The 57,671-nt window shown below is 57.1% G+C and carries 48 protein-coding genes, 1 pseudogene and 1 riboswitch (2 of these 50 cut by a window edge); of the genes and pseudogenes, 26 read left to right on the top strand and 23 right to left on the bottom strand.

All coding sequences use genetic code 11. From position 1 onward, the window contains the following. Positions 1 to 419: the 5' end (the start) of a histidine--tRNA ligase gene (hisS, locus tag CSQ86_RS03305; RefSeq protein WP_100493771.1), read on the bottom strand. Its footprint begins 979 nt before the window's first position; the window shows 419 of its 1,398 coding nt (coding positions 1-419); it begins with the start codon at positions 417 to 419; its stop codon lies off the left edge, out of view. Between the two features lie 98 nt (positions 420 to 517). On the opposite strand from hisS, the gene CSQ86_RS03300 reads away from it, so the two are divergent. Beyond that, a complete protein-coding gene (locus CSQ86_RS03300) occupies positions 518 to 1,960 on the top strand; it encodes a DUF349 domain-containing protein (RefSeq protein ID WP_100493638.1) in 1,443 nt (480 codons plus the stop codon). Between the two features lie 82 nt (positions 1,961 to 2,042). Here the strand turns inward: CSQ86_RS03300 and CSQ86_RS03295 are convergent, their stop codons facing one another. After that, entirely contained in the window at positions 2,043 to 3,815 is a 1,773-nt protein-coding gene (locus CSQ86_RS03295) for a bifunctional metallophosphatase/5'-nucleotidase (protein ID WP_100493637.1), read from the bottom strand. Between the two features lie 300 nt (positions 3,816 to 4,115). Between CSQ86_RS03295 and CSQ86_RS03290 the strand changes: the two genes are divergently transcribed. Next, complete coding sequence (locus CSQ86_RS03290) at positions 4,116 to 5,804, top strand: acetolactate synthase large subunit (RefSeq protein WP_165773713.1); 1,689 nt, start codon at positions 4,116 to 4,118, stop codon at positions 5,802 to 5,804. A 108-nt stretch (positions 5,805 to 5,912) separates the two neighbouring features. Here CSQ86_RS03290 and CSQ86_RS03285 read toward each other — a convergent pair whose 3' ends face one another. Beyond that, positions 5,913 to 8,525 (bottom strand): ATP-dependent Clp protease ATP-binding subunit, encoded by a 2,613-nt coding sequence (locus CSQ86_RS03285; RefSeq protein WP_100493635.1) that lies wholly within the window; start codon positions 8,523 to 8,525, stop codon positions 5,913 to 5,915. Between the two features lie 151 nt (positions 8,526 to 8,676). Between CSQ86_RS03285 and CSQ86_RS03280 the strand changes: the two genes are divergently transcribed. Both CSQ86_RS03280 and CSQ86_RS03275 read left to right on the top strand, forming a co-directional pair. After that, the gene (locus CSQ86_RS03280; protein WP_100493634.1) at positions 8,677 to 9,642 is read left to right on the top strand and encodes a universal stress protein; all 966 of its coding nucleotides are present in this window, start codon (positions 8,677 to 8,679) and stop codon (positions 9,640 to 9,642) included. A 667-nt stretch (positions 9,643 to 10,309) separates the two neighbouring features. Beyond that, positions 10,310 to 11,266 (top strand): type IV toxin-antitoxin system AbiEi family antitoxin domain-containing protein, encoded by a 957-nt coding sequence (locus CSQ86_RS03275; RefSeq protein ID WP_100493633.1) that lies wholly within the window; start codon positions 10,310 to 10,312, stop codon positions 11,264 to 11,266. Positions 11,267 to 11,803: 537 nt separating this feature from the next. Here the strand turns inward: CSQ86_RS03275 and CSQ86_RS09890 are convergent. From CSQ86_RS09890 to CSQ86_RS03250, 5 genes and pseudogenes are all read right to left on the bottom strand, one after another. Beyond that, positions 11,804 to 13,042, bottom strand: a pseudogene (locus tag CSQ86_RS09890) (DUF3027 domain-containing protein); the annotation flags it as partial. Between the two features lie 8 nt (positions 13,043 to 13,050). Continuing rightward, positions 13,051 to 13,440 (bottom strand): cold-shock protein, encoded by a 390-nt coding sequence (locus tag CSQ86_RS03265; protein WP_100493631.1) that lies wholly within the window; start codon positions 13,438 to 13,440, stop codon positions 13,051 to 13,053. Positions 13,441 to 13,530: 90 nt separating this feature from the next. After that, positions 13,531 to 15,603 carry a HAMP domain-containing sensor histidine kinase gene (locus CSQ86_RS03260; protein ID WP_423734794.1) on the bottom strand — a complete coding sequence of 691 codons (2,073 nt, stop codon included), beginning with the start codon at positions 15,601 to 15,603 and terminating at the stop codon, positions 13,531 to 13,533. 21 nt (positions 15,604 to 15,624) lie between these two features. Beyond that, complete coding sequence (locus CSQ86_RS03255; protein ID WP_100493629.1) at positions 15,625 to 16,356, bottom strand: response regulator transcription factor; 732 nt, start codon at positions 16,354 to 16,356, stop codon at positions 15,625 to 15,627. Between the two features lie 52 nt (positions 16,357 to 16,408). Continuing rightward, positions 16,409 to 17,188: a TPM domain-containing protein gene (locus CSQ86_RS03250; protein WP_338069972.1), complete on the bottom strand. Its 780-nt coding sequence runs from the start codon at positions 17,186 to 17,188 to the stop codon at positions 16,409 to 16,411. 225 nt (positions 17,189 to 17,413) lie between these two features. Between CSQ86_RS03250 and CSQ86_RS03245 the strand changes: the two genes are divergently transcribed. Continuing rightward, entirely contained in the window at positions 17,414 to 17,704 is a 291-nt protein-coding gene (locus tag CSQ86_RS03245; RefSeq protein ID WP_100493627.1) for a WXG100 family type VII secretion target, read from the top strand. A 188-nt stretch (positions 17,705 to 17,892) separates the two neighbouring features. On the opposite strand, the gene groL is transcribed toward CSQ86_RS03245, so the two are convergent. The 3 genes from groL to CSQ86_RS03230 form a co-directional block, all read right to left on the bottom strand. Beyond that, positions 17,893 to 19,518, bottom strand: a complete 1,626-nt coding sequence (groL, locus tag CSQ86_RS03240; RefSeq protein WP_033890234.1) for a chaperonin GroEL — start codon at positions 19,516 to 19,518, stop codon at positions 17,893 to 17,895. 249 nt (positions 19,519 to 19,767) lie between these two features. After that, on the bottom strand, positions 19,768 to 20,007 hold the full coding sequence (locus tag CSQ86_RS03235) for a cold-shock protein (RefSeq protein ID WP_033890233.1): 240 nt from the start codon (positions 20,005 to 20,007) through the stop codon (positions 19,768 to 19,770). 304 nt (positions 20,008 to 20,311) lie between these two features. Then, positions 20,312 to 20,995, bottom strand: a complete 684-nt coding sequence (locus CSQ86_RS03230; RefSeq protein ID WP_100493626.1) for a LytR C-terminal domain-containing protein — start codon at positions 20,993 to 20,995, stop codon at positions 20,312 to 20,314. Between the two features lie 113 nt (positions 20,996 to 21,108). Between CSQ86_RS03230 and CSQ86_RS03225 the strand changes: the two genes are divergently transcribed. The 12 genes from CSQ86_RS03225 (at position 21,109) to CSQ86_RS03170 (ending at position 33,882) form a co-directional block, all read left to right on the top strand. Beyond that, entirely contained in the window at positions 21,109 to 21,798 is a 690-nt protein-coding gene (locus CSQ86_RS03225) for a uracil-DNA glycosylase (protein WP_100493625.1), read from the top strand. An 85-nt stretch (positions 21,799 to 21,883) separates the two neighbouring features. Next, positions 21,884 to 22,975, top strand: coding sequence for an AAA family ATPase (locus CSQ86_RS03220; protein WP_165773712.1), 1,092 nt, complete (start codon positions 21,884 to 21,886; stop codon positions 22,973 to 22,975). Next, positions 22,972 to 23,919, top strand: coding sequence for a DUF58 domain-containing protein (locus CSQ86_RS03215; protein ID WP_207761543.1), 948 nt, complete (start codon positions 22,972 to 22,974; stop codon positions 23,917 to 23,919). The genes CSQ86_RS03220 and CSQ86_RS03215 overlap by 4 nt, the downstream gene beginning before the upstream one ends. Then, a complete protein-coding gene (locus CSQ86_RS03210) occupies positions 23,916 to 24,473 on the top strand; it encodes a hypothetical protein (RefSeq protein ID WP_100493623.1) in 558 nt (185 codons plus the stop codon). Before CSQ86_RS03215 ends, CSQ86_RS03210 begins: the two co-directional genes overlap by 4 nt. Then, a complete protein-coding gene (locus CSQ86_RS03205) occupies positions 24,470 to 25,528 on the top strand; it encodes a vWA domain-containing protein (RefSeq protein WP_100493622.1) in 1,059 nt (352 codons plus the stop codon). The genes CSQ86_RS03210 and CSQ86_RS03205 overlap by 4 nt, the downstream gene beginning before the upstream one ends. After that, a complete protein-coding gene (locus CSQ86_RS03200; protein ID WP_100493621.1) occupies positions 25,525 to 26,562 on the top strand; it encodes a vWA domain-containing protein in 1,038 nt (345 codons plus the stop codon). Before CSQ86_RS03205 ends, CSQ86_RS03200 begins: the two co-directional genes overlap by 4 nt. 77 nt (positions 26,563 to 26,639) lie before the next feature. Further along, complete coding sequence (locus tag CSQ86_RS03195) at positions 26,640 to 27,134, top strand: DUF6466 family protein (protein ID WP_100493769.1); 495 nt, start codon at positions 26,640 to 26,642, stop codon at positions 27,132 to 27,134. Between the two features lie 147 nt (positions 27,135 to 27,281). Further along, positions 27,282 to 27,611 (top strand): hypothetical protein, encoded by a 330-nt coding sequence (locus tag CSQ86_RS03190; RefSeq protein ID WP_100493620.1) that lies wholly within the window; start codon positions 27,282 to 27,284, stop codon positions 27,609 to 27,611. Positions 27,612 to 27,613: 2 nt separating this feature from the next. Continuing rightward, positions 27,614 to 29,221, top strand: coding sequence for a PGAP1-like alpha/beta domain-containing protein (locus CSQ86_RS03185; protein WP_165773711.1), 1,608 nt, complete (start codon positions 27,614 to 27,616; stop codon positions 29,219 to 29,221). 162 nt (positions 29,222 to 29,383) lie between these two features. Next, positions 29,384 to 30,820, top strand: a complete 1,437-nt coding sequence (gene purB, locus CSQ86_RS03180) for an adenylosuccinate lyase (RefSeq protein ID WP_100493618.1) — start codon at positions 29,384 to 29,386, stop codon at positions 30,818 to 30,820. Positions 30,821 to 30,882: 62 nt separating this feature from the next. Continuing rightward, on the top strand, positions 30,883 to 33,342 hold the full coding sequence (locus CSQ86_RS03175) for a lysylphosphatidylglycerol synthase transmembrane domain-containing protein (protein ID WP_423734803.1): 2,460 nt from the start codon (positions 30,883 to 30,885) through the stop codon (positions 33,340 to 33,342). Between the two features lie 258 nt (positions 33,343 to 33,600). Then, positions 33,601 to 33,882: an HU family DNA-binding protein gene (locus tag CSQ86_RS03170; protein ID WP_003830278.1), complete on the top strand. Its 282-nt coding sequence runs from the start codon at positions 33,601 to 33,603 to the stop codon at positions 33,880 to 33,882. 79 nt (positions 33,883 to 33,961) lie between these two features. Here CSQ86_RS03170 and pafA read toward each other — a convergent pair whose 3' ends face one another. The 6 genes from pafA to CSQ86_RS03140 are packed head-to-tail and all read right to left on the bottom strand — an operon-like array spanning position 33,962 to position 40,570. Beyond that, positions 33,962 to 35,458: a Pup--protein ligase gene (gene pafA, locus CSQ86_RS03165; protein ID WP_100493616.1), complete on the bottom strand. Its 1,497-nt coding sequence runs from the start codon at positions 35,456 to 35,458 to the stop codon at positions 33,962 to 33,964. Then, the gene (locus CSQ86_RS03160) at positions 35,458 to 35,661 is read right to left on the bottom strand and encodes a ubiquitin-like protein Pup (protein WP_100493615.1); all 204 of its coding nucleotides are present in this window, start codon (positions 35,659 to 35,661) and stop codon (positions 35,458 to 35,460) included. Before CSQ86_RS03160 ends, pafA begins: the two co-directional genes overlap by 1 nt. An 11-nt stretch (positions 35,662 to 35,672) precedes the next feature. Further along, positions 35,673 to 36,542: an inositol monophosphatase family protein gene (locus CSQ86_RS03155; protein ID WP_100493614.1), complete on the bottom strand. Its 870-nt coding sequence runs from the start codon at positions 36,540 to 36,542 to the stop codon at positions 35,673 to 35,675. 11 nt (positions 36,543 to 36,553) lie between these two features. Continuing rightward, a complete protein-coding gene (dop, locus tag CSQ86_RS03150) occupies positions 36,554 to 38,233 on the bottom strand; it encodes a depupylase/deamidase Dop (protein WP_100493613.1) in 1,680 nt (559 codons plus the stop codon). Positions 38,234 to 38,240: 7 nt separating this feature from the next. Beyond that, positions 38,241 to 39,827: a proteasome ATPase gene (gene arc / locus CSQ86_RS03145; protein ID WP_100493612.1), complete on the bottom strand. Its 1,587-nt coding sequence runs from the start codon at positions 39,825 to 39,827 to the stop codon at positions 38,241 to 38,243. Positions 39,828 to 39,871: 44 nt separating this feature from the next. Beyond that, a complete protein-coding gene (locus CSQ86_RS03140; protein WP_100493611.1) occupies positions 39,872 to 40,570 on the bottom strand; it encodes a DedA family protein in 699 nt (232 codons plus the stop codon). A 38-nt stretch (positions 40,571 to 40,608) separates the two neighbouring features. Here CSQ86_RS03140 and serB point away from each other — a divergent pair, with 38 nt between their 5' ends. The 6 genes from serB to CSQ86_RS03110 all read left to right on the top strand — a co-directional run bounded on the left by serB (position 40,609) and on the right by CSQ86_RS03110 (position 46,341). Continuing rightward, on the top strand, positions 40,609 to 41,325 hold the full coding sequence (gene serB / locus CSQ86_RS03135; RefSeq protein ID WP_100493610.1) for a phosphoserine phosphatase SerB: 717 nt from the start codon (positions 40,609 to 40,611) through the stop codon (positions 41,323 to 41,325). A gap of 39 nt (positions 41,326 to 41,364) precedes the next feature. Continuing rightward, the gene (locus tag CSQ86_RS03130) at positions 41,365 to 43,584 is read left to right on the top strand and encodes a primosomal protein N' (protein WP_100493609.1); all 2,220 of its coding nucleotides are present in this window, start codon (positions 41,365 to 41,367) and stop codon (positions 43,582 to 43,584) included. Positions 43,585 to 43,659: 75 nt separating this feature from the next. After that, positions 43,660 to 44,364 carry an HAD family hydrolase gene (locus CSQ86_RS03125; protein ID WP_100493608.1) on the top strand — a complete coding sequence of 235 codons (705 nt, stop codon included), beginning with the start codon at positions 43,660 to 43,662 and terminating at the stop codon, positions 44,362 to 44,364. Between the two features lie 15 nt (positions 44,365 to 44,379). Next, positions 44,380 to 45,378: a methionyl-tRNA formyltransferase gene (fmt, locus tag CSQ86_RS03120; protein WP_100493607.1), complete on the top strand. Its 999-nt coding sequence runs from the start codon at positions 44,380 to 44,382 to the stop codon at positions 45,376 to 45,378. 307 nt (positions 45,379 to 45,685) lie between these two features. Beyond that, a complete protein-coding gene (locus tag CSQ86_RS10075) occupies positions 45,686 to 46,060 on the top strand; it encodes a type II toxin-antitoxin system RelE/ParE family toxin (protein ID WP_100493606.1) in 375 nt (124 codons plus the stop codon). Between the two features lie 11 nt (positions 46,061 to 46,071). After that, positions 46,072 to 46,341: a helix-turn-helix transcriptional regulator gene (locus CSQ86_RS03110; protein WP_100493768.1), complete on the top strand. Its 270-nt coding sequence runs from the start codon at positions 46,072 to 46,074 to the stop codon at positions 46,339 to 46,341. A 159-nt stretch (positions 46,342 to 46,500) separates the two neighbouring features. On the opposite strand, the gene CSQ86_RS03105 is transcribed toward CSQ86_RS03110, so the two are convergent. Both CSQ86_RS03105 and ilvD read right to left on the bottom strand, forming a co-directional pair. Then, on the bottom strand, positions 46,501 to 47,019 hold the full coding sequence (locus CSQ86_RS03105) for a ClbS/DfsB family four-helix bundle protein (protein WP_100493605.1): 519 nt from the start codon (positions 47,017 to 47,019) through the stop codon (positions 46,501 to 46,503). A 125-nt stretch (positions 47,020 to 47,144) separates the two neighbouring features. Next, positions 47,145 to 49,010 (bottom strand): dihydroxy-acid dehydratase, encoded by a 1,866-nt coding sequence (ilvD, locus tag CSQ86_RS03100; protein WP_100493604.1) that lies wholly within the window; start codon positions 49,008 to 49,010, stop codon positions 47,145 to 47,147. A 214-nt stretch (positions 49,011 to 49,224) separates the two neighbouring features. On the opposite strand from ilvD, the gene rpoZ reads away from it, so the two are divergent. Beyond that, the gene (gene rpoZ / locus CSQ86_RS03095) at positions 49,225 to 49,539 is read left to right on the top strand and encodes a DNA-directed RNA polymerase subunit omega (RefSeq protein ID WP_033890206.1); all 315 of its coding nucleotides are present in this window, start codon (positions 49,225 to 49,227) and stop codon (positions 49,537 to 49,539) included. Positions 49,540 to 49,734: 195 nt separating this feature from the next. Next, a riboswitch (SAM riboswitch) is annotated at positions 49,735 to 49,797 on the top strand. Continuing rightward, the gene (gene metK / locus CSQ86_RS03090; protein ID WP_100493603.1) at positions 49,793 to 51,016 is read left to right on the top strand and encodes a methionine adenosyltransferase; all 1,224 of its coding nucleotides are present in this window, start codon (positions 49,793 to 49,795) and stop codon (positions 51,014 to 51,016) included. It overlaps the preceding riboswitch by 5 nt. 86 nt (positions 51,017 to 51,102) lie before the next feature. Here metK and CSQ86_RS03085 read toward each other — a convergent pair whose 3' ends face one another. Together CSQ86_RS03085 and CSQ86_RS03080 are read right to left on the bottom strand one after the other, a co-directional pair. Then, complete coding sequence (locus CSQ86_RS03085) at positions 51,103 to 52,218, bottom strand: ATP-grasp domain-containing protein (protein ID WP_100493602.1); 1,116 nt, start codon at positions 52,216 to 52,218, stop codon at positions 51,103 to 51,105. Between the two features lie 102 nt (positions 52,219 to 52,320). Continuing rightward, a complete protein-coding gene (locus CSQ86_RS03080) occupies positions 52,321 to 53,820 on the bottom strand; it encodes an LLM class flavin-dependent oxidoreductase (protein ID WP_100493767.1) in 1,500 nt (499 codons plus the stop codon). Between the two features lie 401 nt (positions 53,821 to 54,221). On the opposite strand from CSQ86_RS03080, the gene CSQ86_RS03075 reads away from it, so the two are divergent. Then, positions 54,222 to 55,280, top strand: coding sequence for an LLM class flavin-dependent oxidoreductase (locus tag CSQ86_RS03075; RefSeq protein WP_207761542.1), 1,059 nt, complete (start codon positions 54,222 to 54,224; stop codon positions 55,278 to 55,280). A gap of 20 nt (positions 55,281 to 55,300) precedes the next feature. On the opposite strand, the gene guaD is transcribed toward CSQ86_RS03075, so the two are convergent. Continuing rightward, positions 55,301 to 56,668, bottom strand: coding sequence for a guanine deaminase (gene guaD, locus CSQ86_RS03070; RefSeq protein WP_100493601.1), 1,368 nt, complete (start codon positions 56,666 to 56,668; stop codon positions 55,301 to 55,303). A gap of 82 nt (positions 56,669 to 56,750) precedes the next feature. Continuing rightward, positions 56,751 to 57,671 carry the 3' portion of an MFS transporter gene (locus CSQ86_RS03065; protein ID WP_100493600.1) on the bottom strand. The gene runs 489 nt beyond the window's last position, so 921 of the gene's 1,410 nt are visible here — the last part of the coding sequence; its start codon lies off the right edge, out of view — the gene reads right to left on this strand; it ends in the stop codon at positions 56,751 to 56,753.

Below are 57,671 nucleotides of genomic sequence, written 5' to 3'. Positions count from 1 at the left end.
CCGGCACCGATCACGTCGATATCGGCCTGGACGAACTCACGGAAACGACCCTCCTGTGGACGTTCGCCGCGCCAGACCTTCTGAATCTGCCAACGCTTGAACGGGAAGGCCAGCGCGCCCGAATGCTCGACCACATACCGGCTCAGCGGCACGGTCAGATCGAAGTGCAGGCCCAAACGCTCCTCGATGGGAGTGTCGGATTCATGACCGACCTCCTGCAGACGGCTCAGCAGGTAGATTTCCTTGCTGGTCTCGCCCTTTTTCAGCAGAGAAGCGCCAGTTTCCACCGCTCTGGTCTCAATGCCGATGAAGCCATTGAGCTCAAAAACCTTACGAAGCGTGTCGATAACACGCTGCTCCACAACACGTTCGGAGGGGAGCCACTCCGGGAATCCTGATATTGATGCACCTTTAGCCACGAAATCAATATAATAGGTGAGGGTTGCGTCAAGCCATGCTATTTTCCAGCATGCGAGGCGCTTCCACTCACTCACACTACGCTTGTAAGGAGCTGGCCATGGCCGACGAGACTGTCACCGAAACCGAAAACACCGCTGCAACCGAAGAGCAGGCAACGACACCCGCACCCGCGGTCAGCGAGGCCAAGCCGACTCCCGCTTCAATGCCGAAGCCGCACGCCCCCTCCCCCGCCGCATTCGCCAAGAAGGCCCCGGCCAAGCAGCACACGGCAGCCCCGGCCAGCAACACCGCTTATTCCGAGGCCGACGTCAAGGCTGCGGAAGCATTCGGCCGCGTGGATGATAATGGCACCGTATTCGTAAAGGACGGCGACGCCGAACGCGAAGTCGGCCAGTTCCCGGATGTCTCCAAGGAAGAGGCACTGGCCCTCTACGCCCGCCGTTTCCTGGATCTGAAGGCCAAGCTTGATCTGCTGGCCAACCGCCTGACCTCCCCGAACGTCAAGGCCCGTGAAATCGACGAGTCCCTGAAGCTTCTGGGCGAGGAAACCAATGAGCCGGCCGTGGTGGGCGATATCGCCGCGCTGAAGGCTCAGTTCGAGGAGCTCAAGGCCGCCGGCGAAGCCAAGAAGACCGCTCTGGCCGAGGCTCGCAAGGCCGCCATCGCCAAGGCCGTCGCCGAACGCACCGCCATCGTCGAGAAGGCTGAGGCCCTGGCCGCTTCCCTTGGCGACAACACCAACTGGCGTTCCACCGCAGACAAGTTCCGCAACCTGTTCGACGAGTGGCAGAACCACCAGCGCACCACCATTCGCATCGACAAGCCGGAGGCCGAAGCCCTGTGGAAGCGCTTCTCCGCCGCCCGCACCACCTTCAACCAGGCTCGCCGCAAGTGGGCTCAGGCTCGCGACAACGAGCGCAACCACGCCAAGGAAGTCAAGGAAGCCATTATCGCCGAGGCCAATGAGCTCAAGGACTCCACCGCTTGGGGCGAGACCTCCCGCAAGTTCAACGATCTGATGGATCGTTGGAAGAAGGCCGGCCGTGCAGGCCGCACCGAGGATGACGAGCTGTGGGGCAAGTTCCGTGAGGCCGCAGATGCCTTCTTCAACGCCCGTCAGGCCGATCGCGACCAGATGAACACCGCCGAGAAGGAGAATCTGGCCAAGAAGGAAGAGCTGCTGGTCAAGGCCGAGGCCCTGGTGCCGGTCAAGACCGACGCCGAGGCCAAGAAAGCCCGTCAGGAGCTGGCCAAGATTCAGGAAGAGTGGGATCAGATCGGTTACGTGCCGCGCGAGGATATGCGTCGTATCGAGAACCGCCTGGACGCTGTGGACAAGCAGATCAAGTCCGTTGAGGATGCCGCCTGGAAGCAGTCCGATCCTGAAGCCGACGCTCGTAAGTCCAGCTTCGAAGAGCAGCTGAACGCTCAGCTCGCCGAGCTCGACGCCAAGATCGCCGCTGAGTCCGATCCGAAGAAGAAGGCCAAGCTCGAAGCCGAGAAGGCCACCAAGGAGCAGTGGCTGAACGCCATCAAGTAAAAACGGCTATCGATTGTAGCTAGCTGAAGAGGCTTCCCTTGCTGCAAAGGGGAGCCTCTTGCTATATGCGGCGGAAACTCATCTATGCATGTACGCCAGTGAGCGGTGTCTTCTTCGGAGCGAGTGCGGGATGCGCTGCAAGATATTGCTTCAGCGGCTCGCTGTACGGCATATTCAATTCGCCATAATTCGTTCCCGTCCTAAAGGCGTGATAGTCGTCTCCACCCTGCAGCAGATAGGAATTCGACGCTACAATCACCAGATCATCGTCGGCGATCGGTTTACCATCGATGGTGAGGTCCACGATGGCAACCGCGGAATCGTCATTATCGGCATCGAAGTCGGTGTCTGCCGGATGTCCGGCTCCTTCGGCCTCATTCGAGTCACGCTCGACAAAGCGATAACCCACGTTCGAAGAGATGCCGATCCACCGACGTTTCAATTGATCATCCTTGAACCGGAACTGCTCGGCCAATACGTCCTTGACGTCCTTACCGGTGAGTGTTTCATGCGCTGCCTTGAATTGCAAAGCCATCAGGGAATCCACTTCCTTGACGCTTACCTTTCCGTCTCCATTCAAGTCAAGCTGACCGGTGCGCAAACTGCCATCATTCGAGAAGCCAATGACAGGAAGCCGCTGCCCCGCATATATCTTGCGCTGAATCATGGCTCGATTGGCATCCGCCACTAGCTGTCCAACCGAATCCTCATGGCCATGTTCTATACGCTTATCGAAGTTCGTGCCGTTGGCCAATGTACCGATGATCGTACTGCCCACCTGATCGGCATGCGCCTGCGCCACCGTATACACATGCTGGGCATGATCGACCATGCCATCACCGGTGGAGCCTGCGGACATCCATGCTGATTGCGTCGTATGCGCGTCAAGTCCTTCCACGCGGATCACTCCGGGAACTTTTGGTGATGCCGGCTCTGTGCCATTGCCAAGATCTACATTTTCGACGGTTACTTTGGCGCGGCGTCCATAACCGCTAATGACCAGATCCTGCACTGCCATTGCGCGTCCGAAACTGCCTGCCTCATAGATGGGGGCGCCCCCATCTGTTGTGCCGTATTTCAGCGCATGCGTATGCCCTGTGTATGCTACGTCCACATCCTTGCCGAGGCCCTGTGCAGCCGTGGCATCGGCGTGAATCAATGCGACTACCGCATCCACTTTGCCGGATTGTTTGAGATTATGCGCCACCTGATTGACCGCGTCCACTGCGCGCTTGTCCAAATCAGCATCCTTGGTGATTTGCGGAGTAGCCACTGAGCCCAGCGCATCAGTCAACGCACCCACGAATCCGATGCGCTTGCCGTTGACTTCGCGAATCGTATAATCCTTGACTCGGCTCAATTTGCCGCCAGACGCCTTGTTCTCGGCGGAAATGTTGGCGCACAGCCAATCGATGCCATTGGCAGGCGAGGCAATACGATTATTGAAATCAGCCACCGAGCGGTCAAACTCGTGATTGCCGACTGCGGAAATCGTCAACCCCCACGACTTGGCCATATCCAGCGTCGGCTGATCCTTGGCGACCGCAGACTCGTAAGGCGAGCCACCTACTAAATCGCCGGTGGAAACCGGCACCATATTGCCTGGGTTGTGACTGTCCGCCAGAGTGAACGCGGCCGCATTATCCGCTCCGCGTTCAATATGCCCATGGAAATCGGTGATATCCGCAATGGTCACCGTCCTGGTACCAGTAGCGGCATCATTGCCGGAAAAAGGAACAGTGCCAGACGCTCCGGCCACAGCATTAGGAATAACAAGAATTGTAAGTACAGTCGCGATGACTACCGCTATGGCGACCTTAGGCCGCCTGCCGGACCACATATGCCGGCGATTCATGCCCTTGCTCACAGTTTTACGCTATGGCGACTAGTTAAACGGCTTTTCGCGCCTATTCGACGCCGAAGTTAACTCTTAGCGACTTCTTTGTCGTCTCGCGCCCTCATATGAACCCTTGAATCCTCACTATGTATGCGTCTGAACGAAGGACCCGCATACATAGTGTCTGTTTGGACCTCTAAGTCCTCACTATGTATGCGGCATCATGGTTCTCGCGCATACATAGTGAGGAAGCGCACACTCAATATTGTTCGGTAGAGAGGTGTTTTCCCTGCATACTGCCTGTTACACTTCCCTAGCGTGAATACACCGACCCAGAACACCGATCACATCCGTACCGTAGCCGATCTGTTCGTGGAATGCCTCGTCAACGAAGGCGTGGAAACCATGTACGGCATCCCCGGCGAGGAGAACATCCCGCTGATGGAGGCCATTGAACGAGACGGCCGCATCCGCTTCATTCTAACCCGCCATGAGCAGGGTGCCGGCTTTATGGCCGCCACGCAAGGCCATCTGACCGGCAAACCGGGCGTCTGCCTGGCCACGCTTGGCCCGGGCGCGCTGAACCTCACGCTTCCGGTGGCACAGGCGAATGCCAGCACCACACCGCTGGTTGCCATCTGCGCACAGGGCAACGTAAGCCGTCTGTATAAGGAATCGCATCAGATCATTGATCTGGTGTCCGTGTTCCGCCCGCTTACGCAGTGGACCTCGATGATTGTGGAACCGGCTTCCGTGCCGGAAATGGTGCGCAAGGCCTTCTCCATCTCCCAGCGCAATCGCCCGGGCGCCACATGCTTGATTCTGCCGGAGGACGTGGCGGAAATGCCGGCTCCCGCGGATGCTCATCCGCTGCCGCTGCCGAATCCGATGAGCTTCGCCCCTACAGGCGACACGATTGCTCGCGCTGTGAGCATTATCCGCGGCGCCAAGCATCCGATTATTCTGGCCGGCAACGGTGTGGCCCGTGGCCATGCCGAAAATCGACTGCTGGCTTTGGCCGAACAGCTCAATGTGCCGGTGGCCACCACGTTCGAAGGCAAGGGTGTGATCTCCGATCGCATTCCGCTGGCACTTGGCGTGGTGGGATTCATGCGCCATGATTATGAGAACTTCGCGTTTGACGAAGCGGATTTGATTATTGCCGTCGGCTTCTCCATCCAGCAGTTCGACCCGAAGAAGATCAACCCGAATGACGACAAGACCATCATTCATATCAACACGTTCATTGAAGATACGGATGCGCACTACTCCACGGCCCTCAACATTATGGGTAACATTGACGCCACATTGCAGGCGCTGATTGCCCAGCTGCAGGCGGAACATGTGACGTTCGGCGTCTCGCATCCGAAGATTCACGAGCTGTTGGAAACCGAATACGCCTCGTATGCGGGTGACGATTCGTTCCCGATGAAGCCGCAGCGCATTGTGGCCGATACCCGTCGTGCGATGGAGACAGATACGGATATCGCCCTCGTGGATACGGGCGCGTTGAAGATGTGGATGGCCCGCCTCTACCCCACGTATTATTCCAACACCTGCGTAATCGACAATTCGCTTTCGACGATGGCCTGGACGCTGCCGGGCGCTGTGGCGGCCTCGCTGGAGAATCCTGGACGCCCGGTGCTGGCTGTTATGGGCGATGGTTCGTTCATGATGAACGTGCAGGAGATCGAAACCGCTGTACGCGTGGGCGCTCGCATGGTAATCCTGGTGTGGGTTGATGAGGCGTATGGCCTGATCAAATGGAAGATGGACATTCATGATGGAAGCCACGAATACGTGGACTTCAATAATCCGGACGTGGTGGAGTTGGGCATGAGCTTCGGCGCCAAGGGCCATCTCATCGAGTCCGCCGATCAGCTCTACCCCACGCTGCGCTCGGCATTGCGTTCCGGCTCCGGAATCGACATCATCGCCTGCCCGGTCGACTACTCCGAAAACATGAAACTCATCGAAAAGCTCGGCGAAGTGGACTTCAGTGGCTGATTGACCGATGGGTAACTGTGGGTAACTGCAAGACAGTTCTTGCAATTACCAAAGCGCCTCGGTTCCATACGGAATCGAGGCGCTTTTGTTTATGCGTTGTCAGCTGGATTATTCAGCGGGCTGTTCGCCGGTATCACCGGAATCGGTGACTGATGCGGAGGCATCGGCAAGTTCCGGTTCGTTGATATCAGCAGTCTCACCTTCGGCTGTCTCAGTGCCATCGGAGTCATCAGTCTTGGCCGGCTCCTCGAACTTTTCACCCTTGAAGGTGAATTCGCCAAGGATGCCTTCACCTTCGGCGTCCACCACCACGCGCTGGCCGTCTTCGAGGTCGCCCATCAGAATCTTCTCGGAGATGGCGTCCTCGACATCGCGCTGGATCACACGACGCAACGGACGTGCACCGAGCAGCGGGTCGAAGCCCTTCTGCGCGAGCAGGTCCTTGGCGGCATCGGTGAGCTCAAGCGACATGTGACGATCGAACAGACGATCATTGAGCTGCTTGACGTCCAAATCGACGATCTGGCGCACCTGCGGCTCAGTGAGCTGCTTGAAGACAATGATGTCGTCCAAACGGTTCAGGAACTCCGGACGGAACTGCTGCTTGAGTTCGGAGCTCACCTGATCCTTCATGCGCTGGTAGCTGGACTCGTTGTTTGCGCCCAGATTGAAGCCGGTGTTGGCGGCCTTCGCGATGTCGCGCGTACCGAGGTTGGTGGTCAAGATGATGATGGTGTTCTTGAAATCCACCTTACGGCCTTGACCATCGGTCAGGTGGCCGTCATCCAGCACCTGCAGCAACGTGTTGAAGATATCCGGGTGTGCCTTCTCAATCTCGTCGAACAGCACCACGGAGAACGGCTTGCGACGCACCTTTTCGGTGAGTTCGCCGCCCTCCTCGTAGCCCACGTATCCCGGAGGTGCACCAAACAGACGAGAAGCCGCGTACTTCTCGGAGAACTCGGACATATCCACACGAATCAGCGCGTCCTCATCGTCGAACAGGAATTCGGCGAGCGCCTTGGCCAGCTCGGTCTTACCCACACCGGTCGGGCCGGCGAAGATGAACGAACCGGACGGACGCTTCGGATCCTTCAAGCCCACACGAGTACGACGGATCGAGCGGGAAAGCGCGGAAACCGCTTCATCCTGACCGATGATGCGCTTGTGCAGCTCGGCTTCCATGTTGAGCAGCTTCTTGGATTCGGCTTGGGTCAGCTTGAACACCGGAATACCAGTGGTGGAGCTGATGACCTCGGCGATCACGTCCTCATCCACAACCATCTTGACATCGGATTCGCCTTCACGCCAGGAATCCTCCTTGGCCTTACGGTCAGCCTCGAGCTTCTCCTGGCTGTCACGCAGCTTGGCTGCGTTCTCGAAGTCTTGGGCCTTGATGGCCTCGTCCTTCTTGGCGGCCACCTTGGCGATCTTCTCGTCCAGCTCCTTGAGCTCAGGCGGCGCGGTCAGGCGCTTGATGCGCAGGCGTGCACCGGCCTCATCGATCAGGTCGATAGCCTTATCCGGCAGGTTACGATCCTGGATGTAGCGGCTGGAGAGTTCGGCTGCGGACTGCAGGGCACCATCGGTGATGGTCACGTGGTGATGGTTCTCGTAACGGGAACGCAGGCCCTTCAGAATTTCGATGGTCTCGGCGATGGTGGGCTCGTGCACCTGAATCGGCTGGAAACGACGTTCCAGAGCCGCATCCTTTTCGATGTACTTGCGGTACTCGTCGGTAGTGGTGGCGCCAATGGTCTGGAGCTCACCACGAGCGAGCATCGGCTTCAGCATATCGGACGCACCCAGAGCGCCATCCGCGGAGCCCGCGCCCACGATGGTGTGAATCTCGTCGATGAACAATACGATGTCACCGCGGGTCTTGATTTCCTTCAGCACCTTCTTCAGACGCTCTTCGAAATCACCACGGTAGCGGGAGCCAGCCACCATAGAGCCCAGATCCAGCGAATAGACCTGCTTGCCCTTCAGAGTTTCCGGCACATCGCCAGCGTTGATCTTCTGAGCCAAGCCTTCGACCACTGCGGTCTTACCCACGCCAGGCTCGCCGATCAGCACCGGGTTGTTCTTGGTTCGACGAGAGAGCACCACCATAACGCGCTCGATCTCGTTGGTGCGGCCAATCACCGGATCCAACTTGCCTTCAGCGGCTTCCTGCGTGAGGTTGCGACCGAACTGGTCGAGAATCGCAGAACCAGACTTGTTCTGCTTATCGGCCACGCCACCGGCGTTCGCCAAATCACCTTTGCCGTCACTGGAGGTACCGGAGTTGCCACGAATCATATCGATGGTAGCACTGCGGAGTTCACCCAGATCAACGCCCATCTTGATGAGCACCTGGGTGCCTACGCCCTCGCCCTCACGAATCAGACCAAGCAGAATATGCTCGGTACCGATGTAGCTGTGGCCCAGCTGCAGGGCCTCACGAAGCGAGAACTCCAGCACCTGCTTGGCGTGCGGAGTAAAGGGGATGTGCCCATTCGGAGCAGCGTTGCCCTTGCCGATCATCTCTTCAACCTGCTTGCGGGTGGCATCAAGTTCCACGCCCTTCGAGGCCAGCGCCTTGGCGGCCACGCCCTCGCCCTCACGAATCAGGCCGAGCAGCAGGTGTTCGGTGCCGATGTAGTTGTGCTGAAGAGACCTTGCCTCTTCCTGCGCCAACACAATCACGCGCCGTGCACGGTCGGTAAACCGTTCGAACATGCTTGTCCTTCCTCAATAGACATTCCGTTTTACTCTACCGATTTGCGGTGACGTTTATTCACCTGATTCCATGAATTGCGCCGTAAGCGGGAAAGAAAACGATATGCTGGACGTATATTCATCATTCACGCTGATACCAAAGGAGGTTGTGATGACTGAATTGAACACCAAGGCCGACATCGTGGTTGGCGTTGACGGCTCTGATGAATCATTCGCCGCATTGAAGTGGGCTTTGGAGGAGGCCTCGCTGACCGGGCAAAGTGTAAACGCCGTATTCGGTTGGACGCACTCCTGGGATATGGGTGCCGAACCGGACAGCGATGAGGCATGGGCCAAGGTACGTCATGATATCGCCAACGAGTTGCGCGAATGGGTGGAACGCGCCACCAAAGGCATCGATTTCGATCCGGCCAACCTGAAGCTCACTTCCGTCAAGGCCTCCGGCACCACTGCCCTGCTGCAAATCGGTCATGATGCGCAGCAGATTGTGGTCGGCCGTCGTTCTCTGGGCCGCGTGGCGCGCTGGTTCCTGGGATCATTGTCCGCTTCTCTTGCCGAAGAAGCTGAGGTACCGGTCACCGTGGTGCGTTTGATCGGCGGCGAAGAGGAAAACGTTACCGACGCCATTGCCAACGCGTTGACTCCCGGCGATCAGCCTGTGCACTATGAGCAGCCAGAGCCGGAAACCGAACCCGCGATTCGCCCGGTTGTGGTCGGTGTCGACGGTTCCGAAATCTCTCGGAGAGCCTTTGATTTCGCATTGGAAGAAGCCCGTATCCATCACCGTCCGTTCCATGTGATGTTCTGCTGGCAGCTGCGCGATCTTGGCGCAGTTCCCGGATATGAGAACGCCGTGCCATCGGTTGAAGTCGGGCAGCAGCGCGCAGAGGAAATACTGAACGGTTTGATGGCCAAGGTTTCCATTCCCGAAGACGTGCAAGTAACCGCGAATGCCTTCCACATCCGTGCTTCCAAGGGTCTGATCGCAGCTTCGCGTTATGCCTCGCATCTGGTGGTGGGCTCTCGAGGCTTGTCCGGGCTTGACGCCCACTTCCTCGGATCAGTGTCCCGTCAGATCGTCAATTTCGCCGAATGCACGGTGACCGTCGTGCACTGAAGCGGTAGGGCCTTTCAATAGTCAAGTACATAATCCGGGCAATGAGCTATCCACTTGGTAATCTCATTGCCCGGTTTTTACTATTGCCCCGAAAACTGCAGTGTTCACAGACGCATGAATTCCACGAGTTGTACCTGTCTTCACTCAGGCAACGCGAGTACAGGGAGGTGGCTCCCGAATCCATATGAATCAAACTGGACGGTGGAATTCCCCCCTTCGCAATTCCACCGTCCGATTCCTTATGGTAGTTTCATAGAGTTTTTAAGCGTAAGCACTGTCTGGAATCTCACAGTTTTCCTTATCCAAAATGTACCTTCTCATCATCTGTTAGCCTCTTCCCCCGATTCCTCCAGCGTCCATAATTCCGGCAACCACTCCACTCAGCCTGATTTCTGGACGCTGAGTATTCGTCAATGTCCATAATTACGGCTGATTCCCCTATGTATCGTAATTATGGACACTCCCCACACAGAAGCGTCCATAATTACGAACGAGCACGATATTTACCCGAATATCGGACGCAACATAGTAAGCAGCTTCCGTCTTTTCTCAGAGAAACAGTCCGCAACATATTTGATCACGGAAAAATGTGGATAACTCCGTAAGCTCGAACCACATAGGCCGGTTCAGCTTGTGCAATACGACCGAACCGTTTTAGCGTCGAATCATGAAAGAGCACAAAGGAGTGTCTGCACTACTGCAAACCGCCGAACGAGAGCAACGCTGCGCCATAGGAGAGAACGAAGCACTTTATCGAGCCCTGCAACGACGTGTCCGATCCGGAGAACTCATATCACCGTATCCTAACGTTTTCGCATCCGCATCGTACTGGACTTCGCTCACTGTTGAGGAGCAGTCATTGCATACCATCCGAGCATTATCGAAACTTCATCCAAAATGGGTCTTCGCTGGCCTAAGCGCTGCGTGCATCTACGGATATCATCACTCTTTTTCACTACACGACGGGACGATACACATTGCTTCCTCTAGAGGCTCCAATAAGAATGACCATGCTCATTTAAACCGAATATATGTTCACAATGGCATGAGAGTGTTTCTTTACCGCAATCTTCCGGTCACATCACCCGCCCAGACACTCATCGATTGCGCTCGTCTGCCTTTCGACAAGGCACTAGCCATTTATGATTCCGCGCTTAGATTCGGCCATGCCACTATTCTCGATGTAGAAACATTGATGGTCCAGATCAATTGCGACGAAATAGCAGTGAAGAAATTACTGCAATACGCCAATCCTTTACGAGAGAATGGCGGCGAATCGTGGGCATACGCCAACATATCCAAGCTAGGTTTTGCCGAGCCCCTATTCCAAGAGACATTTGATAATCCCGATAACCCGTCAATGCCGTATCGAGTCGATTTCTGTTGGAAACTCGCCGATGGACGAATCATCGTGGCTGAATACGATGGCGTCGCCAAATATATCGATACGAGTAATCCTAATAGAGCGAATGTAAAAATGAAGCTTGAATATGAACGACGGCGAGAACGTCACCTCAAAGAACGGGGAGTTACCACAATTGTTCATATGTTTTACGAGACGGTAGCCGACTCCCATACATTGGATGCCACGCTGATGGACGCCGGAGTACCAAAAATACGATGATTATTAATGATTGTCATCTCATCTATGAGACGGATCCCATCCGGTGGGGTGAACTAGGCACTTCCTTCGTCCATATTTCAGGGAAATAAGTCACTCACCCTGAATTTTGGACACTGAGTGCCTACCAGTGTCCAAAATTCAGGTAATACACCTGAAAACGCCAAATTCTGGACGCTGACAACGAATCAGCGTCCATATTTCCGGGGGAATACACTGTTTCCCGGAAATATGGACGCTGCAAAATCGGGGATGAGTCAAAGGACGCTTACGCCAGAGAGTTCAGAAGGTATCTTTCGATTCGGACTGAGCGTCATCGGCGCTTTCATCGATGATTCTGTCCGTCTCACCGTCGGATTCATCGTCGTTGCCTTTGGCGTCAATGTCAGTATTGGATTCCTCTTCAGCCTTGCTTTGACGCAACTGTTCGATCAAATCGATGACTGTTTCGAGTTCCGGGGCCACTTCTTCCGTGGTTTCAGGCATCTCATCATCAGCGTCGAGATCATCGTCATCGTCGAAATCAACAGACGTGTTGTTGATGATGTCTTCCTCAGTGGCCTCGTCATCATCGGAATCATCGTCATCGTCGCCATCATCGAAAACGGCATCGGCGTCATCAGACTCATCGTCCAGGACATCCGATTCAGCAACCAAACCTTCATCACCGTTCACGTCGGTTGCATCGACTGCATCAGCGCCGTTCGCACCAGTGGCGGCCGACACTTCGACGATATCTTCGGGCTCATTCGCGGAAGTACCGGAATCCGCACCAGTAGTAATAGCGCTGGATTCGACATCGGCATACGAACGCTCCGCACTTTCGTCGGAGGCAGTATCGCCCGTAGAGGTCACGGCATCATCTGACACGGACGGTGATGCCGTCCCGCCATCATCGTGAACTTCAGAAGACTCATCACCACGGTTTTCCGCGGTAGCGGTTTCGGAATGTTCTTCATCAGCGGTGCTCGCTTCAGATAAGGTTTCAGGCTCGGCCTCGTCAGTTTCCTCCGCCTTGCGAACTTTCGGACGTGCCACGACATCGATGTGCAAATCATCCAAGGCTGGCTTGGACTGCACCCACAGATGGCTCGGCTCCGGTGGCTCGATCTCGGAATGCTCGCCACAGCCGTGATCCAGAGAGACCACACGGCCGTCATCCGGACTCCACTTGTTGGCGCATACGCCGAACATACGATCCAGCTCACCGGTCAGCGGCACGAAGAACCCGCAATCAGAGCATAGGTTGCCTGCTGCGGTCTTGGTGCTCAACGCTTTGGGACCGCGCGGGCCCTCATACCAACGTTTGGCCGCCTGAGCACGCCCCAGGGGGCTCAACACATGGCGGCGGGTCAGGCGAAACGTCTCCGCGGCATCGTTGACGTCCGGCACCGAGGATTCCTCTACCTCACCAGTCTCCAAACGCTCATCATCGGGATCAGTGCCAATCGAATCGGTCGGCGAAAGATCCGTTGGCTCAAGACGGTCCTTCCAAGGAATCCACTTCGGCGGAAGCAACGCCTCCTCGGTGGGAATCAGCGAGGATTCATTCACGGTCCAGGAGTCCAGCTCCAAATCGTGATAGAGCGTCACCGACCATTGCCAGCCCTCATATCCGCGGATATTCGCCGCGAACCGGAAGTCGGTAACGTGATCTTCAAGCTCGTTGGCGGCAACGAACTGCCCCACTTGCTCGGGCTCGTCAGCCACTTCCAGCAGCACGGCATGCGCTATGGCGCGAGGATCCGGCGTCACAGTGGTTTCGGTGGAATCAGTCATGGATGCAATCAGTCCTGTACGTCAAACTGGTCCGCCACGGCACGCAGCAGAGTGGCCAGCTTCTTGCTTTCGGCGGAAGACGGATAACGGTGACGACGCAAAGTATTGCCAGCGGCGTCCAACATCTTGATGAGGTCTTCGCAAATCGCCGCCATATCATCCGGCTTCGGACGCGTGGCCTTCACCAGGCTCGGTGCTGAGGCAATCAGCTGGACTCCCATGGCCTGCGGTCCACGACGGCCATCAACCACGGAATACTCCACCTTGGCACCCTTGCGCAGCGTAGTGGCGCCTGCAGGTAGGGCCTGAGCCGGCAGGAACACATCCTTGCCTTCCTCATTGGTGATGAAACCATAACCCTTGGCTGCGTCAAACCAACGAACTCGACCGGTGGGCATTGCGAAACCTTCCTTAGTGCATAGGGAATAGTGAACTGAAGGAACAGTGTACCTCACAGGCCTTGACCTGCGCCACTTTGGAGGAGCCGCTTACGCTTTACGCTCACCGCCGAACCAAGAGGTCTTCGGCTTGGATTCCTTGGGCTTGGCGGTTGCCGGCTGCACCAGAGGCGTTGCGTTCATACGCTCCACAGGCAGAATCACCGTGAGAGTCAGTCCTCCGCCCTCGGTTCCGGTAGCGCAAATGAATCCATGATGCGCCTTGACTACCGATTGGGCGATGGCCATGCCCAATCCGGTGCCGCCTTTCTGCCTTGCTCGGGAGGGATCGGCGGTGTAGAACCGTTCGAAGATCTTCGAGCGGGATTCCGGTGGAACGCCTGGTCCATGGTCCGCAAAGCGCAGCACGGCATATCGATAACCGGTCTGCATGGATTGGCCGACTTCAGCCGCCTCGACAAAACGTCTCATAGAGGCTTCCGTGGTGGGCATTTGCGCAAGTTGCCGCGGATCTATGGCAGCAGGCATGACGCCGAGCGCCACCTGCGCCGGGGAATCGGCAGGGGTGTATCGGTGAATGTTACCGACGATGTTGGTCACCACCTGGCGCAAGCGAGACGCGTCTCCCGGCAAAGTGACGGCATCCCAATTGCCGCTTATCGTCTGCAGCGAGGCAGGATGGCTCAGATCCTGCGCGGGGACGAGTTCCAGACGGTCACGAGCAATGGCGCGATCCGGATCGAGTGCATGCAGATCATCCACGGCATCAGTAACCAGCGAGGAAAGGTTCACACTACCGGTGATGTCGATGCCGCGCCCCTCATCCAGACGCGCCAATGACAACAGATCCTCCACCAGCACGGTCATACGCTGGCTGGACCGTTCGATATGTTCGATGGATTCATCCGCACGCTCCAATGCACCAGGCATATCCCGCTGCATCTTGTACAGCTCCGCATAGCCATGAATGGCGGCGAGAGGCGTACGCAGCTCATGGCTGGCGTCGGAAACGAACCGCTTCATCTTCTCGGTCGTCTCCTCCTGCTCATGGAAGCTGACTTCTATTCGCGTCAGCATCGTATTGAGTGATGCGGCAAGCGAACCGACTTCCGTATTCTCCGGAGCGGATGGGATACGCTGGCTCAAATCTCCCGCGGCGATTTTCGCAGCGGTTTTCTCCATGCGCTTCAACGGCATCAGTGTGCGCTGGATAATCAGCGTGGATAGGGATCCGCCAAGCAGCACCACGGCGATGCCGACCACGATGCAGTATTGGGTCAGGGTTTTCAATGTGTCGATCTGATCGGACATGGACAGTCCGATATACACCACTCCGCGAACCACTTTGCCGCCATTGCTGGTCTTCGCTGTCCATTCCTTGGCAACGATGCGCCAAGGCGCACTGGCCGCCGACACCGCGGCGCGATTGGCATTCACTCTTGGTGAAGAGAGAATCTTGGTCACCGAGCCGGAGGAGCTGGAACCATTGGGGGCCGGGTCGGTTGCCGGTCCCCCGGATGAATCCGGACTGCTTGAGCCATCGCTGCCGTTGGTATTACCCGAATCATCGTTTCCATTGGAGGTTCCGTTGGAAGACGACCCGGAATCATTGGTTTGCACTTCCACGATCTGCCTCGCGACAGCCGGAGCCGTGAACACCTTGCCCAAGGTGATGCTATCGGTATTGCCGTAGGTGGGCAGCACTGGTACCGAAACGATGCCGTCCTGCAACTGCGGCAACAATGGGGTCACCACCAAGGGTTTGCCATCGGAATCGGTGGTCCCATCGGTGTATTGGATCTGCAGGAAATATGAATTCGGACCGGACAGACCGCTGGACGTATCCGATTTGGAAAGCAAATCGATGTTCTGGAACACCAGGTCGCTCTGCTGGGAAAGCTGGGTATCGGTTTTCTCCAGCATGTAATTGCCCACCAAGGTGCGCAATGAGAATGAAATGACGGTGATGCCCACCAGCAGCACGGCAATGGTCGCGGCCATAAGCTTGCCGCCCAGGGAGATGCGGTCGAAATGCTGGAAGAAGATGTTCTTCTTGCGTTCGTGATGCTCTTTGACACGCTGCGCCATAGGCGCGCCAGCGGCGTTTGGGAGCGCAGTGGTCTCTGGAGCCGGCTTTCCCGGCTGCTGCTGTGGTTCACTCATAGGCGTATTAATTTCAACGAATCAGTGCTTGGGCTCACGAATCATATAGCCGATGCCTCGCTTGGTTTCAATCAGCGGGGTCACCTTGTGCTTCTCACCGTTCTCGTCGGTGACTTCAAGGCCATCCACCTTCTTGCGCAGATAGGAGATGTACGACTCCACGATGGCGGCATCCCCGCCCCAGTCGTATTGCCAGACATGATCCAAGATCTGCGCCTTGGACAGCACACGCCCCTCGTTATCCATCAAGTAGCGAAGCAGCTTGTATTCGGTGGGGCTCAAATCGATAGGCTGACCGGCTCGGGTCACATCGTGGGAGTCCTCATTGATTTCAAGGTCGGCCACACGGATGATCGGATCATCCTCCACCTGCTCACGCGTACGACGCAGGATGGCGCGAATGCGTGCCACGACCTCCTCGAGGCTGAATGGCTTGGTCACGTAATCATCGCCGCCCACGGTCAGCCCCATGATCTTATCCTGGGTGTCATCACGAGCGGTGAGGAACAGGACCGGCGAGTCGATGCCCTCCTGCCTGATACGACGGGTCACGGTGAAACCGTCGATATCAGGCAGCATGACGTCAAGCACAATGAGATCGGGCTGGACCTTTTCAATCACCTCGATGGCCTCCGAACCGGATGCCGCGGTGTTCACCTCGAATCCGGCGAAATGCAGCGAGGCAACCAGCAGTTCACGGATGGACGGCTCGTCGTCAACAACAACAATCGATGCTTCAATAGGCTTACTCATGCTTCCTAGAGTGGCCTGTTCGTCTGAGCGTTTCCTGAATGTCCGCTTGAAGTTATTCGTTGTCTCGCTCTTCATCCAGCGATTCTATGTTCGATTCCGAACCTGATTCTTCATTTTCGTCGGCTGTCTCGGCCTTTTCTCCAGCTGCCTGCCGCGCCTTCCTTTGGGCTTTGCGCTGTGCGATCCTCGCCTTGCGAGCCTTCTTCTCATCCCTGGAGAGCGCTTGTCGATTGGCGCGACGAGGCTTCTTGCCCTTACTGCGAACTCGAATGATGAGCATCAATGCCACTACGATGAGCAACACCACTAGAACGACGATCATGACGATCACGCCAATGGTAACGGACGAGCTGGAGGTGGAGGTCTTCTTGGACTGGACGATCTGTTCCATCATGGAGGTTGCGGAACCGGGCCAATCCGGTGTGCTTTTCATCAGCGGTTCCTGCGCCGCTGCCGATAGTTTGTCTACTGTCTCCTGACTTTTGAGCCATTCATCGGAATTCGAGGAAACGGCCACCACCAGGTTGCCGTCGTTCGAAGCGACTGCCAGCAATACGGTGTTCGGCTTCGGATTTGTGGATTCCAGCACGGTGCTGGCCCACTTCTGCGGCGTCTGGTCGCTGTTGAAACTCGAGAGATACAGCAAGTGCACATGCACGCCGGTTTCCTGTTCGGTTTTGGCGATGGCATCCGTGACCTCTGCGGCATGGGAGCCCAGAAGATTCTCTGTATCGGTGATGTTATCGGTGATGGTGACGCCGCTGTTCGAACTGTTCGAATCATTGCCGCTGCCGTCGGAGTTATCCCCATAGGCATATGCGGTTATCCACACACAGCTGAGCACCAATGCGACAAGCATGGCAACGGCGCAAATCAGCCATTTCCTTGCCATGCTACGGGTATTTTCATCAGCATCAGCGCAAGCTGGAACCACATTGGTCGTTTGTATGGGTGCCCAATTCGAATTTGCCATAGGCTCCACCTTAGCGTTCGGTATTCGCAATGCCGAACGCGTTGCGAAAAAACGAAAACCATTCTTCCTATGAAAGGAGCTACCATGCCCCAGTATCAAGTGGATTCGGAACGAATCCAATCGTCCTCCGCCGCCGTGGCCCAATCCATCAGCCAGATTCGCCAGGCCGTGAGCGGCATGTACACCAATCTCAATGCCTTGCAGGAGGCATGGCGAGGCTCGGCGGCCAGCCAATTTACTTCGGTTGCGGCACAGTGGCGTGCGGCACAGCAGCAGATGGAAGCCTCGCTGGAATCCATTCAGCGTTCGTTGGCTTCGGCATCGACGGTCTATGCCGACGCGGAAGCCGCCGCTTCACGATTGTTTGTGCAGTAGTGGCGGTCTCTCTGTCTTATTGCGTTCTCTGACTCCTCTCAACAGGGGAACCAGAGAACGGGCCACCACTATGGTCAACACCGTTCGTCAGAAGGACCGTATGTATGGAAAAAGGGGGAATCTCCCGTAGGAGACTCCCCCTTATCAGCCATTAAGCCAGCCTAGGCTATCGCCTCATCCGTTTTGGATCAGTAGCCCATGTCAGCGCCAGCGGCCGGGGCGGCAGCCTTCGGCTCCGGCTTGTTGGCGACGACGGCCTCGGTGGTCAGGAACAAACCAGCGATGGAGGCAGCGTTCTGCAGAGCGGAACGGGTCACCTTGACCGGGTCGGTGACGCCGGCAGCCAGCAGGTCCTCGTAGGTGTCGGTGGCGGCGTTGAAGCCTTCGCCGTCCGGCAGGGAACGAACCTTGTTGATCACCACGTCGCCGGACACACCAGCGTTCTCGGCGATCTGCTTGATCGGGGCTTCGATGGCGCGGAACACAATGGCAGCACCGGTAGCCTCTTCGCCGGTCAGCGAGGTCACAGCCTCGTCGGACTCAGCCTTGGCAGCAGCCTGGACGAGGGCCACGCCACCGCCGGGCAGCAGGCCTTCCTCGATAGCGGCCTTGGCGTTGCGCACAGCGTCTTCGATGCGGTGCTTGCGCTCCTTGGCCTCAACCTCGGTAGCAGCGCCGACCTTGATGACGGCTACGCCGCCGGCCAGCTTGGCAAGACGCTCCTGCAGCTTCTCGCGATCGTAATCGGAATCGGTGTTCTCGATCTCAGCGCGGATCTGGGCAACGCGAGCGTCGATGTCTTCCTTGGAGCCAGCGCCCTGGACGATGGTGGTCTCATCCTTGGAAACGATGACCTTCTTGGCGTGGCCGAGCACGGACACGTCAATGGAGTCGAGCTTCAGGCCCAGCTCATCGGAAACAACCTGGGCACCGGTCAGGATGGCCATATCCTGCAGCATGGCCTTACGACGATCACCGAAGCCCGGGGCCTTGACAGCGCAGGACTTGAAGGTGCCACGGATGTTGTTCAGGATCAGGGTCGGCAGAGCTTCGCCATCGACGTCCTCAGCGATGATCAGCAGCGGCTTGCCGGTCTTCATGACCAGCTCAGCGACGTGCACGATGTCCTGCTGGGAGGAGACCTTGCCGCTCGTCAGCAGGATGTACGGATCTTCGAGAACAGCAGTCTGGTCGTCAGCGTTGGTGACGAAGTACGGGGCGATGTAGCCCTTGTCGAAGCGCATGCCCTCGGTGAAGTCGAGGTCCAGGCCGAAGCGGTTGTTGTCTTCAACAGTCACGACGCCGTCCTGGCCGACCTTGTCCAGAGCCTCGGCGATCTTCTCGCCGACCTCAGGATCGGCAGCGGAAATGGTGGCGGTAGCAGCGATCTGATCCTTGGTCTCGACGTCCTTGGCAGCTGCGACGAGCTCCTTGACGATGACCTCGGTGGCCTTCTCGATGCCACGGCGCAGGGCAATCGGGTTGGAACCGGCGACCACGTTCTTCAGGCCCTCGTGAACCAGGGACTGTGCCAGCACAGTTGCGGTGGTGGTGCCGTCGCCAGCGACGTCGTCGGTCTTCTTGGCGACTTCCTTGACCAGCTCGGCGCCAATGCGCTCGTACGGATCCTCGAGATCGATCTCCTTGGCGATGGACACACCATCGTTGGTGATGGTCGGAGCGCCGTAGGTCTTGTCAAGCACGACGTTGCGGCCCTTCGGGCCCAGGGTGACCTTGACGGTGTTGGCGAGCTTGTCGAGGCCCTCCAGCATGCCCTGACGGGCTTCCTCATCATAAGAAATGATCTTTGCCATGGTTGTGTGTTCCTCCAAATGGCTATGTATACCGGTTATCACCCGCAAGCGCCGAGAACGAGTGCCGGCCGTCAGCTGCCGGTTATCACTCTCGACCTCCGAGTGCTAACTGAGACATTAGCACTCACCGGCCGAGAGTGCCAACAATCGCGTTTGCGATTGCGCTATAGGCATGAAATCGGGCATAAAAAAGCTCCGACCGCGAACCTGCCAGTCGGAGCTCATCAGCACCTTTGCGGGTAAAACCACTCACTCGGGGCGTTCTTCGCCAGAAGACAACTTGACGACGTCCTTAGCCTGAGTACCTTTACCGGACGATACAGGCGTGTACTCCACCCGATCGCCCTCATACAGCATCTTGAACTTGTTGTTGCTGCCGTCGTCCTTAATTTCCGCGTAATGCACGAAAACGTCCTCGCCTCCGCCGTCCGGCTGTATGAACCCGAACCCCTTCTTGGCAAGGAAGAACTTTACGGTACCTTGTGCCATATTTGATCTTTCCTTTGTTCCCTAGGCGTCGCGAAAAATGCCAATAGGGAACGTAGAAAGAACCGCATCGCGCTCCCCCTACCTCGCGACTAGTGAAAGATTGTACCGTGAAGAGGGAACAATACAAATCACAACGGCGATACAACCGGCGAACCGTCTCAATTAATGAGCGGAAGTCATCCGCCAACCCCTGTAAAACAATAGCAAAATGCCGCCCTCGGCAACCGGCCAGGGCGGCATCGCGATATATCCGCTATTCGATATACATCATAATTCTCAACATCGTTTTCGACGCCGAATCGTCTCAGTTCATCAGCACCACGGTGATGGGGACGGACAGTCCCTGCACCTGCTGCACATCACTGATGCCCAGTGTATTAGCCACATCCTGTGCGGTGGCCTTATCCGATTCATTCTGGTACCACACCACCGTGGAGGACGGCAACGAACCGGTCGGGTTTGCCGCATCGACACTGGTGTAGCCGGAAGTCTGCAGTACATCGGCCTTCTGCCCTGCGTATCCGGAGACGCCGGTTCCATTCACCACACGGACCTGTGTGGCCTTATTCACAGTCGCAGTTTGAGTCTGCTGCTGGGTGTTCTGATCGCCGCTCGAGGAATCAGACGATGCGTTGGAATCCGAATCAGTAGAGGCATCGGAAGTATTCGAGGAAGCATCCGAGGAGCTGGCGGAATCCGAAGAAGAGGAGTCGGATTTGCTGGTATCGGATTTCTTCTCGGACTTGGTGGTCGTGCTTGCCGCGGTCGAGGACTGCGCGGATTTCAGGTTCAGCAGGTTCTGGTATTCACCACTGCTCACAGCCCATGCAGCGAAACCGCACAATGCCGCAACGAGAATAACGATGATAAACGGTGCAATACGGGTGATAAGCGGACGAGAACCACGATGGGCACCCACCGGACCCTTCGGCGGATTATCGAAGAGGTCCTGCTCATATGATTCGTAGGTCACCTTGTCGCGCGCCATAAGCCGCCCTCCTTAATGCAAAACTACCCACGAGTGTAACCGTCCGGCACGAAATGGGCCACCACACCGCCTGCCATGCACGGTATATGCACGTTTGGCTACAGTATTGAATCATGATTAAACCATTGAGCGAATTGGTTGAACCAGGTTGGGCGAAGGCTCTGGCCGACGTGGAACCGAACATCCATCACATGGGTGATTTTCTCAGAGCTGAAAATGCCGCCGGCCACCCTTGGCTTCCTGCAAGCCATAACGTGCTTCGAGCCTTTACCATTCCTTTCGATTCCATCAAGGTGCTGATCGTGGGGCAAGACCCTTACCCCACGCCAGGACACCCGGCGGGATTGAGCTTCTGCGTGGCACCGAATGTCCGACCACTGCCGAAGAGCCTGATCAATATATATAAGGAACTCGTCGACGACCTCGGGGTACCGATGCCGCCCAATGGCGATCTGACGCCGTGGACCGAACGAGGGGTGATGCTGCTCAACAGGTGCCTGACCGTACGCGTGGGGCAACCGAACTCCCACCAGGGCAAAGGCTGGGAGCAGGTCACCGAAGCCGCCATCCGAGCACTGAACGCCCGTGTGGATGAAAACGGCAAGCCGAAGCCACTGGTGGCGATTCTCTGGGGACGCAATGCTCAAAGTCTTGAACCGCTGCTGACGAACGCATTCATCATCAAATCCCCTCATCCGAGCCCGCTTTCTGCATCGCGCGGATTCTTCGGTTCGAAGCCGTTCTCCCGCGCGAATCAGGCTCTGGTTTCGATGGGCGCTGAACCAGTGGATTGGCGACTGTAGTTCCATTGGCCTCAGGCTGAAAATTCCGCCAAAATACTTCGGTGTTCACAGCCGGCAGTCAGTGTAGGTAGTTACAGTGGTGGGCATGACTTTGTTCCCAACGCAACCGCAATTGCCTCCGCAACCGTCCGTCCAGCGCCCGGTAGCCACCCCCATGGCAGCGCCCACGCCGGGTGCAGCTGCGCCTTTGGGCCTTGACGACGCCAAACGTGCACGTATGCTGGCGGATACCATTCGTTCCCGATTCTCCCAGACGCTGGTCGGTCAGGATAATCTGCGCGAATCCCTCATCGTCACCTTGGTGGCGGGTGGACATATCCTTATCGAATCCGTGCCGGGTCTGGCCAAAACCACCGCCGCGCAGACGCTGGCTACTTGCGTATCCGGTTCGTTCAAACGCGTGCAGTGCACCCCCGATCTGATGCCATCGGATCTGACCGGCACCCAGGTGTTTGATTTCGCCTCGCAGAAGTTCACTACGCAGATCGGCCCGATTCATGCCAACTTCGTGCTGTTGGACGAAATCAACCGTTCCAACGCGAAGACCCAGTCGGCCATGCTCGAGGCCATGGCCGAAGGCGCCACCACCATTGGCGGCCAGCGCATCGCCCTGCCTCAGCCGTTCATGGTCATCGCCACGGAAAACCCCATCGAGGAGGAAGGCACGTTCAACCTGCCTGAGGCCCAGATGGATCGCTTCATGATGAAAGCCGTGATGACCTACCCGACCGCCGACGAAGAAGCGCGCATGCTGGCCATGCTCACCCGCCGCGGTTCGGACATGATCGGCCCGGACACCATCACCGGCGAGCGCATCACCGTCTCGGATGTGGAGTTCCTGCGCAAGGCTTCGCGGCGCGTTCATGTCTCGGACGCCATCATGAAGTACGCGGTAGATATCGCCGCTACCTCCCGCGGCGCGGGCTCCCGTCCGATCAAGGGACTTTCCACGCTGGTTCGCCTGGGCGCATCTCCTCGTGCCACTATCGCCCTGGTGCGTATCGGCCAGGCCAAGGCGCTGCTTTCCGGCCGCGATTATGTGGTGCCGGAGGACATCAAGGCCTTCGCCCACGAGGTGTTGCGCCACCGTATCGTGCTCACATTCGAAGCGCTGGCAGATGGCGTGATCAGCGATCAGATTGTAGACAAAATCGTCGAAACGGTCCCTGTTCCGTGAGTTCCGATTCCATCCGCAGAAAGATCGAGACCCTCGGCACCCAGATGAGTCTGCCTACCGTGCGTAAGGCGCTGGGTGTCCTGGAGGGCGAGCACGCGTCCGGCCGCCGCGGCGGCAATGGCGACGTCATGGACGTTCGTGCCTATGAACCTGGCGATGAATCTCGCCTGATCGACTGGAAGACCAGCGCCAGGCAAGGGCATCCTATGGTGGTGCAGCGCGAGAGACTCTCCACTTCCCGCGTATGGTTGCTTATGGATGTCGGCCGTGAGATGACCGGCGTATGCCCATCCGGTGAGCAGGCGTATGAAATTGCCGCCAATGCGCTGCGCATGTTCGCGGCGCTGTCGCTGCGCCGCGCCGATGACGTGTCGATTGTGTTTGGCGACGAGTCGAGTATCACCCGAATCCCGTTCAACGGCGGTTTCGCCCAGTTCGAACGTACGTTGGACGCATCGCTGCAGCGCGCATGGAAGCATAAGCGCAATATCGACGCATTGCTTGAATATGCCCGCCGCATCAGGGACCGTCATGCGCTGATCGTGCTGGCCACCGATGAACTTGCGATAGCCGAACGGCATCTCGTTCAATTCCGCCGGATTGCCCGCACCCATCCGATCGTGTTGATCGACGTGGCCACACTCAATCCGTTCAAGCCATTGGCCAAAGGCCATGCCGCTCCTTTGGACGGAACGACCAATCGCGCAGTGCCGGCGTTCATGCGCTCCAAGGTCAGTGCCCAGCAGGTTGCGACCCACCGTCAATATCTTGCCGCCGCCTTGGAACAGGAGCTGAACCGTACCGGATCGTTCATGATTCGAGCTGACTCAAGTGAGGATATGTTCAACCGTTTCGTGCAACTGGTTTCCGTGGCTCTGGCGCGCACCACGCGCAATCAACTCGGTGAGGCACCTGAATTGATGCTGGCTGGTGATCGTTCATGATCTCATTCGTCCCATCACCGACATTGATTTTGGCCGCGGATCCAAGCGATCTGCATCCAACTGGACTGCTGTCCGTCACCGGCCCGCTGATTGCGATCATCATCGTGTGCATTGTTCTTGCCATTGGATTGCTGGTTGCCGCGATTCTGTTGTCCCGTCCTGCCCGCAAGCCACGTAAAGCCAAACAGCTTCGCGGAGCGCACCGCAATGCCGGATCCAAGGCGGTGTGGCATGCGCGCATCGATGATGTCATCGCACAGCATGGGCGAGGAACAATCAGCCGCGAGGAGGCCTTTGCGCAGCTGGCCTTGATTGCCCGCGATTTCGCCTCCGACGCCAGTGGCCGACCGCTCAACTCCAGCACGTTAACCGATCTGATGCGAATCGACCGCACTTCCACGAATCGACAGGGTCTGGATACCTTGCGTCAAACCATCGAGGCATTGTATCCGTCTGAGTTCGCCGACCCTGCATTCAACATTCACGCGCAAACCGTTACCGTTAATCAGGCTGCCGAATGGGTTGCCAACCTGGTGGAAAGGTGGCGTTCATGATGCTCACATGGCATTGGCCTTGGGCCGCTTTGGCCGGCGTGCTGGTATCGCTGGCATTAATCGTGCTGATCATGGCCTTCTCCCGGCACGCAAGCGGCGCCGATGAGGCTGTATTCTCATTGGACGACGACCTCAACACCGAGCATGCCTCCAAACTGTTTCGGCAGTGGCGCGCATTGAACCGCGTGGCCGCGGCAATGTTGGCGATCGCGCTTGCGCTAGGCATCGCATTGGTGGCCCGCCCCTCGCAGGTGGATGCCAGCGATGAGCGTTCTTCCAGCAGAGACATCGTGCTGTGCCTCGATGTCTCCGGATCCACACTGCCTTATGATCGCGAAGTAATTGATACCTATCTTGAGCTGATCAGACATTTCGAGGGCGAACGCATCGGATTGAGCATTTTCAATTCCACATCGCGCACGGTGTTCCCGCTCACCGATGATTACGAGTTGGTCACCAAGCAGCTCACTGCTGCCAGCAAAGCGCTGAAAGGCGTGGAAACCCAGGATGACATCGACAACATGTCCGATGCTGATTATCAGAAAATCGCCGATTGGCTGGAAGGCACGCAGAATCGCAAGGACGCCACATCGCTGATCGGCGATGGCGTGGTATCCTGTGCCGCCATGCTTCCCGGATTCGCCTACGGCTCCGCAACGGCGGCGAACGCCGAACGCCAGCGTGCGGCGTCTATCGTACTGGCCACCGATAATGTGGTTTCCGGCAAGCCCACGTATACGCTCTCCGAGGCGCTTGATTTGACACAGCAGACCAAGATCTCCGTGGATGGCCTGTATTCCGGCCCGAAATCCAGCGAAGGCGATCAGGCCACCTTGGATATGAAGTCGGCCATCGAATCTCATGGCGGCGTGTTCCTCACCCAATCCAACGGTCAATCCGTCAACGAACTTGTGAAGGATATTCAATCGCGTAGAGACACCGAATCCAGCAACAAGGCCAAGGCTTCGATGTCCGATGCCCCCGGCTGGTGGACGCTCGCGTTGGTCGTGGCGATGATCGTGGCGATGATCTGTGCTTGGAGGTTGAAGCGATGAATGGATTCACCTTCTCCCCCGCTTTGGGTTGGATCGCAGGCAGCATTCTCGCCGGCGTGCTGGCACTCATGGCCGTGGGCGAAATCGCGCAGTTTATGCGCAGACGCAAAGCCAACGCCACCGATGAAACGGCATGGGCATGCGCTCGCCGCACATTACTGCTGATCGTTGCCGCATTCATGGTGCTGACTCCCAGTGTGGTGGCTCCCACCACGTCTCGAGCCATCAATGCCACCGACGTGATTGTGGCTGTGGATACCACCGGTTCAATGGCGGTTGCCGATGCGCATTATGGTTCCGATGAGACGATTACCCGCATCGAGGCCGCGCGTAAAGCCGTACATGATGTGACGGCGGCATATGCAGACGCCAGTTTCGCCGCGCTACGGTTCGGCGCCTCCGGCACGCTTGACGTGCCGCTTACCCCAGATGCGCCGGCAATCGATAATTGGGCGGACACATTGGCCGTGGAATCCACTTCCGTGTCCTCCGGCTCCAGTCTGGACGCTCCGATCGATCAACTGCTGGTCACGGCGAAATCCATTCGCGACGCTCATCCTGATGATGCGATTGTGCTGTATATCATCACCGATGGCGAACAGACCTCGAATGTAACCCGCCGTTCGTTCTCCTCACTTCGGCAGTATGTGGACGATGGCTTCACCGTTGGCGTAGGCTCCGCTGAGGGCGGCAAGATTCCTGTGGTGGCTGATGGCGTCAGCGCAGGGGATTCGAACACCACCGACCAATGGATTACCGATCCGGACACCGGTCAGCCCGGCATTTCGAAAATGGATGAGAAAAATCTCAAAGATATCGCCGATGAAATCAGCGGTACCTATGTTGCGGTGAATGCCACAACCACCTTGGCTTCGCAAACCTCATCCAAGGCATCCAAGCAGTGGCGAGTCACCACTACGACCAAGGAACGAACACGCACCACGCCTGTGGTGTGGCCGCTCGCCATTGCGGCGGCGCTCTTGCTCGCTTGGGAATTGGGAGCCTGGATTGCCACGTCAAGGAGGTTGATATGAGCGCATCTGATACCACTCCCGCATTCCGCGCCCGTGTATCGCTCGGCGTGCGCATCGCGTTGATTATCGCAGCGATTGTGTTGGTAGCAGTAGCCGGCATTGCGGCAGCGAATCTTTCGGCGGCCGCCAAGTTCAATCAGGCCACCAGCACGCTCAATGCGAATATCAAAGCGGCTCAGCAGGAATCCACTGACATCACTACACTGCATGCGCAGCAGCAACAGACCGATGCCCAGTTCGCTGAGGCCGGGCAAATGCGCGCGGTGCTGTTGCCCCAAATCCGTGATGCGATCGATGCCAATGCTTCCATTTCCTCGGAATTGACCAAAATCACGCTCAAACAGGCTGAAGCGCAGCAAAACGGCGATGTCAGCAGTGAGACTGCGGCTCAGCAGGCCGGCAATACGTCGAAATCCAACGCCAAAAAAGGCGGCGCACTGACTGAGGAGCAGAAGAAACAGGTTGAAGAGCTGATGAAAGCCAATCAGCAATCCACCGACACGCAATCCAACACCAAGTCAGAGCAGAAGACCCAGCAGAACAAGGGCAGCGGAGCAGCCAAGCCTTGGTGATGGTTCTGTGATGACGAGTACCGCAATATGGCCTAGGGCTGGTTTATGCACAACAAATGTGTATAAACCAGCCCTTTTTCCATAAGCTCGAACCACATAGGTTGATTCGGATGGACAGACTACTCTTATATCCCGTTAAGTGGATTCATGAGTATTTTCAACACCTATAGCGCATTTCCGTCATCAGCGCCGGTCGATTCCACAGCCGGGTTCGCCGGTAACACGGTGACGCCGTTCAGTTACGGCGATTGCCCATGCCACAAAGCCGTGGAACGCAGTCGTGATCTCATCGGCGTGCAGCAATCAGCCACGCTGGCCGTCTGCGAGCGCCTTTCCGCGGCCTCCGCTCAAGCCAAAAGCATCGTCTGGACCGGCAATGCCGCAAACCTTTTCCGTTCCAGATTGGACGAGCTGGCAAACAGCTCGCAGCTGCTGGCGTCGCACATGCAAACCACACATCAGTTGGCATGGAGTTAGTCATGACACAAACGAACTATTACTGGCAAGTGGAATCCTCGATTTACGGTGGGATAGGCTACGCTCCGGCCACTTTGGAGGAATATACGGCCATCGCGAAGGCACTTGATGCCGAAGCATCCGGTTTCGATATGCTTTCCGTCTCATGGAGTAATGCGGCATTGCAGTTGCAATCACATAGGACCAGCGCGCCGCTGTGCCCCACGCTCTCGTCCGGAGACCCATTGATGAAAACGGCCGGACATGAAACCGTCTCATACACGGCACTGGAGCAACGATGTCAGGACCATGCCCTGGCATGCCGCAAGCTCAGCATCGATCTTGCCGATACGGCCAGTCTGCTGATTCGTGCGCACGCCTTGTATTCCGAAGCCGAGTTGCAAGCCAGACGTACTTTCACCGAACTGATCCAGGCCGGTACCCAGTTCAAACCCGGTCATGCCGCAATAGGAACCGCGGCGGTCGCCCTTGGTGGGCTTCTTTCAGGTTGGGCTATAGAAGGCAGACCAAACGCCTCGTGGATGTCTACGTCCACGTATCCCCTTCAGGAGGGTGTGATGAGCGGTGCGGGAGCATTACTCGGCGGTGTACCCATCGGCAAGGGCGTGGCGCATACCGACGAAGTGAATAAAGGTGCCGGGAACATCGCCAAGGTATCAGGGCCGATCAAGGATATTGTGCAGGGCAATCATATCGATATCACCGAGGTCTATGCGCGCAATGAGGTAGTGGGGGCGAGCAACAGCGTCAGCACCTCGATGGAGAACCTGCGGCGGCTGGCTGAAGAGCGTTTGGGCAAGATAAACCTTGATAGCGGACTTGAATACGGCACCATAGCCATCCAACGATACGAGAAATCAGATGGTTCCAGCGCATGGCTGGTCACCATCCCGGGTACGGACGGCAAGGCGGACTCTCCATTCGGCTGGGAGCAGAACGTCGAGCTGATGAGCTCGGACAAAGAACGCCGAATACGCGCCGATAGCGTGCGTATGGTCACGCAGGCCATGGAGCAGGCCGGCATCGGAGCCGACGAACCAGTGGCGTTGATCGGCCATTCGCAAGGCGGCATCGTGGCCGCAACCATAGCATCGGATTGGTCGGAACAATACAACATCGAACATGTGGTCACCGCTGGCTCGCCGGTCGCGAATCATCCCATTCCCTCCGATACGTGGGTGACCAGCGTGGAAATCGATGACGAGCTGGTCGGCGCGCTGGATGGAGCGGCGAACCCGGCAACGAAGAATTGGCTCACCGTTCGCGGGCATGTCTCCCCTGCGCCCGAAGCCACGCCAAGCAGCGTGAATGCCGACGGCTCCTGCACACCTGGAGCGACGCCAATTTACGGAGCGACCCCATACGATGCTGCGCCGGTGGCAGGAGGGCCCACCAACGGCCGAGAGATAAGCCATTGGCTCAAATATCATCAGGCCGCCTATCAGAACGCCACCGACCTGGGATCACCCGCGCTACAACGGCATGAGTCTCATTTCCAAGGAGTGATCAGCGGCGAGCTCAAGGAAACCCGCTACTTCCAAGGGCGCATGACCGCCAGCACTATCCAAGCCCCATCTGACCATTCAGAGGAAATCAGCACCTTCCACTGAATACGTCAATGGTTCGGAATGGTATAGGCTCTGACTCGGATGACGCTGCAATGAATAGGCGATATTCCTGGTGTTTCTCGTCAACGCACCCATCAGCCGCTCAACACGTAGAACAATGCATCCGGATTTGCCGGTTCACGGCTGGAAGTACCCTAGAGGATTATGAAGCTTACTGATATTTCCCCTGCAATCGCATTGACCCCGCTTGATGGCCGTTATCATAACGCCACCGCCCCGCTCGTGGAATACTTGAGCGAGCCCGCTTTGAACCGTGAACGTATGCGCGTCGAGGTCGAGTGGATGATTCTTCTGGCCAACGGCTTCGACGGCAACGGCAACAAGCCGATTGTTGACGGCGTTCACCCGTTCACCGAGGAGGAGAAGGCCTTCCTGCGCTCCATCCCGGAAGATTTCGGTGCTGAAGGCATCGCCGCGCATGCCGCCCATGAGGCCGTGACCCATCACGACGTAAAGGCCGTGGAATACTATATCGACGATCAGTTCGCCAAGGCCCCGGCCGAGATGACGAACATCAACGATGCGTTGAAGACCCTCGTACACTTCGCCTGCACGTCTGAAGACATCAACAACCTCTCCATCGCCCGCTGCGTGAAGAACGCCATGGAGAACGTCTGGACCCCGGCGTTCAAGGAGATCATCGACCATCTGGCCGACAAGGCTGAGGAATACAAGGACAAGGCACTGCTCTCTTTGACCCACGGTCAGCCGGCCACCCCTACCACGCTCGGCAAGGAGCTCGCCGTCTACGTGTACCGCCTGAACCGCCAGTTGAAGCACATCGAGAATCAGGAATACCTGGGCAAGATCAATGGCGCCACCGGCACGTTCGGCGCCCATTTGGCCGCTTGCCCGGATGTGGACTGGATCGCCGTCTCCCGCGAGTTCGTGACCAACCGCATGGGACTGACCTGGAACCCGTTGACCACGCAGATTGAATCCCACGACTGGCAGGCCGAGCTGTATTCCACCGTCTCCCATGCGAACCGTATCATGCACAACCTGTGCGTGGACGTGTGGATGTACATCTCCCGTGGCGTGTTCGCCCAGGTTCCGGTCAAGGGTGCCACCGGCTCCTCCACCATGCCGCACAAGGTGAACCCGATTCGTTTCGAGAATGCCGAAGCCAACTTCGAGATTTCCTGCTCGCTGTTGGACACCCTTTCCGCGACCCTCGTGGAGTCCCGTTGGCAGCGCGATCTGACCGATTCCACCACCCAGCGCAACATCGGTTCCGCACTCGGCTACTCCCAGCTGGCCCTGTACAACCTGATGGGCGGTTTGCGGTCCATCCACCCGAACGATCATGTGATCTCCCGCGAGCTGGATGAGAATTGGGAGGTGCTCGGCGAGCCGATCCAGACCGCCATGCGCGCCTGCGAACTTCGCGGTCTGCCCGGCATGGACAAGCCGTACGAGAAGGTCAAGGCGCTGATGCGCGGCCATGAGATCAACAAGGAACAGGTCGAGGCATTCATCGATCAGCAGTCCTTCGACCCTGAAACCGCGGCTCGCTTGAAGGCCCTGACCCCAGCCACCTACACCGGTGTGGCTTCCAAGCTGGTAGCGTTTGACCGCTGAATCGCATAAAAGTCTTGCAGACACACACTAAGGCGCGTGCGCGATTGCGTACGCGCCTTACCATTGGAAGCACAACCCCTTCATTTCAGCATCGAACAGGAGCTCAGGTGGAAGAACCGGTTATCGACGATGTGGCGCCTCGTCGCACCCGTGATTTCGCAGATCTAACCAGAGCGGCAATAGCTCTATTGACTGCAGCTATCGTGATGGTGTTCGCCGTGTTCATGGGCGGCATAACCCGTGGTGTCGAATCCGATGCACACACCGCAGCGCAGGCCATCAACTGGTTGGCCAACTATCCTTCCACCGTGCTGACCCAATTGGTAACCATCATCATGTTGGTTATTGTGCTGGCGCAGATTCTGGTGGCGAGAGAATGGCTGCAAGCCGCCGTCTCCGCTATCGCCATGCTTGCCGGCTATGGCACTGTATGGGCCATTTCCACACTAATCAGCGGACTTAACGATCAGACGCTCGCCTTGGCATTGGCCTCCGCAGCCACCTCATTCGGTTCGGGCCTTCTGCCGGATATGTATGCCGGTATGGCGGCATTTCTGACGGCCGCCGGTCCTCGCCGCACCCGCTCCAGTGTGAAGTGGAGTTGGAATATCCTGTACGTCACCGCAGTGGTGATGGTGGTGCTTTCCTGGCATTCGGTTACCGGCATGCTGGTTTCCATGGCCGCCGGACGCACCGTGGGCATGCTCATCCGGTTCGCCGTCGGCACTCAGAACAAAGGCATTTGGGGCATGCCACTGGTAACGGCTCTCAAAAGCATCGGCCTCGATACCGCGACTCTGATGAGACATCAGGAGCCGGTGATAGTCAAACGCGGATCGCTGGCTGCCTCGTTGGAGGATGATCTGACCGCAGGCTCGCGTCTTTATGATCTTGAGACCACTGACGGCCGTAAATTCATTGTGTCGGTAATCGATGCACAGACGCATACGGTCGGCTATCTGAAACAGGTTTGGGATTGGATTCGTTTTACCAGCGTGTCCATCCGACGGGATAAGTCCGTGCGAGACGCCGTGCAGCATCATTTCTCCATGCTGCTGGGATTGCACAATATCAAGCTTCCAGCCCCTGCACCCTTTGGCATCGCCGATACTGATGAATCCGCCATCCTGGTATTGGATGCGCACACGATTGCCATGCCCGCCAATCTCAAGACATTGACCAAAGCCGACGCCGTGGCGTATATGCGGTATCTATCAGTGGCCAATCGTCGCGGCTACACCCATCGTCGCATCACACCTGATACACTGGCGCGTCTTGAAGACGGCACTCCTGTTATCGCAGGCTGGTTGAATGGAGATAACGCATCCAGCTCGGCGAACACCGCACTCGATAAAGTGCAGTTGCTGTCCCTGCTCGCCGCGCTGATCGGCGTGCAACCAGCCATCGATGCGGCCCGTGAGGCATGGAGCGATTTGACGCTGTCGGCGCTTGCCCCATTCATTCAGAAAGTCGCCGTCCCCTCCCCCACACGTGCACTGGATTCCTGGGACAAGCAGTTATTGAAATCCTTGCGCAGCAGCATTACCGCTCTATCCAATGAAGATACCGCTGAAGCCGCCGAACCAGTGACGTTGGCTCGGTTCTCTTGGCGCTCTATGATTACGATGCTGCTGGTCATTGTGGCCGTGGCCGTGGTCTTCACCCAGCTCAAGCCGGAGGAGATCATCGATGCGCTCACCAATGCAAATCCGATCATGGCCGTGGTGACGCTGATTTTCGGCGTATGCGGATGGGCCGGCTCATCTGTTTCGTTGGGCGCGTTGATGAATCGCGGCAACCGTAATAATCTCGGCGTATTCATGAGCCAGGTTGCCGGGGGCTTTGCCACCGTGTCCATGCCGGCCGGTGTTGGCCCCTCCTTCGTGAACTTGCAGTTCCTGAGGAAATCCGGATATCGAAACACCACGGCAACGGCCATTATGAGCGCCGCACTAGTGGTGTATTACGTGGTGTATTTCGCCATGCTGGTGCTTATCGGCATGTTCACCGGCCGCAATATGCTGTCCGGCGCGATTCCCACGAATACGTTAGTGATTGTGCTTGGCGCAGTGGTCGTAGTGCTTTCCATCGCCATGATGATTCCACCGGTACGTCATTGGGTGATGCAGCAGCTGATGCCGCTCGCCAAAACCTATATCAACCAACTGTTCGACGTGTTGTCGCAACCCAAGCAGCTTGCCATCAGCTGTGCTGGCGCACTGTTCCAGAACATCACCACTGGATTGGCATTCTGGTCCGCTCTGCAGGCGTTCGGATATTCCACCAATCCAATTGAGACCACGTTCGTATTCATGCTGGCCTACGCACTTGGCTCCGCAGTCCCGACCCCAGGTGGTTTGGGCGGCGTGGAAGCGGCCTTGACATTTGCATTTGTCGCCGTAGGCGTCCCCCAAGCCGTGGCTCTTTCCGCAACATTGCTACATCGCGTGGTGTTCTACTGGCTGCGCATCCCACTGGGTGCTGCGGCCATGAAATGGCTGGCGCAGCATAATCTTGTGTGATATTTTGAAAAGCCTTCAGAATAAAGGGGGTTTCAAAATATCACAGTGCCAAAAACAAGCAAATCGTCAATAAATCCGCGCTCTGGCCTTCCTATTGTGGGCCAACTTCCATCTAGTGAGCGAATTTGACGAAGAATCACGGAAAAAAGATGTGAAAAGCCTTATAAAATGCGGGTTTAGGCAGGTCCATGCGCTATCATCATGTGATGAACACGGACAGGCAACCGTGCCTGCCCACTGACTCAAGAAGGATGCTTTATGGCATACAACAAGTCTGATCTCGTCTCGAAGATTGCCCAGAAGTCCAACCTGACCAAGGCCCAGGCCGAGGCTGCTGTTAACGCCTTCCAGGATGTGTTCGTCGAGGCTATGAAGTCCGGCGAAGGCCTGAAGCTCACCGGCCTCTTCTCCGCCGAGCGCGTCAAGCGCGCTGCTCGCACCGGCCGCAACCCGCGTACCGGCGAGACCATCAACATCCCGGCTTCCTACGGCGTGCGTATCTCCGCTGGCTCCCTGCTGAAGAAGGCCGTCACCGAGTGACCCTTCGCTTTTAGCGAGCCCAAACGCTTCGCAGCGAGATAATCAGCAAAACCCCGACCATGACGGTCGGGGTTTTGCTTTATTGCAGCGCACTCATCAACGCATCAAATTCCGGAGTGGATGCAGCGTTGAATGGATCCAGAAGCACTGCCTCACGGCGTTCGGGAGCGGTCACAGCCAGATGAGTCCAATCGGCGGAGAACTGGGCACCGGAGGCAAGGGCCGCTTCGACGAACCGGCCACGCAGTGCAGCGCGTGTATCCTGGGGGGCCTCATGAACCGCGCGTTCGATCTCATCGGAGGTCAATAGCTGGCGTATCTGCGAGCGATCGGCCAGCGAACTATAGAGTCGTCCGTTGGCGATGTCATGGTAGTCGAGTTCCAACTGCTCCAATTGGGCGAAGGTCACGTTCGGACGGCGACGATGCAGTGCGTCAAAGATCCGTCGTTTTGCCACCCAGTCCACGCAATCGGCGAGTGCATCATAATTGCCTTGTTCCAAAGCATTGAGCACGCGATTCCACTGCCCTAATATCGCAGCCGTCGGTGAGACAGCAGCATTAGCAACATTCCACCCGGAAGCTTCACCGGCGAATGCGGCATCCATCATCTCACGATGATTGGCAACAAATGACGCAACAGCGGCATAGTACCGGCGTTGCAAGGCCAGTGCGGTCACGGATTCGCCAGAAGCCAGCAATAGCTCGGCATCCGGCATATCCAAGAACCGACTCACCGCACGGTTAGCGGCGGCAGGATCAGCGAACGCCCAATCTTCGAAACCGGAAGAGACGCCCTGCCGGAAGGCATCTTCAATGACGCACAGTACGAGATGGGTTACGGCAAGTTTCATCCATGTCGCCCACTGTGAACGGTTGGAGTCACCGATGATTACATGCAGACGACGGAATGAATCCGGATCGGCATGCGGTTCGTCACGCGTATTGACCATCGGACGCGAGCGCGTGGTGGCCGAGGAGACGGCTTCGTCCAGGAAATCCGCGCGCTGGGTTATCTGGAAGCCGTCGGGGGTCATACGGCCTGCACCGGTATACAGCTGACGGGTAATGAGAAATGGCAGCAGCTGATGTTCGATGGCTTCCAACGGCACGAAACGACGAACCAGATAATTCTCATGGCATCCGAAAGCATGACCGGCCGAATCCACATTGTTCTTGAATACGTGGATGGTGGCATGTTCGCCATGGGATTCGCGCAGTTTGCGCTGGGCCTTCAGGGCCAGGTTGCGCATCACGTGTTCGCCGGCGAGGTCCTGGGCCAACGCCTTATAAGGGTCGCGCGCCTCGGCGGTGGCGTATTCGGGATGCGAGCCGACGTCGAGGTAGAGACGGGAACCATTGGTCAGATACGTGTTTGTGGAGCGAGAGCGGGAAACAATGGGCTGGAACATGGTCATAGCCACCTGTCCGGCGTCCACGGGCTTCTCAGCTCCGGTCACGGCCACTCCATATTCGGTTTCCACGCCGAAAATACGGCAGAACCCGTCCATCTCAGCGGATGGCACGGGTTCTGTGGCGTGGAGGGTACGGGTACCGCTATCACGCAATTGGGGCATCACTCGCCGCCTTTTTGCACGAAGCTGTTAACGTACTCCTCGGCATTGGTCTCGAGCGTGGATTCGATGTCGTCAAGGATGCTGTCCAGCACATCGGATTGGTCGTCGCTCTGCTGCTGTTGATTGGTTTGCGCAGCGGTGAGGGCGTCCTCTTCATGGACTTCCTGTGGCTGGGATTGCGGTTGTTCGAATTGCTGTGGCATATTGCCTTCTTCTATTTCAGGTATTGCTTGAGGTCACGGACGATAAGGCCGTTGGTGGCCACCACGTCATTGTCATGACGCCAATGGATGCGGTCGCCATCCCAGCGGCTCAGGGTTCCCTGCGCCTCCCACACCACCACGGTGCCGGCGGCAATGGCGGGGATATCCCACACGTGCAGCATCGGCTCGAAGTAGGCGTCATACGTGCCATCCGCCACCTTGCACAAATCCAAGGAGGCCGGACCGACGCGTTTGATGTCGGCGGGCTTGCCGGCCACCAGAGCAGAGGCCACATCCAATGCACGTTGCGATTCGCCTGGCAGGAACGACATGCCATAGCTCAACACGGAACCATCCAACGAAGAGGTCATGGACGGCACGACCTTGTCTCGCTTCTCACCAACCGCGGTCTTATGGATGCGCACCGCACCCGCGCCTTTGGCAGCCAAATAGGTCAGGCCCAGTGCAGGAGCGTGCACCACACCGAGAATCGGCTTCGGCTCATTGTTCTCATCGAATTCGAACAGTGCCGCGGTCAGCGTCCATTCGCTCATACGGCGCACATAGTTGATGACGCCGTCGATCTTGCCGATGTACCAGTATCGCTGTCCTGGACGGCTGTTTGCCGGACGCGTGGACCAGAAGCCATCGAAATGTGCGATATCGGCAAGGCGCGTACTCATAAAGCGCAGAATCTTACCGTCGGCTTCCAGCTTGTAGCGATTGCCCCGCAATGAATCGTTATCGGCAACGGTTTGCACGATATTGCGAGGATTGATCTGATCATGGAGGGCATGTTTACCGGCCTCTTCAAGGAGAGCGGCTACCGTCAGCGCAAGACTGCGCAGTTCCTGTGGACTCTGTGTCGTTGTGTCTTCCATAACAATCCAGTCTAACCTTCCGTGGTGATGGCCAGAGCCTTCAGCAGATCAATGGCGTGTTCCGCCGCATCAAGCTTGGTTTGGCAATCCTGTTTGGTGAATCGTAATGGATTGGAGGTGTCCAAGGAAAACAGGTTTGCGGATGAGGCGGCAGCATGGCTGGCGTTACCGTAGAATTCGGCGGAGTTACCCTCTGATACAGTTTGCAAATCGCGTGCAGTCAGTTTAGACCAGCTGACCGCGGCGACTTCACTGCCGAACTTGCTGACCAACCTGCCTCTCAACCATGCGCGGGTATGTTCAGGAGGCTCCGTTGCCGCCTGTGCAACGTCCTCCGCACGCACCACACGCTCAGTGCGAGATTCCAATTTGGCGAACACGCTGGTTTTTGGGTCCAACGCCGCCCATGCAAGATCAATGACCTTGAGCTTAGGGCTGTTCCAGCCAAACGATGTGTTTGCGGCATCCTCTGCCTCTGATGCAGCAGCAATCTTGCGTCGCATTTTCTCCAATAACTGCCATTTGAACAGCCATTCCACACGGCTGGCTTCATTGCTCAACGCCAATCGCGCATCATCATTGTCGGCATGACGGATGGCGGCAACGTCGGCGAGCGCCTGCCCCCACATCGCCATGACCGAGGTGGTGGACTTATCAGGCCAAGCTGGCTCGCCCGTGGTATCCGTGCCGTCGACCAGCGCCGCCACCTGATAAACAGCCTGACGCAGTTTCAGCTGAATCAACCAAGCGTTGGTTTCCCCACCGTGCTCCAGCTCGAGCGGAGCGGCAAGCGTCAAATCATGCGAGACCGCGTGCATGACTTCCACCGGGTCGGCTAATTCCAGCTCATCGAGGAATGCATCGATATCAAAATCCGCTTCCTCGGCATGCTCTAACAGCCATAACAGCATGCTGGTGGTACCGAGTTTCAAGACCTGTGGCACTTGCATGCGATTGGCGTCACCTACGATCACATGGAGGCGACGGAATTCATCGGTGGAATGGGATTCATCACGCGTGTTGATGATGGGGCGTTCGAACGTGGTCTGCAAGCCAACCTTGGAATGAATGTAGTCGGCGCGCTGGCTCAATTGGAAACCGGCCGTTTCACTGTGTTCGCCAATCCCCACGCGCCCTGAGCCGGCGTAAATCTGGCGGGTAACGAAGTGCAAGGTCATAAGCCGAGCTACCTGGCTGAATGGCACGCTGCGCAGCATCATATAGTTTTCATGCGTGCCCCAGCTTGAGCCTTTGCCGTCCACATTGTTGCGGTGCAATGCAATCGGGGTCCCGGTGGCTTCGGAAGCGCGCTCAGTGGCGGCTTGCATGATGAGGTCGCCGGCATGGTCGTAGCGTACGGCTTCGAACGGGTCTGTGGTTTCCGGAGCCGAGTATTCGGGGTGAGCATGATCCACATAGACTCGTCCACCGTTGGGAACAATCACATTGGTGATGTTGAGCTGCGGGGAATCCGTCAACATATCCGGTCGGGCGGCGGCACGTTCCAGTCGAGTGCCACGCGCATCGTTGACTGGATCCTCCTGCCGGTAATCCCAGCGAATCGACTTGCTGTGCTGGTCCGCGGCCCCATTGACCACATCAAAGGAAAGCTGCACCGGGTTGTAATGTCCGGAGCCTTTGAGCGAGACCGCATATTCAGTCTCCGTACCCATCACTCGTTGAACGGTCATGTCTCTGTCACCTCTGACTGTAGTCGGACTGCATAATCGGGCGAATGCGTCGCACGGGATCCATGCCGTTGATGCGGGACCATTGCTCGGGATCCACATCCGCCATAGAGTCCCGGGTCTCCTGGAATTCGTCTTCCACGGCCGCGGCCAGCAACGGTATGGTCAACGCCACGTCCTCCCCGGATTCAATCGATTGTTTGACGGCACGCGTTTTAGCTCGGTCCACAATGTTCTTCAGCATTGCGCCGGAGACCACATCGGCCAGGAACAACGCGGACCACTGGCCGGATTCACCTTGCACATCGCAAATATGACGACGCTCAGAGGTTTCGTAGATGTCTCGCACCAGCACTGCGGAAAGCGCATGAGCATCCACACCGGATTCCAACGGCAGGTCGTCGGTCAAGTAATGGCTGACGATAGCCATGGCCTGGTCCCTGCGAGGCCTGCCGATGCGAATTTTCACATCAAGACGCCCCGGACGCAGCACCGCCGGATCAATCATGTCCACACGGTTGGATGCACCAATCACCATCACATTATCCAGCGATTCCACACCGTCGAGCTCGGAAAGGAACTGCGGCACAATGGTGGTCTCCACATCCGAGGAAACGCCGGAACCGCGGGTACGCAGCAGTGAGTCCATCTCATCGATGAACACCACCACTGGCCGGCCTTCGGCGGCACGTTCGCGGGCGCGCTGGAAAATCAGCCGAATCAACCGCTCGGATTCGCCCACGTACTTGTTGAGCAGTTCCGGACCCTTGACGGACAGAAATACGCCTTTGACCATGCGTTCGGAATCATCCACCGTACCGTCGCCATCGGCATCATAGCCGCCTTCGCACAACGCATTGGCCACGGCTTTGGCGATCATCGTTTTACCGTTGCCAGGCGGACCATAGAGCAGCACGCCCTTTGGCGGCTTCAGGTCGTAGCGTTGGAACAATGCGCGATGTTGGAACGGCAGCTGCACAGCGTCGCGAATGCGGCTGATTTCAGCGTCAAGGCCACCGATATCCGCGAAACTGACATCCGGGGTCTCTTCGAGCACGAGATCCTTGTCCTCCTCAACCGGCAACACTTCCAAGGCCAAGCGCACGGACGGGTCAACGATCACACGGTCGCCTTGGCTAATCGTGATATGCGCCAAAGCACCTGCTCGGCGAATCAACGTAGGGTTGCCGGATGCATCGGCGACGATCAGACGACCGTCATCCAACGTTTCTTTCACCGCACGAACCTGGCCGACAGTGTCACTATCCCGCTGTTCCACCAATACGAGCTTCTCATTGAGCATCACCGTGGCTCCAGCGGTCAGGCGGGCAGCATTGACGTTCGCCGCCACCGGCACCACCATGCGACGAGTACCGGAAATCACTTCCGCCGAGGCATGCTGGACACCGTCCGCGTCGATGTGCGAGGAATCCACCTTGACCATCGTGGCGAAGGTCAGCGGAGGCTGCGCCAACTGAGCCAACTGCGATTTGGCTTTAGTCAGTTCCTTGCCTGCGCGAGACAATGCCTCGGCGAGCGCATGATTACGCGCCATCAACCGATCATTCAATGCGGCAAGATCTTCTGCTTCGCTCATTCGACTTCCTTGACTGCACGAGCAAATGCTTCGTACGGCTTGGCTTATTGCTGTTTTCGACTACGTACCACAGTACGCACTTTGCGCGCAACGAACCAAACGATGACCACAATCACCGCTGCGATAACCACATCTTCAAACACGCCAAGTGCGCCTTGGATGGAGCACCACTGGTCGCCAAGCAGGTAGCCGGCGGAGACGAGAACCGTGTTCCAGATGACGGAACCGAGCAACGTCCATCCGGTGAATTGCAGGAAATTCATACGATTGAAGCCGGCTGGAATCGAAATCAGCGAGCGCACCACGGGAATCACACGGCCGATCAGCACCGACCAAGTGCCGTATTTGGTGAACCAGTCGTTCGCTTTACCCACATCCTTGCGGCTCACTCCCGGAATCATGTCCGCGGCGCGGTTGATGCGATGCAGGCCAACCCAGCGGGAAATGCCGTACAAGGCCCATGCGCCGAGCACGGATCCGATGGTCGCCCAGATGATAGCGCCGGGCAAGCTCAGAGTTCCGCGCGCAGCCGTGAAGCCGGCGAGTGGCAGAATCACTTCGGAAGGAATAGGAGGGAATACAGATTCGAGGGCTATGGCAAGCGCCACGCCAACACCGCCGATGGTTTCCATTACGGTGATGAGCCATTCGGTGATGGCACCAATCAACCCGCCATCGGATGCAGTACAGATAGGGGTAGGCTCTGCCGCGAGAGCGACGACAAGCTCGGGGGAAAAACTCATAGCGGGTATTGTCCCAAGGTTTTTCGACAATCTAAGGCATGACGCAAGAAGATGTGCACTTTGTTGACAAGTCCGATGAGACCGAGGTTGGGGAAGTCTCTGTGGATTTCGCAGCCCCGACATTGAGCAAGCCGGGGCTGCTGGTGATGGATGTGGATTCCACGCTGATCGATGAAGAGGTCATCGATGAGTTGGGTGAGGCAGCCGGCAAGGGCGAGGAAATCTCCGAAGTGACTGAGCGGGCCATGCGCGGCGAGTTGGAATTCTGCGATGCGCTGCGTGCCCGTGTTGCATTGCTGAAAGGTCTGCCTGTCTCGGTATTCGATACCGTGCACGACAAGCTGCATTTCACCAATGGCGCTTTGGAGCTGATTGACACCCTGCATGCGCATGGATGGAAGGTCGGCGTGGTGTCGGGCGGATTCCATGAGGTGGTGGACCGTCTTGCCGCGGAAGGCAACATCGACTTCTGGATCGCGAATCGTCTTGAGGTCGAGGACAGCAAGCTGACCGGTCAGGTGCTCGGTGAGATCGTCTGCAAGACGGTGAAATTGCATGCGTTGCGCGCTTGGGCGGAGCGTCTTGGCGTACCGATGAGCCAGACGGTGGCCGTGGGCGACGGCGCGAATGATATTCCTATGATTCAGGCCGCAGGCCTTGGTCTTGCGTTCTGCGCAAAACCGAAGACGCAGCTTGCCGCCGATGAGGCCATTAATACTCGCGACTTGCGTTTGGTGCTGGATTACCTGAGGTAAAAATTTTCCCTCCTCAAAATCCACGCTTATAGTGGTGCCATGACTTTTGAGGGTGCGGAACAGTTGGCGTTTGCGGGGCTTGCTCCACGCAAACGGCGTAAACGCGCGCCCGCGGAGCATACGCCAGCCGAGCATAATCCCATAGCCCAAGTGGTGTTGGAGGTACAGGCCCTGCATTTGGGGCAGACGTTCGACTATCTCGTTGATGAGAAAGACAGCGATGCGGCGCAGCCCGGCGTACTGGTCCGTGTTCGGTTCGGCGGGCAGCGGGTCAATGGCGTGATTTGGAATCGTGCTGCCACCAGTGCCACGCCGCGCTCTTCGCTGCGGTATCTGGAGCGTGTGGTGAGTTCTGACATCTTGGTGCCGGAATCCATGCGCGAGGATATTTCGTTGATTGCTGAAGCATACGGTGGCACGCGCGCGAATATCCTTCGTTTTGCGGTTCCCCCGCGCGTGGCCAAAGTCGAGGCCGAACAACGATTGGCGGCATCGTTAACACGTCGGCTCGCCCCTCAGGCTCTCAAAGGCGCTGAACAAGGATACCAACGCATAAGCGCCAATTACGGTGACGCCCATGTGCTGCAGGAATCGCTTACCGGCAATCGTTTCCAGGCGTTCGTGTTTGACCTGATGCCCGGCGCGCAGGAGTGGCAGAAGGATATGGCCTGGATGGTGGCCACGGCGCTGACGGCAGGTAAATGCGCTGTGGTGGAGTTGCCGACCATGCGCGAGGTCAACGATTTGCTACCAGTATTACGCAACTACGGGCTGACGCCTTTTGCTCCGGCCGCAAACGGCGGTTGGGTAGGTGATGTGGCTGTACTCAATGCCGAAGCGATGCCCGCCGCTGACCGGTACCGTACTTATCTGGCGGTGGCGCTGGGGCAGGTGAAAGTGGTGATCGGCACGCGCGCCGTCGCGTATGCGCCAGTTGAGGGACCTGCGTTGTTTGCGATTCTTGAGGATGCCGCCTACCAGAATATGGATGGCATGATGCCCTACCCGCAGGCTCGTGGTGTGATGCGACTTCGCGCCAAAGCTCATGGTGGTGTATTCGTGGCCATGGCCAATGCGCGCACCCCGCAAAGCCATTGGGAAAATGCCGGGCCGGACACGGTGGAGACACCGGTGAGTGGTTTCTCGACGGCGATTCATCCGTTGTCTTCCCCGTTGAAGGATGCAACACCGTGGGTGCGCTGGCTGAATCGTGAGGAATTGTCTCGACTTGCTGACCCCACTATCGGGGCACGTGTGCCACATACCGCTGTGCGCGTGCTGAGTAAAGCGTTGGAAAACGGCCCTGTGCTGCTCTCCATTCCGCAAGACAGTATGAGTGAGACTTTGAGCTGTGCACATTGCCATCGGCAGGCCCGTTGCCCGAAATGTGCCGGACCATTGCAAGTGCCGTCCGACTGTGCGGATAATACGCCGCGCTGCCGATGGTGCGGGGCTCCAGCTTTGCATTGGGCATGTCCTGCCTGCAAGCATGAACGGATGCGTGTGGTGCGTGTGGGTGCGGCTGGAACCGCCCAGGAACTCGCCGGCCTGTTCCGCGGTGTGCCGGTGGTGGTGTCCAGCAAGGCGCGAGGCTTGGTGGCGGATGTGCCGGCCAAGCCGATGATTGTTATCGCCACACCAGGATTCGAGCCGCGCGTGCATCCGGTGGAAGCTTCTCAAGGGGCGGCAGGCCGTGAATACCGTGCCGTGGCGATTCTTGACGCGTGGACAAGCCTGTATGCGTTGGGTGTGGATGCCCGTTTGGATACGCTGACCGCATGGATGCGCGCGATCTCGCTATGCGCACCAAGGTCGCGCAAGGGCCAGGCATTGATTCTGGGAGAAACGGATCCTGCGATAGCGCAATCTCTGATGGTATGGGATTCACGCATTCTCGCCGCCAAAGACATGGAGGAACGCGTGGAAACCGGCATGCCTCCTGCTGTGGCAGCGGCTTGCGTATGGGGCCGCCGAGATGCTGTGATGACACTGATGCAACGCATCGGCGCGCTCGGCGGCGACTGGGCTGTATGCGGCGAACTGCCCGGCATGTTGGGGCCGGTTCCAATACCTCAACCGGAAACCGTGGACGCCCGCGAACTGGAAGCCACAGCCGATCGTGTGAAAGCGGTAGTGCGTGTACCACAAACCGAACGCGCTGAACTCGCTGAACGGCTGCAGCGGGAAACAGCCCGCCATGTGGCGGCCCGCGAACCGGGCGAATTGCGATTCCGGGTCGATCCAAAGGATTTGATTTAAACGGTGGCGCAACAGTCGCCTACACATGGAACCATAGAACCTGATACATATCCACTACTACAGAAAGAGGCTGCAATGAAGGGTTGGCCAGGAGAACCGGATATGGAATACGACGTGCTGGTGGCAGACGGCGAAGCCGCCGCCAACGCCGGCAAACCAATCACTGACGTAATCTTCGATTTCGGCAATGTGCTGATTTACTGGGATCCTGCTGCTGTGCTCATTCCCCGTTACAGCCAGAAGACCATCGACGAATTCCTGGATAATGACATTTCCGGCTTCTACGACGTCAATGATCTGATGGATGGTGGCATGGACACCGATGAAGCCATCGCCATCATGCGCAAGGATAAAGGCGATAAGTGGGCGGATATACTCCAGTACTATATCGACAACTTCCGCGATTCCCTGACCGGTATTGTGCCGGGCGCACGCGTGCTGGTCAATGACTTAAAGGCCGCCGGCATTGGCGTATGGGGCCTGAGCAACTGGGAGGCCAGCCTGTTCCATGTGGCCGAGGAGCAGTGCGATATCCTGCAGCAGCTCGACGGCAAGCTGGTTTCCGGCTTTGTGAAGCTACGCAAGCCGCACAAGGAGATCTATGAGGCCGCACTGAAGGAATTCGGCATCAAGGCCGAAGGCGCGGTGTTCATCGACGACAAGGCCATGAATATCGTAGGCTCCAATGCCGTGGGCATTCGTGGCATGCGCTTCCAGGATCCAGTGAAGCTTCGTCAACTGCTTATCGCCAACGGTGTCAACATCCCCAACGTTCAATAAACCATAAGGAGATTTATGCTGAAACTGGTGTTCGCAGGTACCCCTGATGTGGCAGTGCCTTCCCTGAAGGCGTTCGCCGCCGACCCGCGTTTTGACGTGGTGGGTGTCATCACCCGACCGGATGCGCCTACCGGCCGCGGCCGCAAACTGATGCCCAGCCCGGTGAAGGCGGCGGCATTGGAGCTGGGGCTACCAATCATCGACACCAAGCCACGCTCCCCCGAGTTTCTGGATGCGCTCAACGCACTCGGCGCGGATATCGCCGCCGTGATTGCCTATGGCAATATTCTGCCGAAAAATGTGCTTGATGCGGTGCCGATGGGCTGGTACAACCTGCACTTCTCCAATCTGCCGAAGTGGCGCGGCGCTGCCCCGGCACAACGTGCCATCTGGGCAGGAGACGCCGCCACCGGTGCCGATGTGTTCAAAGTGGGCGAAGGCCTGGATGACGGTCCTATCGTGGCTTCAATGACCATGCAGCTTACCGGCCGTGAGACTTCCGGCGAGCTGCTTGAGCGTTTGGCGGAGGAAGGCGCACCCATGTATGTGGATGCGCTGGCCGCCGTGGGCGATGGCACGGCCACGTTCACACCGCAGCCGGCTGAAGGCCTGGAATACGCGCACAAGATCACCGTTGAGGATGCGCGTATCAACTGGGCTGATTCGGCTGAGGCCATTGACCGTCAGATCCGTGCCTGTACCCCGCACCCCGGCGCATGGACCAAGCTATATGCGGAAGGCCTGCCAGAAGATGCAGACACTGAGTCCGCTGCAGCTTCCGCCCAGCCACTCACGCTACATGTGCTTGCAGCTCAGCCGGCGGGCACGACCAATCCGAATACTCCCACCGACTTGCAGCCCGGCGAAATCAAAACCGGCAAGAAGAACGTCTGGGTCGGCACCGGCACCACTGCGCTGGAACTCACCCAAGTCAAAGCGCAAGGCAAGAAAGCCATGCGTGCCGCCGACTGGGCCCGCGGTGCCCGCCTCAGCAATTCCGCCTGTGTGAAGTAGCAGCTTCACCATATCGCTGTGCAGTCAGAGCGGTTGCACATTTCACGCCGCTCTGGCTGTACATTTTACACCGCCTGAACCTTAGGGCTGTTCTAAGAACCCATAATGCTCGAACCACGCACACACGGACATGCACAATTAATCCATCAACTAGCCGAATAACACTGGAATGTGGATAACTCGACAAGCTCGAACCACATAAGTCGATTCAAGTAGACAAGCATTACCCAGCCGCTTTACGGTTTTAGTCACAGGAAAAACGACAACGAGGTCAGAAATCAACGAAGACAGCAGTTAAGAGGCAAATATGCTACACTGCGAAAGTAAAAGAAAAGTATCGTTTGAGATTTATATCAACAACGACGGATCCAGTCCTTTCGAGGATTGGTACAAAAGTTTACCCGCAAAGGATGCACATAAACTTGATGCGCTCATCGACCGTATCGAGTATTACGGCATTCCCACAGCATTGCGAATGCAATGGGTCAAGAAACTGGATAACGATATATGGGAGATACGATCACAGCAATCGAATAATATTCAACGCGTCTGTTACTTCCACTTCGACGGAATCCAATACATCATTACGCACGGTTTTACTAAGAAAACGCAGAAAACACCCAGAATTGAAATCGAACGAGCACACCGCATTAAAAATCAATATGAACGGGAGGAGCACTGATTATGCCTACCATGAGTTTCGAACAACATCTCGCAAAGGTCAAGGACAACCCTATCGCGCGCGAGGAAATCGAAGAGGAGAGCCGTCGACTTGATGCAGCCGTAGTGCTTATGCGGGCACGTGAAGAAGCAGGACTCTCCCAAGAACAGCTTGCATCGCTCTCGCATATTTCCCGCAGCACTATTAACCGAATCGAGAAAGCTCGAATCAGCCCGTCCATCCGGACCCTTGACGCACTTGCCCAGGCTATGGGCAAACGCGCATCCGTCATCATCTCTTGATTGGTATTGCTTAGGCTCCTACTTCATTAGACATATCAACATCCTTACCTACCGATTTGTCTAATTCCGTACTGCAATAATGGTGTGCTCAACGGATGCAAAGTACCGTTTTGCAACAATCAGATTCATCAATCATTATTGATGCTTGTCATGCAAAATCTATAGCACTATCTTTTTCCATTTTCTGATTTTTGTTCTAAAGGTCCCAAATGGTGCAACAGTATTCACATGTATGAACTTATAGACTTCCCACACTGCTGTTTTAGTTGCTTCATCAGCCCATTTCCTCATGTGTGGAGTAAATAATTCCTCTTCACTCATCGAACCAATCAATGCATATAAAGAATTAACGTTTTCTTCTAATTGAGCTTTTAAAACATCGAGTGATAGATGAGCGTACTCATCATTAAACCATTGGTATAACTCACCAAGTTGATTCCATTTAAAATCATCTGATGGAGTATGTACCGGAAGTCCGTTTCTTTCGTCCTCTTCCCACTTAAGGACCAATGTCGTCCATCCAACTTGATAAGCGAGGTTCTCAGCAGGAGTCCTATCAACGCTATCGGCCCTCTTATCTTTTAAGGATTCTGGTATATTATCAAATTCCGAAATATATTTTTCAAATGACTTTTTTATTTCAGCTTTCAGCTCCTCTTTATTTGCATATTTTTTCATACAATTAGTCCCTATAAAAATCTATTTATCATATCTAATGTTCAAAAGCACAGACATATAGTAAGGGGTTCGGCGCCTCCATCAAATCGGAAGCACCGAACCCCTTAATTACGCCGAATGAGCTATCAGGCGAGGCCGGAAAGCTTGTTGATCAGCTCAGGATCTCGCGTAGCACCCTTGTCGGCGGAGCGGGCGAAGGCGGCGTAGGCCTTCAGCGCCTGAGAGACCTTGCGGTCGCGGTGAGCCACGTAGCCGTCGCCGGCTTCGAGCTCGGCGCGGCGCTCGGCCAGCTGCTCGTCGGTCAGTTCGACGTTCACCGAACGGTTCTCGATATCGATGTTGATGATGTCGCCGTTCTTGATGAGTGCGATCGGGCCCTTGTTGGCAGCCTCAGGAGCGATATGACCGATGGCCAAACCGGAGGAACCGCCGGAGTAACGGCCGTCGGTGAGCATGGCCACCTGCTTGCCGATGCCCTTGCCCTTGACGAAGGAGGTCGGGTACAGCATTTCCTGCATGCCCGGGCCACCCTTCGGGCCTTCGTAACGAATCACCAGAGCCATGCCAGGCTTCAAGGTGTCGTCCAGAATCACCTTGATGGCCTGCTCCTGGGATTCAACCACCAGAGCCGGTCCACGGAACTTCCAGATCTCCTGCGGCACGCCTGCGGTCTTCACCACGCAGCCGTCGGGAGCCAGGTTGCCACGCAGCACGGCGAGGCCGCCCTCGTGAATCTCCGGGTGGTTAATGTCGTGGATGGCGCCGTGCTCACGGTCGGTGTCGAGCGTGTCGAACAGCGTGGTGTGCGTCCACGGCTCCGGGGAGATGATGTGACCAGGAGCGGCCTTGTACATATGCTTGGCTTCCTCGGTGCAGGTCGGGCGCATGATATCCCAATCGTTGAGCTTGTCCTCAAGGGTCGGGTAGTCGATGGAGTGCACATTGCGGTGCAGCTTGCCGGCGCGGTCGAGTTCGCCCAGAATGCCGGTGATGCCGCCTGCGCGGTGCACGTCGGAAATCTCCCACTTGCCAGATGGCGAAGCCTTGCAGATGCAGGGCACGGTGTGGGAAATGCGCTCAATATCATCCAGCGTGAAGTCCACGTCTGCGGACTGGGCCATGGCCAGGATGTGCAACACGGTATTGGTGGAACCACCCATGGCCACATCCATGGTCATGGCGTTCTCGAAGGCTTCCTTGGTGGCGATGGAGCGCGGCAGCACGGAATCGTCGGAATCGCGGTAGTACTGGTTGGCGATCTTGACCACCTGTTCGGCGGCACGCTTGAACAGGTCCTTACGGTAGGAGTGGGAGGCCAGGATCGTGCCGTTGCCCGGCAGTGCCAGGCCGATGGCCTCGGTCAGGCAGTTCATTGAGTTGGCGGTGAACATGCCGGCGCAGGAACCACAGGTCGGGCAGACGGTCTTCTCGTAGTTGAGGAGGTCCTCTTCGGAGACGTTGTCATCTGCGGAGGCGTACATCACGGAGATAAGGTCAGTGTTCTTCTTGACGGTGCCGTCGGCCAGCACGGTGGTACCGGCTTCCATCGGGCCGCCGGAGACGAACACTGTCGGGATGTTGAGTCGCAGTGCGGCCATCAGCATGCCCGGAACCACCTTGTCGCAGTTCGGGATGCAAATCAGAGCGTCGGCGCAGTGGGCGTTGCACTGGTATTCAACGGTGTCGGCGATGATATCGCGGGAAGGCAGGGAGTAGAGCATACCGGTGTGGCCCATGGCGATGCCGTCATCCACGGCCATCGTGTTGAACTCGCGGGGAATGCCGCCAGCTTCCTTGATGGCTTCGGAGACGAGACGGCCCACCTTGTTCAGGTGGACATGGCCAGGCAGGAACTCGTCGAAGGAGTTCGCGATGGCGATGATGGGCTTCTTGCCCATGTCGTCGCCGCTGACGCCAGCGGCACGATACAGGGCGCGCGCGCCTGCGAAGACGCGGCCGGACATGAGTTTTGCAGATCGCATTTCAGTCATAGTCCCATTCAAGCCCTTGCATGGGACACGGCTCTTGTCAAGAGTCGAATATTGGAATTTTCAAAAACGTAACCTTTTTCACACCCTGCCACGGCAGTTTCTTCTGTGAAAACTGGTAGGTAACGGCGGATTACAGCAGCAACCATAAGTCCCGGCGCAAGGCTACACTTGCTTCGGTTGAGATAGATTTTCCAACGTTTGGAGACACATACTTATGGCAGAAGATACCGAGGTTAAGGGTAACGAGGCGTTCGGCACTGACCCGCACCCCACCGGTCTTGCAAATCCGCCGATTGACGACCTGATGAAGCACGCCGACTCCAAGTACGCGCTGGCCATTTTCGCCGCCAAGCGTGCCCGTCAGATCAACTCCTACTTCACCCAACTCAACGAGGGTCTGCTGCAGAACGTCGGCCCGCTGGTGGAATACCAGAACAACGAGAAGCCGTTGTCCATCGCATTCCGCGAGATCGACGAAGGCCTGCTCGAGGAGACCTTGGGCGAGGACGACGTCAACGAAGGCAACTGATAGACCCTCGCTCCCCGATTGAAACTATTGATGTAAGGTAAGTCACTCGCAGTTTTTCTACTGACACACTTGCTTTAGCACCATCGATAGGCTATAAATCGAACAAGAGCAAACATGCACAGGGCTCGTGCCACCGCGCTGGTTGGCACGAGCCCTTTTGTTATGTCCGCCCTGCTGTATCAACAATTAAAAAACCGTATCATTGTGCCTCGCTCGCTTGCGCGGGGCGATAAGTCCTAGTGAAAGGGATGATATGACTGAAGAGAAGCGGCTTATTTCCGCAGAATCCGTGACCGAAGGCCACCCCGACAAGGTTTGCGATCAAATCTCCGACGCCATTCTTGACGACCTTCTCGCCCAAGACCCCACGAGCCATGTTGCCGTGGAGACCTCTGCCGCAACCGGCGTATTCCTGGTGTTCGGCGAAGTCACTTCCGAGGGTTACTGCGACGTTCAATCCAAAGTCCGCGAAACACTACGTAACATCGGTTACACTTCCTCCGAAGTCGGCCTTGATGCCGATTCCTGCGGCGTGATCGTCGCCATCACCGGTCAAAGCGCTGAGATCAATCAGGGTGTTTCCCGTCTTACCGCCGCCCAGGAAACCGCTGCTAGCCGCGAGGAGCGCTATGAGGCTCAGGGTGCCGGCGATCAGGGCGTGATGTTCGGCTACGCCACCGATGAAACCCCAGTGCTGATGCCTCTGCCGATTTATCTGGCTCATCGCCTCGCTTTCCGCCTGACCGAAGTGCGCAAGTCCGGTGAAGTACCGCATCTACGTCCGGACGGCAAGACCCAGGTCACTGTGGAATACGATGAGAACGATAAGCCTGTACGTCTTGACACCGTGCTGATTTCCACGCAGCATGATCCTGAAGCCACCCACGAATGGCTTGAGGCTCAGCTCAAGGAACATGTCATTGACCCAGTGCTGAAGGAAGTACTTGGCGACAAGGTGCCATACGAAGGCTACCGCCAGCTGGTCAACCCTACCGGTTCCTTCATTCTCGGCGGCCCGGCCGCAGACGCCGGCCTAACCGGCCGCAAGATCATCGTCGACACTTATGGTGGTGCCGCCCACCATGGCGGCGGCGCGTTCTCCGGCAAGGATCCCTCCAAGGTGGATCGTTCCGCTGCATACGCCACCCGCTGGGTTGCGAAGAACATCGTCGCCGCAGGCTTGGCACACAAGGCTGAAGTGCAGGTTGCCTACGCCATCGGCGTGGCCGACCCGGTGTCCATCAACGTGGAGACCTTCGGTACCGAGCAGGGCGTGACTCGCGGCCAGATCGCCGCGGCCGTGCGCAAGGTGTTTGATCTGCGTCCAGCTGCCATCATCGACGAGCTCGATCTGAAGCGTCCAATCTATTTGAAGACCGCCGCCTACGGCCACTTCGGCCGTACCGATGTCGAGTTCCCATGGGAGCAGATCAATAAGGTCGAAGAGCTCAAGGCCGCCATTGCCGCGGAACGCTGAGTAATCACGGACCTTTTACAGGATTAAGAAAACCCGTCTTCGCCATGGCGGGTTTTCTTATACCAATCAAGCAATCACTTGCATTATCAGCCTGCGGATTCTTTTGCCAATAATCCTCCCAGGTACCGTGCCACCGCATGCGCTGCGGAAGGGGCCACGGCTTCGACTGCGGAATTGTAGTTCGTATTGGTGTTGATGTCGTAGACCACGGTACGTCCGTCTGCGGTTTCGAAAAATTCGATGCCTGCGATGTCAATGTGCTGGGCCGCAAGAAATGCTTCCAGCTGTTGCACCAATGGCGTATTGCGTGTGATGTCGATGCGAGGAGTGAAGGCCGGCACACCGCTTGCAACCTCGGGTTCGCATGCCGCGGGGGCCAACGTCTGCCGCTGCAGGGTCAGCGTGGTTGCGGCCGAAGGCAAGCGACGTACCGCTTGTGGCACAGGAGCCGCCGGCGCCTCACATGCAGCCGGCGCGAATCCCTGCGTTTGGCCGGTCTGTGCTCCATGAACATGGTCGTCATCGTCGATCGCACAAGCATCTGCCGGGCATAATGTGAACTTGCCACCGGAAGTATCGACGCGCACCGCATAATGCAGCTTGCCGCCGATGAATTCCAGACGTGTGATGAACGGCTGAGCGGTGACGACATATTCCTGCAACAAGGTCACGCCGTCAATGGGATCCCGCCATTCGTCGCTGACCACGAACCTCTCGAATTCCTCGAATGATTCGAATTTGCGCACGCCAAGACCCTTGCCGCCCTGATTGTGTTTGGTAATGAATGGCGTGGCGAATGCCCGGGCCCGTTCCAGCAGATCGTTGCGGCCGAACACCGCTACCGTGTGCGGCACGTCGAACCCCGCACGCTTCAACGCCACATATTGAGCCACTTTGCTGACTTCCAACTCCAGCACGTTCAACGAATTCACCACTGTGCGCCCATAACTTTCCAGCCAAGCGTAGAGCGCTCTTGCGTACTCCTTGGCGTGTGGGTGGTCTCGCGATGGCGAGGATGCGGAAAGTCTGGACCAGAACACGCCTTGCGGCGGCTCTTGGAACAGGTCAATCGAGCCGGTGGAGATATCCCATTCCTGAAACGGCACATGCTCGTCTTCAAAGGCTTTGGCCAGCGGTGGAATCCATTCAGGATTCTCATGGACGATATATACCTTGGGTGCGGTTGCGGTCGAATCACTCATAATGGTTGATCGTTGTCCTTATCGTAAGTCGTGGGTCACTGAAACGAATCGTTGCGTGCGTTGTCGACAATGTGCGGGAATCATATCGTGATGTTCTGCACCTCAGACCAGCTGTGGGCCTAGCGGACCGCCAACGCGGTATTGCGCACCTCGATGGTTATCGGGCACACGATCGCCTCGTCCGAATAATTTATTGCGCAATGTGCCTTCCCGATAGGAGCGCGGGTATACGCCACGCTCCTGCAATATTGGCACCACATATCGGATAATGTCTTCCCATGTTCCTGGATTGATTACATAGGCCAGATTGAACCCGTCCACATCCGTATGGGCTTGCAGTTGCTGCAGATAATCGGCCACTTCCGTACCGGAGCCTACATACACCGGCCCCAATCCACCGATTTTCGTACGTTCGGCAATATCGCGAATCGTCCATGCACTGCCATCCTCGCCGGTGGCAGCTGCCAAGGATGCCGCAGTGGACTGGATCGCATTGGATTGAATCTCACCTAGCGGAGCATCCAAGTCGTATTGCGACAGGTCCACTCCAGCCCATCCGGAGTTCAGCACCAGCGCACCTTCCGCCGACGCATAGTGCAGATAATCCTGGTATTTCGCTTCGGCCTTGTCGTGAGTGGCATCAGTGATCACGGTAAGCAATGCGTAAATGCGCGCATCGTATCGGCTTCTTCCCGCGTCTTCCAAAGCCTTGCGGATGCGTGCAACCGTCTCCTTCAGCTGCCATTCGGTGGGGCTGGCCACGAATATCGCCTCGGCATTTTCCGCTGCGAACCTTGTGCCTCGCGGGCTTGCGCCTGCTTGGAAAATCACCGGGGTGCGCTGTGGCGAAGGCTCGCTCACATGGATGCCCGGAACCCGGTAGTACTTACCGTGATGATTGATGGGATGAACTTTTGCGGGGTCCGCGAATATATCGTGTTTGCGGTCCTCGATGACCGCGTCGTCCTGCCAGGAGCCTTCCCACAGCTTGTACAGCACTTCAAGGTATTCGTCGGCGCGATCGTACCGTTCATCATGCTTCAGCTGATCGGTATCACCGAAGTTACGCGCGGCACTTGGCAGATATCCGGTCACCACATTCCAGCCAACCCGGCCTTTCGTCAAATGATCCAAGGTGGACATACGGCGGGCGAATGGATACGGGTGCTCATATGCCGTTCCTGCGGTGATGCCGAAGCCCAGGTGCTTGGTGACCGCGGCCATCGCGCTGGTTAACAGAATCGGATCGTTCAGCGGAACCTGGCTGGCAGTGCGTATGGCGGCGTCCGCGTTGCCGCCATAGATGTCATATACGCCCAGTACATCGGCGATGAACAATGCATCGAAGTAGCCGGATTCCAACAGTTTCGCCTTGTTCACCCAGTGACCCAGGTCCTTGTATTGGCGTGAATGGTCCTGTGGGTGCCGCCATAAGCCGGACGTTTGATGACCGATGCAGTTCATGTCGAAGGCGTTGAACCGTATTTCACGTTGCCCGCCAGCGTTCAGCAGAGGGCCTGCCGGTACTGTACCGACGCCACCACCGGCGACGGATATGGTGACATTGGACGCATGTGTTCCGTGTGATGCAGTGGCGCTCATGATGATCCCCTTCCGTGCCACGTATCGCATGTCGGCAAGCTTCACTCACCGTCTCCTCGTTTCCCATCCCCTTCGGGAACAAGGATTGCGCTCCATTATGCAGGGTTTTCCATCGGAACAGTGCCGGAATCGTGACTGGGTCATATAACAAAAATGGATATACAGCTATCAATCTCAGGTGCTGCCGCAATCAGGTCTGCCATTGATGAAACAAATGAGATGTAGGTCACAAAAATGGCGAAATTTCGCCAATTTTCGCCTATCACGCCAGCATCGACGCGCAACGGCTCCTGTTATGCGAGTCATGCGAACACCTTGATAACAGCCCATAGATTTTACGCATGGGAACACTCCGCATTCGCTCTTGCCAAACCGGGAAGTCATCGGATAGACAGAGGGGCATGACTATTTCATTCGGATATTGGACGCCGGTCTTCGGGGGATGGCTGCGCAACGTCGAGGACGAGCACACACCCGCGGATTTCGAGCATCTCAAAACCATCGCACAGTATGCGGAACAGCACGGCTTCGACCTGACCCTGGTTCCGGAACTCAACCTCAACGACATCAAAGGCGACAGCGAACCAAGTCTTGACGCCTGGACCGTATCCGCCGGGCTTGCGGCGACCACCGAACGCCTGACCATTCTCGCCGCGTTGCGCCCGGTGTACAAACTGCCGACGATTGTGGCCAAGGAAGCGGTGACCTTGGCCAATATCAGCCATGGACGATTCGCCATCAACATCGTCTCCGGTTGGTGGCAGGAGGAAGCGCGTCAATACGGCGGCACGTTCCCGGAGCATGATGACCGGTATGCGCGCACGCTGGAGTTCGTGAAGGTACTCAAGGGGCTATGGTCGGGCCCCTCCCCCTTCACGTTCCACGGCGACTACTACGACTACGAGAACACGTGGGCCGAGCCCAAGCCGGAACCACGTATCCCGTTGTATTCCGGCGGTGAGAGCGAGATCGGCCGCAATACCATCGCCCAGTTCGCCGATGTGTATGTGACCCACGGCGGCACTGTGGAGGAATTACGCGATAAGATCGCCGATCTCAACCAGCGCCGCCGCGACAAGGGCCGTGGTGATTTCGAAGGATTCGGCATGGCCGGCTACATCATCGTGCGCGACACCGAGGAGGAGGCGCAGCAGGAGCTTGACCGTATCACCTCCGTGAAACCCGGATCGAAGGCCTACGATAACTTCCAGCAGTTCGTCAGTAACTCTCATTTGAACGTCGACATCGATTTGCGCGACTATTCAGTGTCCAATAGAGGACTCAGGCCGGGATTCGTCGGCACGCCCGAATATGTTGCCGATCGCATCATTGCATACGAGCGTGCCGGCGTGAACCTGCTGCTGCTTCAGTTCTCACCACAGCTTGAGGAAATGCAGCGGTTCAGCGAGCAGGTCATCCCGTTGGTGCGTCAGAAAGAAGCCGAACTCGGATTGCAATAAGCACTGCGAATCAAGGCTGCCTACTTGCTGACGACCTCACGGCCCTGCACCCAGACGGTACGAATGTTCTCAGGCACGGCGAGGTTCAGGATCTTTTGGAAGATATCCGAAGCCGGCTCATTCGACTCGAAAATCGGCAGACGCGCGCTTGGGAATGTAGTATCCACCACTTGGGCATCCCAAGCGTAGCCTGCCTCCAAGCGGCCAATCGGCAGTCCCAAGGATTCACCGCCGCCGGCGGTGGCCAGGTAGAACGCATTGTTCAGCGTCAGCGCACTATCCATCACACCCCTCTCCCCCGCAGCCATATCACGGTTCACGCCGGTTTCCAGCATGCGTGAGGAGGTCACTGCCTGGCGAATCGCTCCGTAAAGATCCGGGTTGTAGCCACCGGAAATATCACTGCCCATTGCCACATGCATGCCGGCAGCCAGATAGCGGCGAATCGGCGCCACGGCGCCGGCGAAGAACGCGTTGGACAGCGGGCAGTGCACGGCAATCGCACCGGTTTGCGCAAATACGCGCATATCCTCTTCACTGGGGTACACGCTGTGCGCCAGAATGCTCCGAGAGGTGAACAATCCGAATTCACACAGCATATGCGTGTCGCTATGGCCATACCGCTCGTAAGCGTATCCATGCTCCCAATCGCTTTCGCTGCAATGGGTTTGAATATAGGCGTAAGTCTTGTACTTTTCCGCCAGTTCGCCGAGTCCGCGCAACGCCTCGTCGGTGCAGCTTGGGATGAAGCGCGGGGTGATCACCGGGTACACGCCCTGCACACTGTGCCGGTTCAGTTCAGCGACGTCGTTGATGAATCGTTCGGTCTCCTCGATGGCGCTTTGTGCGGAGGCATCACGGTAGTAATCCGGATTGGCCGCAGGATCGTCCATGACCACTTTGCCCACCAACGCGCGCTGGCCAAGACGATTGGCTTCTTGAGCCAGCACAAAGGAACCTTTGCGATGCACAGTCGCGTAATAGGCCGCCGTGGTGGTACCAGTGGAGAGCATACGGCCCACCAAATCCCCATATACTTTGTGCGCAAATGTTTCGTCGGCGAATTTGGATTCAGTGGGGAATGTGTACTTGCCGAGCCAGACTTCCAGCGGCTCGTCCAATCCGGTACCGTCTTGAGCCCATTGCGGGGCATGCACATGCAAATCGATGAATCCTGGAAGCAGATATGAGCCTTCGGCAATGGCGCGGTAGTTGCCGCTCTCCCGTGCCTGCGTCTTTTCGGTGTCATAGCGCTCATCGTCTGGCTCGAGCACTGATTGAATCACACCATGCTCATCAATCAGGAATAGCGAATGATCGAAATAATGCACTTCATCATGGGTGCGTGAGGTGAAACCTGAACCTTCAATAGCCAAGGTAATCGTCATTGATAATTTCCTTTATCTTGTTGTCAATAGTGAAAAAGGCTCGCATACCAGACAGTATGCGAGCCATGCATCAGTTGAATATTCAGTTCTGGCTGTAGATCTTCTTACGGAAGATGAGGAACACGATCAAGCCGAGCAGCATCACACCGCCGCCGATCAGCAGCAGGTTGGCGTAACCCGCGGCAGCACCAGTAGCACCGGTGATGCTGGAACCGGCCAGCGACTGCGAGCCCATCAGACCACCGATGACGGTGATGCCGATGGATGCGGTGACGTTCATGACCAGATCGTTCATGCCCACGCCACGGCCGGATTCGCTCTGCGGCAACGTGTCAATCACCGTGGAGACCACCGGGGAGTAGAGCAGGCCGACGCCGCAGTAGAACAGGCATGCGGTGAGCGTCAGCACCAGGAAGCCGGCATTGACGGCGAGGGCGGCGGCCACGAAGCCTGCGATCATCAGGCAGGCTGCGGTGATCAGTGCCGGCTGACGGCCGATCTTACCGATGATCCAACCAGAGGAGGTGCCGACCACGGCGGCGCAAACGAAGGCCCACACGATGTAAGTGGAGACCTGGGCAGTGGTCATGCCGTAGACGGAGGTGCCGATGGCGTTGAACAGCGGCGAGATGCAGTAGTTGGTGAAGTAGAACACCAGAATCAGACTGATAGCAGCCAGCCAACGGGTGTTCTTGAAGAAGTCCGGAGTAATGAACGGGCGGGCAGCCTTGTGAATGTACACGGCGAAGATAGCGAACAAAGCCACAGCCACGGCAAGCATCCACCATGCCATGTAGGAGAAGAACAGGGTGAGGAACGCGCTGGCCAGACCGAAGATGGTGAAACCGATCCAATCAACGTGCTCGTTGCCACCCTGACGGCCCGGCAGGTTCTTGAGCAGGGTCGGCAGGAAGAAGATGGTCACCACCGGAATGAGGAACAGGTACTGCCATGCGATGGAGCTCAGCACGCCGGCCGCGAACACGCCGATGGATGCAGACAG

It is taken from the genome of Bifidobacterium felsineum, assembly GCF_002802915.1.
Taxonomy (GTDB): domain Bacteria; phylum Actinomycetota; class Actinomycetes; order Actinomycetales; family Bifidobacteriaceae; genus Bifidobacterium; species Bifidobacterium felsineum.
This window is presented reverse-complemented; position numbering and strand designations above follow the sequence as displayed.

Bases quoted from the DNA above. Each gene is read 5' to 3' on its own strand.
- CSQ86_RS03300 (WP_100493638.1), top strand. From the start codon at position 518: ATGGCCGACGAGACTGTCACCGAAACCGAAAACACCGCTGCAACCGAA.
- CSQ86_RS03295 (WP_100493637.1), bottom strand. From the start codon at position 3,815: ATGAATCGCCGGCATATGTGGTCCGGCAGGCGGCCTAAGGTCGCCATA.
- CSQ86_RS03285 (WP_100493635.1), bottom strand. From the start codon at position 8,525: ATGTTCGAACGGTTTACCGACCGTGCACGGCGCGTGATTGTGTTGGCG.
- CSQ86_RS03280 (WP_100493634.1), top strand. From the start codon at position 8,677: ATGACTGAATTGAACACCAAGGCCGACATCGTGGTTGGCGTTGACGGC.
- CSQ86_RS03275 (WP_100493633.1), top strand. From the start codon at position 10,310: ATGAAAGAGCACAAAGGAGTGTCTGCACTACTGCAAACCGCCGAACGA.
- CSQ86_RS03265 (WP_100493631.1), bottom strand. From the start codon at position 13,440: ATGCCCACCGGTCGAGTTCGTTGGTTTGACGCAGCCAAGGGTTATGGT.
- CSQ86_RS03260 (WP_423734794.1), bottom strand. From the start codon at position 15,603: ATGAGTGAACCACAGCAGCAGCCGGGAAAGCCGGCTCCAGAGACCACT.
- CSQ86_RS03255 (WP_100493629.1), bottom strand. From the start codon at position 16,356: ATGAGTAAGCCTATTGAAGCATCGATTGTTGTTGTTGACGACGAGCCG.
- CSQ86_RS03245 (WP_100493627.1), top strand. From the start codon at position 17,414: ATGCCCCAGTATCAAGTGGATTCGGAACGAATCCAATCGTCCTCCGCC.
- groL (WP_033890234.1), bottom strand. From the start codon at position 19,518: ATGGCAAAGATCATTTCTTATGATGAGGAAGCCCGTCAGGGCATGCTG.
- CSQ86_RS03235 (WP_033890233.1), bottom strand. From the start codon at position 20,007: ATGGCACAAGGTACCGTAAAGTTCTTCCTTGCCAAGAAGGGGTTCGGG.
- CSQ86_RS03230 (WP_100493626.1), bottom strand. From the start codon at position 20,995: ATGGCGCGCGACAAGGTGACCTACGAATCATATGAGCAGGACCTCTTC.
- CSQ86_RS03225 (WP_100493625.1), top strand. From the start codon at position 21,109: ATGATTAAACCATTGAGCGAATTGGTTGAACCAGGTTGGGCGAAGGCT.
- CSQ86_RS03220 (WP_165773712.1), top strand. From the start codon at position 21,884: ATGACTTTGTTCCCAACGCAACCGCAATTGCCTCCGCAACCGTCCGTC.
- CSQ86_RS03210 (WP_100493623.1), top strand. From the start codon at position 23,916: ATGATCTCATTCGTCCCATCACCGACATTGATTTTGGCCGCGGATCCA.
- CSQ86_RS03205 (WP_100493622.1), top strand. From the start codon at position 24,470: ATGATGCTCACATGGCATTGGCCTTGGGCCGCTTTGGCCGGCGTGCTG.
- CSQ86_RS03200 (WP_100493621.1), top strand. From the start codon at position 25,525: ATGAATGGATTCACCTTCTCCCCCGCTTTGGGTTGGATCGCAGGCAGC.
- CSQ86_RS03190 (WP_100493620.1), top strand. From the start codon at position 27,282: ATGAGTATTTTCAACACCTATAGCGCATTTCCGTCATCAGCGCCGGTC.
- CSQ86_RS03185 (WP_165773711.1), top strand. From the start codon at position 27,614: ATGACACAAACGAACTATTACTGGCAAGTGGAATCCTCGATTTACGGT.
- purB (WP_100493618.1), top strand. From the start codon at position 29,384: ATGAAGCTTACTGATATTTCCCCTGCAATCGCATTGACCCCGCTTGAT.
- CSQ86_RS03170 (WP_003830278.1), top strand. From the start codon at position 33,601: ATGGCATACAACAAGTCTGATCTCGTCTCGAAGATTGCCCAGAAGTCC.
- pafA (WP_100493616.1), bottom strand. From the start codon at position 35,458: ATGCCCCAATTGCGTGATAGCGGTACCCGTACCCTCCACGCCACAGAA.
- CSQ86_RS03160 (WP_100493615.1), bottom strand. From the start codon at position 35,661: ATGCCACAGCAATTCGAACAACCGCAATCCCAGCCACAGGAAGTCCAT.
- CSQ86_RS03155 (WP_100493614.1), bottom strand. From the start codon at position 36,542: ATGGAAGACACAACGACACAGAGTCCACAGGAACTGCGCAGTCTTGCG.
- dop (WP_100493613.1), bottom strand. From the start codon at position 38,233: ATGACCGTTCAACGAGTGATGGGTACGGAGACTGAATATGCGGTCTCG.
- arc (WP_100493612.1), bottom strand. From the start codon at position 39,827: ATGAGCGAAGCAGAAGATCTTGCCGCATTGAATGATCGGTTGATGGCG.
- CSQ86_RS03140 (WP_100493611.1), bottom strand. From the start codon at position 40,570: ATGAGTTTTTCCCCCGAGCTTGTCGTCGCTCTCGCGGCAGAGCCTACC.
- serB (WP_100493610.1), top strand. From the start codon at position 40,609: ATGACGCAAGAAGATGTGCACTTTGTTGACAAGTCCGATGAGACCGAG.
- CSQ86_RS03130 (WP_100493609.1), top strand. From the start codon at position 41,365: ATGACTTTTGAGGGTGCGGAACAGTTGGCGTTTGCGGGGCTTGCTCCA.
- CSQ86_RS03125 (WP_100493608.1), top strand. From the start codon at position 43,660: ATGAAGGGTTGGCCAGGAGAACCGGATATGGAATACGACGTGCTGGTG.
- fmt (WP_100493607.1), top strand. From the start codon at position 44,380: ATGCTGAAACTGGTGTTCGCAGGTACCCCTGATGTGGCAGTGCCTTCC.
- CSQ86_RS10075 (WP_100493606.1), top strand. From the start codon at position 45,686: ATGCTACACTGCGAAAGTAAAAGAAAAGTATCGTTTGAGATTTATATC.
- CSQ86_RS03110 (WP_100493768.1), top strand. From the start codon at position 46,072: ATGAGTTTCGAACAACATCTCGCAAAGGTCAAGGACAACCCTATCGCG.
- CSQ86_RS03105 (WP_100493605.1), bottom strand. From the start codon at position 47,019: ATGAAAAAATATGCAAATAAAGAGGAGCTGAAAGCTGAAATAAAAAAG.
- ilvD (WP_100493604.1), bottom strand. From the start codon at position 49,010: ATGACTGAAATGCGATCTGCAAAACTCATGTCCGGCCGCGTCTTCGCA.
- rpoZ (WP_033890206.1), top strand. From the start codon at position 49,225: ATGGCAGAAGATACCGAGGTTAAGGGTAACGAGGCGTTCGGCACTGAC.
- metK (WP_100493603.1), top strand. From the start codon at position 49,793: ATGACTGAAGAGAAGCGGCTTATTTCCGCAGAATCCGTGACCGAAGGC.
- CSQ86_RS03085 (WP_100493602.1), bottom strand. From the start codon at position 52,218: ATGAGTGATTCGACCGCAACCGCACCCAAGGTATATATCGTCCATGAG.
- CSQ86_RS03080 (WP_100493767.1), bottom strand. From the start codon at position 53,820: ATGAGCGCCACTGCATCACACGGAACACATGCGTCCAATGTCACCATA.
- CSQ86_RS03075 (WP_207761542.1), top strand. From the start codon at position 54,222: ATGACTATTTCATTCGGATATTGGACGCCGGTCTTCGGGGGATGGCTG.
- guaD (WP_100493601.1), bottom strand. From the start codon at position 56,668: ATGACGATTACCTTGGCTATTGAAGGTTCAGGTTTCACCTCACGCACC.